This is a genomic window from Bradyrhizobium sp. MOS001 (assembly GCF_004634465.1).
Lineage (GTDB): Bacteria > Pseudomonadota > Alphaproteobacteria > Rhizobiales > Xanthobacteraceae > Bradyrhizobium > Bradyrhizobium barranii.
Genome location: NZ_SPVJ01000033.1, coordinates 1 through 56199, shown reverse-complemented (window position 1 = coordinate 56199; position 56199 = coordinate 1). Strand labels below are relative to the sequence as shown.

Here is a 56199-nt window from a genome sequence, read left to right as displayed (position 1 = left end):
CCAGCAGGATCGCCGCGCTGGCGATGCCAACGAGCGGCGTCCCGGTGGTGCCGAGCGACGTCGTCAGGGCCGAGATGCTCTTGTTGACCATCGACATCGCCCAATAGGCCAGCGCCGTTCCGATCAGGCCGGAATACAGGAAAAGCAGCACGAGCTTCCACGACCATTCCGCGTGCGGCGGGCCCTCCATGATAACAGCCGATCCCGTCAGTACGATCGTCGCCACGAGCACCTGCCAGAGCAGGAGCTGGAGCGGCGATGCAATCCAGCGATGCGCGCTCATATAGATGATGTTCGCGGCCCAGGACATCGCGGCCAGGACGACCATGCCGGCCCCGAGCAGGACGTTGGTATTGGTCCAATCGATCGACGTGGGGTTCAGGATCACGGCAAGGCCGATCAGCCCGAGCAAGGCGCCGGCGAGCTTGGGCGCCGTCAGCGTATCCTTCCCCAGCAAGGGCGCGGCGATCGCGACCCAGAGCGGCGTGGTGTAGCCGAGCACGATCGCCTTGCTTGCGGGCAGGAAGCGCACACCGGCCGCAACCAGAACCGAGAACACCGTCATGTGCAGCAGCGCGACGCTGAGGATCACCGGAATGTCGCGCCGCTCCGGGATCATCAGATTGTTGCTCAGCCCGAGGATCACGAACAATCCGGCCAGCGCGATCCAGCTCCGGATCGCCGAAGTCCATAGTGGCGGAAGGAACTGGACGAGTTGCTTCGTCACCGACCAGTTCACGCCCCAGGCCAGCACGACGATCAGGAACAGGCCGACGGCCGCGCGGGAGGAGAGGGAGTTCATCGCAAAATCCTTGAAGCAGTCCAGTCCGGCGGATAGCATCCGGAGTGGCACCTGAAAAAGTGCCAGATCGGAAAGGAATAAGGTGCCAGTTTCGGAAGGTGTGATCTCCGCCCTGATCGAGCTGAAGCGGACCGACGACGAGGGGCTGACGGCGCAGCTGACGAGCCAGCTGCGAAACCTGATCGCGACCGGTCGGCTCGGCAAAGGCCGCGCGCTGCCGTCGAGCCGCCGGCTCGCGAGCGACCTCGGCGTCTCGCGCAACACCGTTACTTATGCCTTCGAGCAGCTCGCCGCCGAGGGATATCTCGAGGCGTCGCACGGTCGTCGTCCCATGGTCACGGTCGACGGCGGCCGTAACGAAGGGACGGGCGCGGTCGCACCGAGCGTCCGCTCGGGCAAGCCGCGGCTCTCGCCCTGGGCGTCGAAGCTCAAGCAGACCGACTGGCCGATGTCCTATCAGGCGCCGCTAAAACCCCTGCGTCCGGGGCATGGAGATGCGCGGGAGTTTCCACACGAAGTGTGGGCCCGCTGCCTGCGCCGCAGCGCGGTGCGCGCAGCCAAGCGTGAGCTTGGACCGGTCAACCGGACGCGCCTGCGCCGGGCGCTGGCGCATTATCTGGCCGCCAGCAGGGGCGTCCGCGCCGCCGCGGACCAGATCCTGATCCTGCCGAGCGCGCAGGCCGCGCTGACCCTGATTGCGGCTGCGCTCATCACGCCCGGCGACGATGTCTGGGTCGAGGACCCCGGCTATCCCGGCGCTGCGGCGGCCTTCCGCGCCTCCGGCGCGCGCGTGATGGGGATGAAGCTGGATGAGCAGGGCATGCAGCGGATGCCGGGCATGACCGCGCCAAAGCTCATCTTCATGACGCCCTCGCATCAGCATCCGACCGGGCGGCTGATGTCGCTCGCGCGCCGCACCGAATTCCTGGGCATGAGCAGGCCAGGCGAGACCTGGATCGTCGAAGACGATTACGACGGCGAATTCCACTATGACAGCCGGCCGGTGCCGGCCTTGCAGGGGTTAGACGCCCATGGCCGCGTGTTCTATGTCGGAACGTTTTCGAAGGCGATGACGTCGGATATCCGGCTCGGCTATGTCGTCGCGCCACCAGGGCTGGTCGGCACCCTCGAGATCGCACAGCGGCACATCGGGCTGATCGCCTCCAGCCACATCCAGGAAGCGCTGGCGGAGTTCATCGCCGACGGGCATTTTCTCGCGCATCTGCGCCGGATGCGGCGGCTCTATCACGCGCGCCGCGATCACCTCGTCGAGGGACTGGAGTGCCATCTGGGCGAAGTTCTGTCCGCCGAAGTGCCGTCGGGCGGCATCCAGCTGGTCGCCCGCCTCAAGCGCGGTCGCGCCGATCAGGCGGCGGTACAACGGCTGGTCGAGGCAGGCGTCGAAACGCGGGCCCTGTCCAGCCTGGCGCTCGGCCGTCCACGCGACCATGGCCTGCTGCTCGGCTTCGCGGCCTGGCGCGAGAATGAGATCAGCGCGGCGGTGCGGACGATGGCGTCGTGCTTCTAGAGCATGATCCGGAAAAGTGTGAAGCGGTTTTCTGAAAAGATCATGCTTAAACAATAACGCGCTAGTCCACGGCCTTCGTCACGATGCGGATCTCCGAGGTCAGCGTCCGGTGCACCGGACATTTGTCGGCGATCTCCATCAACTTCTTGCGCTGCTCCGCGTCGAGCGCGCCGTCGATCGCGATGTCGCGCTCGATCTGGTCGAGCATGCCATCGCGCGTCTCGCACTCCGCGCAGTCCTTGGCGTAGATTTTCGAATGCTTCAGCGTGACCGTGACGCGATCGAGCGGCAGCGATTTGCGATCGGCATAGAGGCGCATGGTCATGGAGGTGCAGGCACCCAGCCCGGCGAGCAGGAAGTCGTAAGGGCCGGGGCCGGCATCCTCGCCGCCGGCCGCGACCGGCTCGTCAGCCACCAGGTGATGCGGGCCGACGGTGATGGCCTGGTTGAACTTGCTCTTGCGGGTTTCCTGCACCACCACTTTGCGCGGCTCTTCCGCGAGATCCATCGCCTTCGCGGGCTTCGCGGTGTCGATGTAGCGGCTGGCCCAGGCCGCGATCACGTCGGCCGCGTAGAGGGCGTCGGCCGGCTTGGTCAGGAGATGATCGGCGTGGTCGAGCGAGACGAAGCTCTTGGGGTGTCTTGCCGCAACGAAAATCTTGGTCGCATTGTCGATGCCGACGGTGTCGTCGACAGGTGACTGCATCACCAGCAGCGCCTTGTGCAGGCCGGTGATGTCCTTCATCAGTTCTTGCTCGGCGATGTCGTCGAGGAATTCGCGCTTGATCCGGAACGGGCGCCCCGCGAGCGAGACCTCGACTTCGCCCTGCGCGCGGATGCTGTCGAGATGCTCGCTGAACAGACCGGTGACGTGAGCGGGATCGGACGGCGCCGCGATGGTCACGACAGCCTTGGCTTCCGGAATCCTTCCGGCCGCGGCGAGGATCGCGGCACCGCCGAGGCTGTGGCCGATCAGGATCGATGGCGCCGTGCGGAGCTGGCGCAGATGATCGGCGGCGCGCACGAGGTCGGCGACGTTGGAGGTGAACGTCGAATTGGCAAAATCGCCTTCGCTGGAGCCGAGCCCGGTGAAGTCGAAGCGCAGCACCGCAATGCCCGTGGCGGCGAGCGCGACCGAGATGCGTTTTGCTGCCAGCGTGTCCTTGCCGCAGGTGAAGCAGTGCGCGAACAGCGCGTAGGCCGCGGGCTCGCCATCGGGCAGTTCCAGCGCGGCGGCTAGTTGATGGCCACCTTCGCCGGTGAATTGAAAGCGTTCGGTCGGCATGGGTTTCCCCCGTCCTTGCTTGAACTTAATCGCTTGAATAACGCTGCTCGGCCCAGGGATCGCCGCGGTTATGATAGCCGCGGACTTCCCAGAAGCCCGGCGCGTCCTCGGTCAGGAACTCGATGGCCTGGAGCCATTTGGCGCTCTTCCAGAAATACAGATGCGGCACGACGAGCCGTACCGGGCCGCCGTGCTCTTCGGTCAGCGGCTGACCCGACCAGCTGTGGGCGAGCAGCGCGTCTTCGGCGGCAAAGTCTTCCAGCGTCAGGTTGGTGGTGTAGCCGTCATGGGAATGCAAGACAACGAAGCGCGCGTCCTCGCGCGGCCGGCAGGCTGCCAGCAGTTCGCGCGTGGCGAGCCCTTCCCATTGATTGTCGTAGCGCGACCAGGTCGTCACGCAGTGAATGTCGGAGGTGAACTGCGCCTGCTTCTGCGCTGCGAATTCGGCAAACGTCCAGAATACGGGGGTCTCGATCGCACCGTAGACGTCGAGCCGCCAGCGCTCGCGCGAAACCGGCGGCACGACTCCGAGATCGAGCACCGGCCAGTCCTTGGTGAGATGCTGGCCCGGCGGCAGCCGCTGATCCTCCGGTCGCGTAACGCGGCCGGTGAGGAAGCGGCCTTCGCGCGCCCATTTCTCCTTGGTGCGCGTCAGCTTGCTGTCGGGCGGCTCGTTGTCGTCGGCCATGAGCTACTCGTGGCGGTGCATCGCGGAGGCGTGCTTGGTGTCACGCATGGTGGAATAGATGATCAGCGACAAACAGATGACGCCGGCGAGATAGTAGTAGAACCACTCCTCATGCCCGATGCTCTTGAAATAGAGCGCGATCGCCGGCGCCGTACCGCCGAAGATCGAGACCGTGATGGCGTAGGGCAGGCCGACACCGAGGGCGCGGACATTGGTCGGGAACAGCTCGGCCTTCACCACGGCGTTGATCGAGGTGTAACCGGCGACGAACAACCAGGCGCAGCAGATCAGGATGAAGGCCATGAAAGGCGACTTGGTCTCCTTCAGCGTCATCAGCAGCGGCACGGTCGCGAGCGTACCCGCGACGCCGAAGAAGATCAGCAATGGCTTGCGCCCGATCTTGTCGGAGATCGCGCCGTAGATCGGCTGCAGGATCGTCGCGAAGATCAGCGTGCCGAAAATCACGAAAGTGGTCTGGTCCTCGGTCAGGCCGACCGAGAGCTTGACGAACGTCTGCATGTAGGTGGTGAAGGTGTAGAACGCCGCGGTGCCGCCGGCCGTGAGGCCCACTACCAGCAGCAACTCGCGCGGGTAGCGTAGCAGATTGGCCAGCGAGCCGGTCGGCTTCACCACCTTCTTGGCTTCCTCGAAGGCCTCAGTCTCGTGCAGATTGCGCCGCATCACCGCGGCAAAGATCGCCAGCGCCGCGCCGATCGCAAACGGGATGCGCCAGCCCCAGGCCCTCAGCTCCTCCGGCGTGAGGAAGACCTTTTGCAGGAGCAGCAGCACGATGATCGCGGTGAGCTGGCCGCCGATCAACGTGACGTATTGAAAGCTCGAATAGAAGCCGCGATGCTTGGGATCGGCAACCTCGCTGAGATAGGTTGCGCTGGCACCATATTCGCCGCCGAGGCTCAGGCCTTCGATGACGCGGGCGAGCGCCAGGATCACCGGCGCGGCGAAACCGATGGTCGCATAGGTCGGCGTCAGCGCGATGATCAGCGAGCCGAAGCACATGAAGACGACGGATAACGTCAGCGAGATACGCCGGCCGAAATGATCCGCGATGTAGCCGAACAGCCAGCCGCCCAAGGGGCGCATCAGGAAGGTCGCCGCGAACACCACGGCGACGTTCAATTGCTGGACGACGGGGTCGTTGCCGGGGAAGAAGGCCGGAGCGAAATAGAGCGCGAACGCCGTATAGGCGTAAAAATCGTACCACTCGACGAGATTGCCGATCGAGCCGATGAAGATCGCCTTGATCCGCCGTTTGGCGTCGGCGATGTCGATGTCGATATCGATGTGATCAGAGGCCGGTAGGGTTGCTTGCTCTGTCACGTCCGGCCTCTCTCCGTTGGTCTTGGAAAGGCCTACATCGCCTTTCCGAACAGAAATGGCAACTGGCGGGGGCCTCTCACCGTGCCCTGTGACCAGGTCACCGTGCCTGCCGGATCGAGGGAGAAGTCCGGGATCCGCTTCAGCCATTCCTCCAGCGCAACCTGCATCTCCATGCGTGCAAGGTTGGAACCGACGCAGCGGTGGATGCCGAGGCCGAAGGCGGCATGGCGATTCTCCCGGCGGTCGATCACGACTTTGTCAGCGTCCGGAAACATCTTGGGGTCGCGGTTGGCGGCCGGGAACGACAGCAGCACCATGTTGCCCGCCTTGACCGGGCAGCCCGAGATCGTGGTCTCCTTGACCACCTCGCGGGCCATGGTCACCGGCGAATAGGCCCGCAGCAGCTCCTCCACGGCGATCGGGATCAGCCCGGGCTCGGCGATCAGCCGTTCGCGGTCGGCCGGCGTCCGGGCGAGATGCCAGAGCGAGGAGCCGATCGCACTCCAGGTGGTGTCGATGCCGGCGATCAGGAGCAGCCGCAGCGAACCCAGCACATGGGACTCTTCCAGCGGCTGGCCTTCCTTGTCCTTGGCGTTCATCAAATAGGAAATCAGGTCGTCGGTCGGCTTCGATCTGCGCTCCTCGATATGCGTCCTGAAATAGGCGCTCATCTCCTGCACGGCCTGGAGCAGCTTGTTCTCGTCCTTGATGCCGAGCTCGAGGATCATGTGGATCCAGTCGATGAACAGATCGCTGTCGCTCTCGGGAATGCCGAGCATATGGGCGATGGCCTGAACCGGGATATATTTGCTGTAGCGCGCTGCGGCATCGACCTTGCCATCGGCGATGAACCCGTCGATCAGCTCGTTGCAGATCGCGCGCATCCGCGGTTCCAGCTTCTTCATCGCGTCCGGCGTGAAAGGCGGCAACAGCAATTGCTTGGCTGGCTTGTGCACGGGCGGGTCGGAGGTGATCGGCGGAGCGGCGTTCCTGGCGACTTCGGGCCGAACGTCACGGACGATGATGCGGCGCGAGGAGAAATGCTCGGTGTCGTTGGCGATCTCGCGCACCGCCTCATAAGTCGTCGGCATGTAGCAGCCGAGGAAGCGCTTTGTATGCACCACCGGGCTCGCGGAGCGAAGCTCCTCCCAGATCGAGAACGGATCCTCCGTCCATTGCGGATCGGTGTGGTCGAAATCGTTGACCCAGTCGGTGACGGGCGGGTGGGCGACAGGCTGGCTGACGTCGGACATGGCAGGAAATCCCTCAGGGCTCGTGTTCGCTAAAAGCACGCAAGCGGGCAGGGGCCGCGCTACTCCTCGATCACATCGATTGCGATTTCCGGGCAATTGGATTTGGCAAGCCAAGCCTTGTCTTCGAGGCCGGGCGGCACGGTGCCGTCCCCGGCCTCATGGGCGTTGCCGTATTCGTCGAGCTCGAACAGCTCCGGCGCGAGCGCCTTGCAGCGCGCGTGGCCCTGGCATTTATCGGGATCGACGTGAACCCTCAGTCGCTCTGTCATGGCGGCTTCCTCGGTCGTGTGCGCGGGACGAAGGCCGCGCGTTCCTCATGTCAATTTTATCGGCGGCATTTGTCGCCGCTTTAAGTTATATCCTATTACATTCGCGGCGGGCTTCCCCTGTCAAGGGCAAACTTATAGGCTTGACGCAACATGCGTTCACAACTCGTCCGTAAGCCGGAGAATACCTACCACCATGGCGATCTCCGTGACGCCTTGATCAAGGCTGCGCTGCGCGAGGCGGAGCAGGGCGGTGCCGAGGCGATCAGCATCAAGGCGCTTGCCAAACAGCTCGGCGTCTCGCAGCCGGCGCCGTATCGGCATTTTGCCGACCGTGATGCGCTGCTAACTGCGGTGACGGCGGAGGCGTTCCGGCAGCTCAGTGCACTTCTGCGCGAGGCGATGGCGAAGCCGTCGAAGCAATCGAAACTGTCGCGGCTGGCGCAGGCGACGCTCGATTTCGGTCTGCGCCGCAACGGCATCTATCGCCTGATGTTCGCTTCCCGCACCGTGTCATGCGCGGCGAAGGGCAGCGAGCTGCACGACGCCACGCGCGAGACTTTTGCGCTGGTGATCGAAGCCCTCGAGGCACCGGCGGTCGGCTTCTTGCGCGAACGGCAAGCCCTCAAGATCTGGGCGGCGTTGCATGGCGTCGTGATGCTGGCCGAGCAGGGCCTGTTCACCGGCGAGGCCGCGCATGCCACGCGCGAGGAACTGGTCGAGGACTTTGTGAACGAAACGAAGGCCGCGCTTGCTGCTGCGATCAAGGATGCGCGTCGTCGGAAAAAGGCCGGCGCCTAGGCCTTCGCTTTCAGCAGCCTCATCAACTTGTCGACCGCGCTGTCCGGGGTCGTCACGACCGGGCGGCCGGTGGCTTCGGCGACCAGCGGAGCGGTTGCCGCGATGCTGAATTGCGCGAGCGCAATGACGTCGCAATCGCGCAAGTCCTTTGAAGCCTCGACAATCAGCCTGTCGTGCGTGGCGCGATCGCCGCGATCGAGCGCCGCCAGCGCGCCCTCAGCGAGTTTCGGCACGACCTGGGCGGAGGCCGGAAACTCCGGTGGCATCGAGGCCAGTGTCGGCGGGAAGGTCGAGAGCAGGCCAATGCGCTTGCCCATGGTCACGGCCTGCTCGATCATCGCCTCGTTCGGCTTCAGCACGGGCATCGGCGCATGTGCGCGCGCGACGGCCTTGATGCAGGGGCCGAAGGCCGAGCAGGTGAACAGGATTCCGTTCGCTCCCGTAGCTGCCGCATAGTCGCCGAGCGCGAGGAAGCGCTCGGTCATGGCATCGTTGAGCACGCCGTCGCGGGCCAGATCCGCCGACAGGCTGTCGTCGAGCAGGTTCATCAGCCGCGCCTCCGGCCACGCCTTCGCGAACGCGGCCTCGATCGGCGCGATGGAATGCTTGAGGGCGTGGATCAGGGCGATGCGCATCGGTGTCTCTTCTCCCTCTCCCCGTTCTTACGGGGAGAGGGGCGGGGTGAGGGGCTCTATCCACGTTGAAGGTGAGGGATGAATTCGCGGAGGCTCCCCCTCACCCGACCGCTGCGCGGTCGACCTCTCCCCGCAGGCGGGGAGAGGTGAAGCACCGTTTACTTAAACGGCACCGCGTACATCAAGCCGCCCTTGCTCCAGAGGCCGTTGAGGCCGCGGTCGAGCTTGAGCGGGCTCGCCTTGCCGACATTGCGCTCGTAGATCTCGCCGTAATTGCCGGTGGCCTTGATCACCGTCACCAGCCATTTGTTGTCGAGACCGAGCCGCGAGCCGAGGTCGCCGGAGGCACCCAGCAGGCGCTGGACCGCCGGCGTCTGTGACTTCGCCATCTCGTCGACATTGCCTTGCGTGACACCGAGTTCCTCGGCCTCGATCAGGCCGTAATGCAACCAGGTGATGATGTCGCTCCAGACTTCGTCACCGTTGCGGGTGAACGGCCCGAGCGGCTCCTTGCTGATGGTCTGCGGCAGCACGACGTAGTCGGCCGGATTCGGCGCCGCGGTCGTCACGGCGCCGGCGAGCGCGGAGGCATCCTGGGTCATGGCATCGCAGCGGCCGCCGAAGAAGGTCTGGTACATGGTGTCGACACGGTCGAATACCAGTGGCTTCCAGTCGATGCCGTTAGCGCGGCCGTAATCGCCGAGCGTGACCTCATGCGTGGTGCCCTGCGCGACGCAGACAGTCGCACCCTTCAAATCCTTGATCTCCTTCACGCCGAGGTCCTTCTTCACGACAAAGCCCTGGCCGTCGTAGAAGTTGACCGGACCCTGGCGGAGGCCCAGCGTCACGCCACGCAGATAGGTCTGGGTCGAGTTGCGGTAGAGTACGTCGATCTCGCCCGATTGCAGCGCGGTGAAGCGGTTCTGCGCGGTCAGCGAGACGTAGCGCACCTTGCTGGCGTCGCCGAGCACGCCGGCCGCGAGCGCGCGGCAATAATCGACGTCGAGACCCTTGTAATTGCCCTGCGAGTCCGGCGCGGAGAAACCGGCAAAGCCGGCGCTGACGCCGCAGATCAGCGTGCCGCGGCTCTTCACCGTGTCGAGCGTCGCCGCCGACGCGGCAACCGTCGATGCCGCGAGCATGCCGGCTACGATAACCACTTTCCTCATCATATGACTCTCCCCTCAGTGATTGACACTACGCAACACGTTGTCGACGGCGGTGCCGAGCTTGTCGACGATCAGATCGATCTCGGCAGCCGAAGCGATATAGGGCGGCGCCAGCAGCACATGGTCGCCACGGACGCCGTCCACGGTACCGCCACCGGGATAGCAGCTGAGCCCGTTGGCGAAGGCTTCCGCCTTGATCTTCTGGTTCAGCTTGAGCGCCGGATCGAACGAGGTGCGTCCGGCGCGATCGGCGACGAGCTCGATCGCCCAGAACAGGCCGCGGCCCCTGATATCGCCGACATGGCGGTGATTGCCGAAGCGCTCGGTCAGCCGCTGCTCGAGCTGTTTGCCGCGCTCCTTGACGCGGTCGAGCAGGCGGTCCTCGCGGATCACATCCTGCACCGCGAGCGCGGCCGCGCAGGCGAGGGGATGCGCCAGATAGGTGTGGCCATGCTGGAACGCGCCGGAGCCCGCGCGGATGGTGTCGATGATCTTGCCGCTCGCGAGCATCGCGCCGATCGGCTGGTAGCCGCCGCCGAGGCCCTTTGCGATCGCCTGGATATCAGGAGCAATGCCCTCCTGCTCCCAGGCGTGCGTCGTGCCGGTGCGGCCCATGCCGCTCATGACTTCGTCGAGGATGAGGAGGGCGCCATGCCGGTCGCAGATCTCACGCACCGCCTTGAAGTAGCCGTCCGGTGCCGTCACCGCACCGGCGGTGGCGCCGACAACAGGCTCTGCGAGGAACGCCGCAACGGTGTCCGGTCCAAGCCGCTGAAACTCGGCTTCGAGCTCCGCGGCCAGTCGCGCCACGAACTGCGCATCGGATTCGCCCTCGTGCTTCTCGTGATAGGCAAAGGCCGGCGTCACATGGCTGAAGGCGCCGGACAGCAGGGGCGCATAGGGCGCGCGCCGCCAGGCATTGCCACCGGCGGCGAGCGCGCCGAGCGTGTTGCCGTGATAGCTCTGCCGCCGCGCAATGAAGTGCTGCCGCTGCGGCTCGCCGCCTTCGATGAAATATTGCCGCGCCAGCTTGATGCTGGCTTCGATCGCCTCCGATCCGCCGCTGACGAAATAGGCGTAGGCGAGACCGCCGGGTTCATGCCCGACCAGCGTCTCGGCCAGCACCTCGGCCGGCTCGGAGGAGAAGAAGGCGGTGTGCGCATAGGCCAGCGTCGAGGCTTGTTTTGTCATCGCCGCGATCACGCGCGGATGCTGATGGCCGAGGCAGGAGACGGCTGCGCCGCCGGAGGCGTCGATCACGCGCCGCCCGCCCTCGGCGAAAAGATAGACGCCTTCGCCGCCGATCGCCTTGGGCGGCGTTTCGCGCAACGAACGGTGCAGCACGCGGCTGGTGCGAGCGGCCATGGGTCAACCTTTCTCTGGGACGTAAGTGGAGGCCGCGGCGAGCCGCGCCTCGGTGGTTTCCAGGCGCTTCTTGGCGGCCGTGCCACCGAGCGAGAATGTGACCGCCGCGAGCGATTGCGCAATCGCGATGGCACCCGTGAGACTCGGGAAGAAGCCGGGGGACGAGGCCGCCTCGAACAGCAGCACGTGGTCGGCGCCTTCGGCCATCGGCGCCGAGAGGCTGTCCGCGATCGCGATCAGCGCTGCGCCGGCACGATGGGCGGCCTGCGCAACACGGACGCTCGCATGCGTGTAGGGCAGGAAGCCGATGACGATGACGGCTTCGCCGGGACGAAAGGCGCCGAGATCGAGATCGTCGGGGCCGGATGCACCGACGAGTTGCACCTGTTCGGGACGGAACAGCCGGAGCTCGTAGTTCAAGAGCTCCGCGACGCCCCGGCAGCTTCGGTAGCCGGCAATCCAGATCCGCTTGGCGTCGTGCAGCGCGCGGGCTGCATCCGCAATCGGCTGGGCCGGAATGCGCAGAAGGCCGGCGCCCTCGGCCTCGAGCTTGTCGGTGACGAGCGCGACATCGGCGTTCGGGCCGTGACGGCGGCTCTTGGCGCGGCCGGAGAAAGGTGAGATCTGCGATGGCCGCCGCGCTTCGGTGAGCGCCGCGCGCAACTGGTCCCAGCCGGAATAGCCGATGGCCTTGGCAAGCCGCGTGAATGCGGCCGGGTCGGCGCCGGCCTCGGCGGCGAGATCGCGCATCGAACGGGTGGTGGCGTCGTAGTCATTGGCGGCAACGAAGCGGCCGACCTCCTGCAGGCGCAGGGGGAGCGATGGCAACGCAATGCGCAGTTCGCTCAAGGGCGAGGATTTCGCGGGCTCGGCCATGAAACATTTGTTGCACGATTTTCAGATTGGTGCAACAGTTGACGTGCGCCGCCGGAAATCGTTGCTCTTGAGAAGGGTTTTTGTGCTGTGACTTCAGACAGTCCGAGACCGCCGCCCCGCCGTCGCTTCTTCGGCGGATTTGGGCGCCGAGAGCTGCAAGGCCTGTTCTGGCAGGTGCTCGTCGTCGGGATCGTGCTTGGGGTTGTCGCCTTCCTCTGGTCCAACACCGTCACCAATCTCTCGGCCCGCCGCATCACCACCGGCTTCGCTTTCCTCGGCCGCGAAGCCGGCATGCCGATCGCCGACAGCCTGCTCGCCTATAATCCGAGAGACACGTACCTGTGGGCCTTCGTCGTCGGCATCGCCAACACCTTGCGCGTCGCCGTGATCGGCATCGTGCTCGCGACGATCCTGGGCACGCTGATCGGCATTTCGCGTCTCTCCGCCAACTGGCTGTTGTCGCGGCTCGCCGCCGTCTATGTCGAAACGCTCCGCGACATCCCGCTGCTGCTTCAGCTCCTGTTCTGGTACGTCTTGATGCAGGCACTGCCGGCCGCGCGCGCGGCCTGGCGGCCGGTCGAGGGCGTATTTCTGTCCAATCGCGGCCTGATCCTGCCGGCAATCCCGCTGGGCTCGCCGCAGCTCTGGGTGCTCGGTACAGCCGTGCTCGGGCTTGCCGTGTTCTATCTCATCAGGCGATGGCTGATCGCGCAGCAGATGCGCGACGGCAAGCCGCGGCCGGCGTGGCCCTTTGCGGTTGGCCTCATCGTCGCGCTGCCGGCGGCAATGTCCGTGGCGCTTGGTGTGTCCTGGAAGATCGAATGGCCGGAGCTGCGCGGCTTCAACTTCGTCGGCGGGCTGACGCTCGCGCCGGAGTATTTCGCGCTGCTGATCGCGCTCGTGACCTATACCTCGGCCTTCATTGCCGAGATCGTGCGCAGCGGCATCCAGTCCGTGCCGCGCGGACAATGGGATGCCGCCAATGCGCTCGGCTTGCGCCGCAGCTTCATGCTGCGCCAGATCATCCTGCCGCAGGCGCTGCGCGTCATCGTACCGCCGATGACGAGCCAGTATCTCAACCTGACCAAGAACTCCTCGCTCGCGGTTGCGATCGGCTACCAAGACGTAGTGTCTGTCGCCAATACCACGCTGAACCAGACCGGGCAGGCGATCGAGGCCATCGCGCTGATCATGGCGGTGTTCCTGACCATCAGCCTCGGCATCAGCTTCTTCATGAACTGGTACAATTCGCGCATCGCGCTGGTGGAGCGCTGATCATGACGGCGATCACCGACATTCCGGACGCCCCGCGCGCTGCCCGCCGCCCGCAGATGGGCAATCCGGTGCTGCGCTGGCTGCGCACCAATTTATTCTCGTCGATTCCCAACGCCGTTCTTTCGGTCGTGCTGCTGGCGATCCTCGCCAAGGGCATCTTCAGCTTCGTGCAGTGGGGCATCGCGAATGCCGTGTGGCTCACGCCGGCAAACGACTCCAGCGCCTGCCGCGCCGCGCGCGGCCTCGGTGCCTGCTGGGCGATCATCCCCGAAAAATATCGCTTCATCCTGTTCGGCACCTATCCGTTCGACGAGCAGTGGCGGCCGGCGCTGTCGGTGGTGCTGTTCATCGCGCTGTTCTATCTCTCCACCCGCCGCGCCCTGTGGCGGCGCGAGCTGGCCTATATCTGGATCGGCGCGCTCGCGTTGATCAGCGTACTGATGTGGGGCGGCGTGTTCGGGCTCTCCTTTGTGTCGCAGGACCGTTGGGGCGGATTGCCGGTGACGCTGATCCTGGCGACGTTTGGTCTCGCGTTCGGCTTCCCGCTCGGAATCCTGGTCGCACTCGGCCGGCGCTCAAAGCTGCCGGCGATCCGCTCGCTCTCGGTGCTCTATGTCGAGCTGATCCGCGGCGTGCCGCTGGTGAGTCTGTTGTTCATGGCGAGCGTGATGTTTCCGCTGTTCATGCCGAGTGGATTCAACATCGACAAGCTGTTGCGCGCGCAGATCGCCATCATCCTGTTCGCGGGCGCCTACCTTGCCGAAGTCATCCGTGGCGGCCTCCAGGCCGTGCCGCGCGGGCAATATGAGGCCGCCGATGCGCTGGGGCTGTCCTACTGGCGCAAGCATCGCCTGATCGTCCTGCCGCAGGCGATCCGCCACGTCATCCCGCCGCTGGTCAACACCTTCATCGCTTTCTTCAAGGACACCAGCCTGGTCCTGATCATCGGCATCTTTGACCTGCTGACGACGGCCAAGACCGCGATCATCGATCCCGCCTGGCAGCAATTCTCGGTCGAGGTCTACATCTTCGTTGCCGCGATCTACTTTGTGTTTTGCTTTGCGATGTCGCGGTACAGTCGCGGCCTGGAGGCGAATACCGCCTCGAGGTGAGCGGCTTTCCCCGCCGCGGGAGCGGGCCAGAAGCGCTGGAAGCCCATACTGGAGCGCGAAATGCTTATGCCGCGCCTATATCGCGTGCCTGGATTCAAACTGGCAATCCTACGCGGCGAGATCCATCTGCAATTTGCTGGTGGCACTCACAAGAGGCACGTCACATCATGATGAAATCAGTTCTCGCAGCGTCGGCCATGCTGGTCGCGCTTTGCTCCGCCGCCTCTGCCCACGAGGCAATGAATCACTCGCACATGGCTTCGGCGGCCACCGCCCAGATGTCGGAAACGCATCCGAACTCCTTCGCCTTCGCCGCTCCAACGGATGAGGCCGGATACGATGCGCATCGGTATCACGGCGGGCCGAAAGCGAACGACTAAGGTCTGACCGGCGCACGGCGGGGGACGGCCAAGCCTCCGCCGTGCGGCCCGCGTCAGGCCTTCACCTTGGGATCGATCGGCGTGGAGCCGCGCAGACCCAGAATATCTTCCAATACCTTCGCGCCGGCGATCACCTGCGCATCCGCGCGCGGGGCACCGACGACCTGTACGCCGACCGGGAGGCCAGACGCCGTGAAGCCGCAGGGCAGCGACAGCGACGGGCAGCAGGCGAGCGTGATAGCGTAGACGATGCCGAGCCATTCGACATAGTTCTCGAACTTCTTGCCGGCGCATTCGGCGACATAGCGGTGCTCGATCGGGAAGGGCGGCACGATCGTGGTTGGCGTCAACAGCAGGTCGTAGTTTTTGAAGAACTCGATCGCGCGCGCGGTCATGCCGACGCGTTGCGCCTCGGCGCGCGCGAGCTGCTCGACGGTGAGCTTGAGGCCTTCCTCGATGTTCCAGATCACCTCGGGCTTCAGGAGGTCGCGCTTGGTCCGCAGCAGATTGGCCTTGGTGATCGCGAAATCGAAGGCGCGCAGGACGTGGAAGCATTCATGCGCCTCGCGCCAGTCCGGATGCGCTTCCTCCACGATCGCGCCGGCCTCCGCAAAGCGTTCCGCGGCCTTGCGCGTGATCGCCTTGACCTCTGGATCGACCGGCGTGATGCCGAGATCGGGCGAATAGGCGATGCGCTTCGGCTTCTTGCCTGACTGCGCCGCCGACAGGAACGAGGTCGCAGGCGCCGGCAGCGACAGCGGGTCGTCCGCATAGTCGCCGCTCATGGCATCCAACAGCAGCGCAAGATCCTCGACGTTGCGCGCCATCGGCCCCACCACGCCGAGATTGCGGTCGATCGCCGATTTGGGCGTATGCGCGACGCGGCCGATGCTCGGCCGCATGCCAACCACGCCGCAGAAGGCCGCGGGGCTGCGCAAGCTGCCGCCCATGTCGGAGCCCTGGGCGAGCCAGGCCATGCCGGTGGCCAGCGCCACCGCCGCGCCGCCGGAGGAGCCGGCCGCAGACTTCGTCGTATCCCAGGGATTGAGCGTCGCGCCGAACACTTCGTTGAACGTGTTGGCGCCAGCGCCGAATTCCGGTGTGTTCGACTTGGCGTAGACGACCGCGCCATTGCCTTCGAGGTTCTCGACCATGAGATCGGACTGCTTGGGCACATTGTCCTTGAAGATCGGCGAACCCTGCGTATTCAGCACGCCCGCGACATCGGTCAGGTCCTTGATCGGTACCGGCAGGCCCGCGAGCAGCCCGCGCGCGCCGGCCGGCTTCTGCATCAGCGCCTTGGCGTTGTCCCGCGCGCGATCGAAGCATAGCGTCGGCAGTGCGTTGACCTTGCCGTCGACCTCACCGACGCGCTTCTCCAGCACATCCAGAAGCTCGAGCGGCGAGACGTCGCCGGATCGCAGCTTGTCGACGACGGTGCAGGCCGTTTCTCGGATCAGGTCTTGAGACAACTATTTTACTCCTGTGCTTATTCATTCGTCGTTGCGAGCGCAGCGAAGCAATCAGAACTGCCACAGCGGATGCATTTCTGGATTGCTTCGCTGCGCTCGCAATGACGGGAAAAAACTAACCCCAGCCCGCGCTGATGCCGCCATCCACGGTATAGATGACCCCCGACGTATATCCGGCGCGATCAGACGCCAGGAACGCCATGAGATCGCCGATCTCGCGCGCATGCGCGGGCCGGCCGAGCGGCAGGCTCTTCTGGAATTCCTTGTAACGGCTCTCATCGCCGAACTGGTGCTTTGCCCGCGTCTTGAGCAGGGTGACGTGGCGATCAGTGCCGACCGGGCCGGGATTGATGCCGACCACGCGGATGTTGTCGGCAAGGCTCTTGCCGCCGAGCGCGCGGGTGAAGGCCATCAATGCGGCGTTGCCGGCGCTGCCGCAGATGTAATTGGCGTCGAATTTTTCGCCGGCCGCGCCGATGTCATTGACGATGACGCCGCCGCCCTTCGCCTTCATCTGCGCGTAGATCTGCCGCGTCAGGTTGACGTAGCCGAACACTTTCAATTCCCAGGCGTGCCGCCAGGTCGCCTCGTCGATCTTGTCGATCGAGCCGCCGGGGATGTCGCCGGCATTGTTGACGAGCACGTCGATATCGGCGGCTTCCGTCGCGAGCCGCGCCAAATCCTCGGCCTTGCGCAGGTCCACGATGCTCGTCGCGGCATCGATCTGGTGCGCGGAGCGCAGACGGTCCGCCAGCGCCTTGAGCTGGTCGCCGCTGCGGGCGGCGAGCAGGAGGTTTGCGCCCTCCTCGGCAAACGCCTCGGCGGCGGCTGCGCCAATGCCTTTGGACGCGCCCGTGATCAGGACGCGCTTGCCACGCAGATGCAGATCCATGAAGGGTACTCGCTCGGTGGGAACATCAGGATCAAACCAGTAGGCGCTCGGCCGCGCCACGGTCAACATTGCAGTGCAGCGTTGCACTGCTGCCGAGTTTGGTCCATTGCAGTGCGGTCAAAAAGGCGGCGGCTGCCGGACCAACCAAGGACGTTCTCGATGAGCAAGAAACAGTACCGGATTGCAGTCATTCCCGGCGACGGCATCGGCAAGGAAGTGATGCCCGAAGGCCTGCGCGTTCTCGAGGCAGCGGCGAAGAAGCACGGGGTGTCCCTGCATTTCGACCATTTCGACTTCTCGTCCTGGGACTATTACGAGAAGCACGGCCAGATGATGCCCGACGACTGGAAGGAAAAGATCGGCAAGCATGACGCGATCTATTTCGGCGCCGTCGGCTGGCCGGCCAAGATTCCGGATCACGTCTCGCTGTGGGGTTCGCTGATCAAGTTTCGCCGCGAGTTCGACCAATACGTGAATTTGCGCCCGGTGCGGCTGATGCCCGGCGTGCCGTCGCCGCTGGCGAACCGCAAGCCCGGCGACATCGATTTCTGGGTGGTGCGCGAGAACACCGAAGGTGAATATTCCTCCGTCGGCGGCCGCATGTTCCCGGACACCGACCGCGAGTTCGTGACGCAGCAGACGGTGATGACCCGCATCGGCGTCGACCGCATCCTGAAATTCGCTTTCGAGCTCGCGCAGTCGCGGCCGAAGAAGCACCTGACCTCGGCGACCAAGTCGAACGGCATCTCCATCACCATGCCCTATTGGGACGAGCGCGTGGAGGCGATGGCGAAGAAGTTTCCGGGCGTGAAGTGGGACAAGTACCACATCGACATCCTGACCGCGAACTTCGTGCTGCATCCGGACTGGTTCGACGTCGTGGTCGGCTCGAATCTGTTCGGCGACATCCTCTCCGATCTCGGCCCGGCCTGCACCGGCACCATCGGCATCGCGCCATCAGGCAACATCAATCCCGAGGGCGATTTCCCCTCGGTGTTCGAGCCGGTGCACGGCTCGGCACCCGACATCGCGGGGCAGGGCATCGCCAACCCGATCGGCGCGATCTGGTCCGGCGCGATGATGCTCGAGCACCTCGGCGAGAAGGAAGCCGGCAAGTCGATCGTCGATGCGATCGAGCGCACGCTCGCCGAACGCACGCTCCGCACCAAGGATCTCGGCGGCAACGCCGACACCACCGCCTGCGGCAAGGCGGTTGCGGATATGGTGGATTGAGGCGGCAGATCTTCCCCTCTCCCCTTGTGGGAGAGGGTGGCTCGCCGCGTAGCGGCGAGGCGGGTGAGGGGTCTGTCTCCGCAGAGACGGGCCTCCCGTCCGAGAAGTTTTTCTTCGCGGAGAGAACCCCTCATCCGGCGCTTCGCGCCACCTTCTCCCACAACGGGAGAAGGGAAGGGCAGCGGTGTTTTTGGCGCACCCTAGACATACGATTTCCGCGTTGGATCGAAGATCGGCGGATAGTCGTTCTCGTCGAGTAGATCGAGAAACGGATCGAGCCCCCTGGACTTGATCAGCCCGAGCTCCTGATGCGAGATCAGGTTCACGGTCAGGATCTCCACGGGATCGCTCGCGATCTCCAGCGCCTCGGCGATCTGCTTATCGGGGCCGATGATCGGTGTGAGAAACAGGAACGTCTGGAAGTCCGTTCCTGCAACCGGCGGACACGGCAGCGCGACGTGATGACCAAAACCGAACCAGGTCGTGTCGATGAACGGCAGATTGGCGAGCCAGCGCAGATTGGCGCAAACCTCCTCTGTCGGCTCCCGGACATACCACATCAGCTCGGCACGTGGCTTTGCGTCGCCATGCACCCCCGGCATTCGCTGTTCGCTCATGCCGTTGGTCAGAAGCACATAACCTTCGTCAGATCCCTCTTCGCACACCGGCACGAAATCGCGGCCAAAGGCGTGGATGTCGATGCGGCGCTCCGCGCTGTCGGTGAAGCTGTGCTCGGGCTCGCCCAGCTCGCTTTCATAGATCGCGAGCCGGTGCCGGTAGAAGTCGGTTTCGGGTAACGGCTCGCTCGAGCCGGACATGAGCTTTGCAAGACGGGAGAACATGTGAACCTCGAGGGCGGATGTGGACCGGGATATCCGCGTTGTCGCGAGACGACGCGGGCCGGTTCAAATCCGTTCCACGAGTGCGGTGATGCTTCGCTTTAGTCCAGACCTCGTTGCGCGATAGTGCACTTGGCCGGGCTATTCTCAGCGATGCGCTTCGTTCCCGACTAGCCCGCGATCTTCTCGATCGCCGCCTGATCCAGCCCGAACTTCGTCCCGGCCTCCAGGATTTCCTGCCAGGTGGTCGGGTCGACCGGAATGCCTTCGGCCAGACGCTTCTTCCTGGTCTCGCGCTCGGGATCGCCGGCGATCTTCACCTTGTCGACGCCGGGAGCGGGCGGCGAGCCGGTGTGCCAGGCAACAAAACTCTCGACCTCGCTCGCAAGGTTGTCGCCGGTGCCGAGCTTGTTCGGGTCGATGACGATCGAGAGCATGCCGTTGAGGACGTTGTACTTGCCGTCGGACGGGCCCTTGACCACCTGCCCGCCGGAGAGCGCGCCGCCGAGGATTTCGCACACCAGTGCGAGGCCGGAGCCCTTGTGCTCGCCGAACGGCAGGATGGCGCCGTGCGGCGGGATCACGGTGTAGCGCGGGTTGGTGGTCGGCTTGCCTTCATTATCGATGATGGTGCCAGGCTCGAGTTCGACGCCCTTGTTGTGGGCGACGCGGGTCTTGCCCTGCGCGATCCTGCTGGTGGCGAAGTCGAGCACGATCGGGTCCTTGCCCCTGCGCGGGATGCCGACGCAGAACGGGTTGGTGCCGTGGCGCGCATCGCTGCCGCCCCACGGCGCCACGATCGGGCGCGAGATCACGTTGACGAAGTGGATCGAGACCAGCCCGTGGTCGATGCACTGCTCGGCCCAATGGCCGATGCGGCCGATGTGGTGCGAGTTGGAGAGGCCGACGAGACACACGCCGTTGCGCTTGGCGCGCTCTGCCGCCAGCTCCATCGCTTCATGGCCGATCACCTGGCCATAGCCGGTGAGGCCGTCGAGGGTGAGAAGCGGGCCGGTGTCGAGCACGACCTTGACGTGCGCGTTCACGGCGAGGCCGCCCGTGGTGACGCTCTGGACATAGCGCGGGATCATGCCGACGCCGTGCGAGTCATGTCCTCTAAGATTGGCCTCGACGAGGTTGGTGGACACGAGCTCGGCTTCGCGGTCCGTAGACCCGCCCGCCTTTACGATGGCACGGACGACGTTGGTGAGCGGCTCTGCCTTGATGGTGCGATAGTCGGCCATTGTTGTTGCTTTTATCCCTTCACGATCCGGCGGCAATGGACCCATGCCGCTTCAATCAGGTTCTCGCTCGCTTCCGGCGTGCGGAAGGCCGAATGCGCCGACAGCGTCACGTTCGGCAGTCTTGTCAGCGGATGGTCGCCGGGCAGGGGCTCGATGTTGAAGACGTCGAGGCCGGCATGGCGGATATGCCCCGACTTCAGCGCGTCGATCATCGCCTGCTCGTCGACGACCGCGGCACGCGCGGTGTTGATCAGGATGACACCGGGCTTCATCGCAGAAATCTTCTCGCGCGTGATCATGCCGCGGGTCTCGTCGTTGAGCAGCAGATGGAGCGACACGACGTCGCTTCTCGCCAGCAGCGTGTCGAGATCGGTGAACTCGACGCCAGGATGGCTCTTTGGCGATCGGTTCCAGGCGATCACCTTCATGCCTGAGCCGACCGCAATGCGTGCGACTTCCGCGGCGATGCCGCCGAAGCCGATCAGGCCGAGCGTCTTGCCGGTGAGCTGCATGCCATCCTCGCGCAGCCAGTTGCCGCCGCGCATCTCGCGATCCATCATCGCGATGACGCGGGCGGAGGCCCACATCAGCGCAATCGCGGATTCGGCGACGGCGGTGTCGCCATAGCCCTTGATCAGGTGCACGGAGATGCCGAGCTCGGCGAGTTCTTCCGGATTCATGTAGCTGCGCGCGCCGGTGCCGAGGAACACGACGTGCTTCAGCCCCGCGCATTTCTTCGCGACCTCGGTCGGCAGCGCGGTGTGATCGACGATGGCGATCTCGGCACCATCGAGGACTTCAGGATATTGCTCCGGCTTGATGTCGGGATCCCTGTGGATCCGCACCTTGGGGTCGCCGGGCTTCTCCAGCCGCTCCATGATCACGGCGAGGGCTTCGTTGGCGTCGACGAAAACTCCGCGCATGGCTCTCTCCGATCAGGACGCGACGCCGGCGATCGCCAGCACGGTATGCATCAGCACGTTGGTGCCCGCGGCGCAGTCGGGCTGCGTGGCGTCTTCCAGCTCGTTGTGGCTGATGCCGTCCTTGCAGGGCACGAACACCATCGCCGCCGGCATGACGGTGTTGAGGTTGCAGGCATCGTGGCCGGCGCCGGAGGTGATGCGGCGGGAGGAATAGCCGAGCGTCTTCGCTGCGTTCTCGACCGCCGCGATCAGCTTGGGATCGAAATGCGTCGGCGGCTTGCGCCAGACCAGGTCGATCTTGACCTCGACCTTGCGGCGCGCGGCGATCTCGGCAGTGGCGGCGCGCAGATCGCGATCGAGCGCGTCCATGATGGCGCCATCCGCGCTGCGGCAGTCCATGGTGAAGGCGATCTCGCCGGGAATGACGTTGCGCGAGGGGTTTGCGATCACGGCCTCGCCGATGGTGCCGACTGCTTTCGGCCCGTGCTTCTTCGCGATGGCCTCCATCGCCAGCACGATTTCGGAGAGCGTCGCGAGCGCATCGCGCCGCAGCGGCATCGGCGTCGATCCGGCATGGCTCTCGAAGCCGGAAATCTTGCCGTCGTACCAGAGCACGCCCTGGCCGGAATCGACCACGCCGATGGTCTTGCCTTCGGCCTCGAGGATCGGACCCTGCTCGATGTGCAGCTCGACGAAGCAGCCGAGCTTCTGGAAGCCGACCGGCTTGTCGCCGCGATAGCCGATGCTGTCGAGCGCCTGGCTGACGGTCGTGCCGTCGATATCCTTGCGCGACAGGATGTCGTCGGTGGTGAAATCGCCGACGTAAGCGGCGGACGCCATCATCGCCGGTGCGAAGCGCGAGCCTTCCTCGTTGGTCCAGTTGACGACGCAGATCGGCGCTTCGGTTTCGATGCCTGCGTCGTTCAGCGTGCGGATCACTTCCAGCGCGCCGAGCGTCCCCAGAATGCCGTCATACTTGCCGCCGGTCGGCTGGGTATCGAGATGCGAGCCGATGCCGACGGGCAGCTTCGACATGTCGCGGCCCTTGCGCAGGCCGAACTGTGAGCCGAGCGCATCGGCGTGCACCTCGAGGCCGGCGTCCTCGCAGGCCTTGCGGAACCAGTCGCGCACTTGCTTGTCTTCGCTGCTCAGCGTCAGCCGCCGCACGCCGCCCTTGGCCGTCCCGCCAAACTGCGCGGTCTCGTGGATGGAGCCCCAGAGGCGGGCGGAATCGATCTGCAGATTGGTGGCGGCTCGGCTCATGCGGTCGGTCTCTCGGTTGTCCGGCGCCTTTTTCAATGACGCGCCGGCGCGGACTCGTCAACCGCGAGGCTGCTCTGCGCAATCTGCCGTGCGAGCTCGGCGACGCGCTCCACCGCGACGACGTCAGGCGAGGCGAGCCAGCTCGCCGTGAATGTCAGCGGCGCTATGGCGAGATCGGTTTTGAGCAGTTGCAACCGCCCGTCGGCGAGCTCGTTCTCGACGATGGCGTCGGGGATCACGGCGATGCCGAGCCCTTCGACCGCCATGTGGATGACCGTCGCCAGCGATGCGGACGCATGCAGCCGGATCGGCGGCAGTTCCGGCCGGTCGAAGACTTCGCGCACGACCTCGTAAGGCCTGGTCTTGCGCGGGAAGGTGATGATCGGAAACCGCGCGAGGTCGGCGCGCGTCACCGGGCCGTTGCCGAGCCCGAGCGAGGGGCTTGCGAGAAAGCCGATCGGATAATCCGCGAGCACGCGATTGTGGACGCCCGAGGCCGACAGCGGCCCCACCACGAAGGCAAGCTCGATCTCCTGCGCGAGCAGGCGCGCAGTGAGGTTCGGCGTGATGTCGACCTCGATCTCCAGTGACAGGTTCGGATAGACTTCGTTCATGCTCTTGACGAGCCGCGGCAGCCAGGTGTGCACGATGGTCTCGGCGACGCCGAGGCGCATCACGCCGCGCATCGCCGAGCGGTCGCCGATCTCGGCGATCATCGCCGCCCTCAGACCGATCAACTTCTCCGCATAGACCATCATCTGCCGGCCGCTCGGCGTCGGCGAAGCAACGCGATGATCGCGGTTGAGGAGCTTTACGCCCATCTCGCGCTCGAGCTGGGCGATGCGCTGGGAGATCGCCGGCTGGGTCGTATTGAGCCGTGCTGCGGCGCCGCGAAAGCTGCCGAGCTTCACAACCCAAAGGAAGGTTTCGATCGACCTGAAGTCCAGCATGAGAAGGATTTTCCCGATCGATAAATCTAATTTATCAAGATCGATTAGAAAGGAAGATTAGACTTTATAGCATGCTTGGTGTTGGCTGTCTTTGTCGAGTTTATAGGCAGGTCGATCAAATGACTGTTTTGGTGGCAGCGCAGCAAACTGAAACGCCCGACACGCTCCCGAGCCGCCAGGCGCGGCTCGCCTATCGCGGCGGCCAGGTCGGATCTACTGCCGGCGTCGCCCCCGGCTTCGTCCAGGGCAATCTGGCGATCCTGCCGGCCGAATACGCCAGCGCCTTTCACCGCTTCTGCCAGCTCAATCCGAAACCGTGCCCGATCATCGGCATGTCCGACGTCGGCAGCCCGCACATCCCCGCGCTCGGCGCCGATCTCGACATCCGCACCGACGTGCCGCGCTACCGCATCTGGCGCGACGGCGAGGTGGTCGACGAGCCGACTGACGTGACCAAGCATTGGCGCGACGATCTCGTGACCTTCGTGCTCGGCTGCTCGTTCTCGTTCGAAGAGGCGTTGCTCGACGAGGGCATGCCGATCCGTCACATCGAGCAGAACGTGCGCGTGCCGATGTACCGCACCAACATCGCCTGCGGCGAGGCCGGTCCGTTCGCCGGTCCCATGGTGGTGTCGATGCGTCCGTTCAAGCCGGCCGATGCGATCCGCGCGGTGCAGATCACCTCGCGTTATCCCGCCGTGCACGGTGCCCCCGTGCATCTCGGCCATCCGCATTTGATCGGCATCAAGGATCTCGCCAAGCCGGATTACGGCGATCCCGTGCCCGTCGCCGACGACGAGATCCCGGTGTTCTGGGCCTGCGGCGTGACGCCGCAATCGGTGATCAACGCCGCCAGGTTGCCGTTCGCGATCACGCATTCGCCCGGCCTGATGCTGGTGACGGATCTGAAGAACCGGAACATGGCCGTGATTTAGTAGGCAGCGTTTGCTGCTTCTTCGGGCTTTACCGCGTCCATCAATCGCTCCATTCGATCAGTCGAAATTTAGTAACAGGGGACTTTGCCATGACGATCTCTCGCCGCGACGTGCTGCTTGGTGCCACAGCCACTGCCGCGCTGGTGCCGCTCGCTGCACGCGCCCAGACCTCCGAGGTCGTGATCGGCGTGATCTATCCGTTCTCCGGCGGCAGCGCGCAGCAGGGCGTCGACGCGCAGAAGGCCTATGAGACCGCGCTCGAGGTCATCAACAAGGACACCGATTTCGATCTGCCGCTGGCCAAGGGCGAGGGTCTGCCGGGCCTCGGCGGCGCAAAAGTCCGCCTCGTGTTCGCCGACCACCAGGCCGATCCGCAAAAGGGCCGCGCCGAGGCCGAGCGCCTGATCACGCAGGAGAAGGTCTCCGCGATCATCGGCACCTATCAAAGCGCGGTCGCCGTCACCGTCAGCCAGATCTGCGAACGCTACCAGATCCCGTTCGTCTCCGCCGACAACTCCTCGCCGAGCCTGCATCGCCGCGGCCTCAAATATTACTTCCGCGCTGCCCCGCATGACGAGATGTACTCGGCTGCGATGTTCGACTTCTTCGATGCCTTGAAGAAGAAGGGCACCAAGATCGAGACGCTGTCGCTGTTCCACGAGGACACCATCTTCGGCACCGATTCCGGCAACGCCCAGGCCAAGATCGCCGGAGAACGCGGTTACAAGATCGTCTCCGACATCAAGTATCGCGCCAATTCGCCGTCGCTGTCGGCCGAAGTGCAGCAGCTCAAGAGCGCCAATGCCGACGTGCTGATGCCCTCGAGCTACACCACCGACGGCATCCTGCTGGTCAAGACCATGGGCGAGCTCGGCTACAAGCCGAACGCGATCGTGGCGCAGGACGCCGGCTTCTCGGAGAAGGCGCTCTATGATGCCGTCGGCGACAAGCTCGAAGGCGTGATCTCGCGCGGCACCTTCTCGCTCGATCTCGCGCAGAAGCGTCCCATGGTCGGCAAGATCAACGAGATGTTCAAGGCGCGCTCGGGTAAGGACTTCAACGACCTGACCTCGCGCCAGTTCATGGGCCTGATCATCCTGGCCGACGCCGTCAACCGCGCCAAGTCGGCCGACGGCGAGAAGATCCGCGATGCACTGGCCGCGACCGACATCCCGGGCGAGCAGACCATCATGCCCTGGAAGCGCGTCAAGTTCGACGAGGCCGGCCAGAACAACGACGCCGACCCGGTGCTGCTGCAATATATCGGCGGCAAGTTCGTCACCATCTTCCCGCCGCAGGCCGCGATCGCCGAAGCGACCTGGCCGATGAAGTAAGATTGGGAAGCGGGAGCTCGGACGTAGCTCCCGCCCTCATCCTGAGGAGCGGGCGTAGCCCGCGTCTCGAAGGACGAGGGCTGGGCCATCCTTCGAGACGCGCGCTGGTGCGCGCTCCTCAGGATGAGGATCTATTTCGGGGGACGACTTTTGACAGCTCAAGCCATTATCCAGAGTCTCGCGAGCGGCCTTCTGATGGGCCTGCTCTACGGACTGATCGCGGTCGGCCTCGCGCTGATTTTCGGCCTGATGGACGTCACGAACTTCGCCCATGGCGAATTCCTGATGCTCGCGATGTACCTGTCCTTCTTTCTGTTCGCGTTCTTCGCGATCGATCCCCTGCTGTCGGCCCCATTGGTCGCAGCGGCGATGTTCGTGTTCGGAGCGGTGGTCTATCTACTCCTTGTACGCTTCGCCATGCGGGCCAAGGCCAATGCCGGCATGGTGCAGATCTTCACGACTTTCGGCCTTGCGATCGTGATGCGCGGCCTCGCGCAGTACTTCTTCACGCCGGACTATCGCAGCATTCCACAGTCCTGGCTTGGCGGTAAAACCATCTCGGTCGCCGGCATCTTCCTGCCCGAGCCGCAGCTCATCGGTGCGCTGGTCTCGATCGCGGCCTTCGCCGGGCTCTACCTCTTCATCAACCGCACCGACTTCGGCCGCGCGCTGGAAGCCACCCGCGAGGATCCCGGCGCCGTCGCGCTCGTCGGCATCGACAAGAACCGCGTGTTCGCGTTCGGCTGGGGCCTCGGCGCCGCGCTGGTCGGTCTCGCCGGTGCGATCATGGCGGTGTTCTTCTACATCTATCCCGATGTCGGCGCGTCGTTCGCGCTGATCGCCTACGTGACCGTGGCGCTCGGCGGCTTCGGCAGCGTGTTCGGCGCCTTCGCCGGCGGCATCATTGTCGGCCTGGTCGAAGCGGTGACCGCGCTGGTGTTGCCGCCATCGCTGAAGTCCGTCGGCATCTATGCCGTCTATCTCCTCGTCGTCTTCATCCGGCCGCGCGGCCTGTTCGGGTCGATGTGATGGACAAGGCTTTTGCAGCGCGGCGCCGCCGCGACCTCATCATCGCCGCAGTGCTGGCCGGGCTCGCAGCGCTGGCTCCGCTGTTGATCAAGGATGTTTACGTCCAGAACATCCTGATCCTGACCCTGATGTATGCGGCGCTGTCGCAGAGCTGGAACATCCTGTCCGGCTATTGCGGGCAGATCTCGCTGGGACACGCGCTCTATTTCGGCATCGGCGCCTACACCACCGAGCTGCTGTTCACCAAGTTCGGCGTGCTGCCCTGGTTCGGCATGCTCGCCGGCGGCGTGATTGCGGCGATCATCGCAATGGGGCTCGGCTATCCCTTCTTCCGCCTGCGCGGCCATTACTTCGTGATCGCGACCATCGTCATCGCCGAGATCGGACTGCTCTTGTTCCAGAACTGGGAATGGGCGGGGGCTGCGATGGGAATCACCGTTCCCGTGCGCGGCGACAGCTGGCTGAAATTCCAGTTCATGCGCAGCAAGCTGCCGTACTTCTATTTCGCGCTGGTGCTGTGCAGCCTCGCCTGGTTCGTCACCTGGTGGCTGGAGGACTCCAAATGGGGCTTTTGGTGGCGCGCGGTGAAGGACAATCCGGAAGCGGCCGAGAGCCTCGGCGTCGTCGTGTTCAACTCCAAGATGGGCGCGGCCGCGGTCTCCGCCTTCCTCGTCGCCATCGGCGGTGCCTTCTATGCGCAGTTTCTCGCCTATATCGACCCCGAAAGCGTGATGGGCTTCCAGTTCTCGCTGCTGATGGCGCTGCCGGCCGTGCTCGGCGGCATCGGCACCCTCTGGGGGCCTGTGCTTGGGGCTGCCATCCTGATCCCGATGACGGAGCTGACGCGCTCTTATATCGGTGGCTCAGGCCGTGGCGTTGACCTCATCGTCTACGGCGCCCTGATCGTCGCGATCTCGCTGGCCCTGCCGCGCGGCTTGGTGAGCCTGTTCTCCCGTTCGAAAGCAAGAGGAGCCACGCGATGACTGCGCTCCTTGAAACCCGCGGCGTCTGGCAGCGGTTCGGCGGCCTCGTCGCCAACAGCGATGTCTCGATCTCGGTCGGCCGCGGCGAGATCGTCGGTCTGATCGGGCCGAACGGTGCCGGCAAGTCGACGCTGTTCAATCTCATCGCCGGCGTCTTGCCGCCGACGCAAGGGTCGATCTGGTTCGACGGCGAGGATGTCACGAACATGCCGGCGGCCGAGCGCTGCCAGCGTGGCGTCGGGCGCACCTTCCAGGTGGTCAAGAGCTTTGAGACCATGACTGTTATCGACAACGTCATTGTCGGTGCTCTCGTGCGCAACACCGTGATGCGCGAGGCACGCCGCAAGGCGCATGAGGTGCTCGAATTCACCGGCCTTGCCGCGCGCGCCGACGTGCTCGCGAGCGACCTCGTGCCGGCCGAGAAACGCCGCCTCGAAGTCGCCCGTGCGCTGGCGACCGAACCAAAGCTGCTGCTGCTGGACGAGGTCCTCACCGGCCTGACGCCGACCGAAGCGCAGACCGGCGTCGCGCTGGTGCGCAAGGTGCGCGATGCCGGCATCACCGTGTTGATGGTCGAGCATGTCATGGAGATCGTGATGCCGCTGGTCGACCGCGCCATCGTGCTCGACCTCGGCAAGGTGCTGGTCGAGGGTAAGCCTTCCGACGTCGTCCGCGATCCCAAGGTGATCAGCGCATATCTGGGAGATCGTCATGCTGTCGGTGCATGAAGTCACGACCGCCTATCAGGGTCTGGTCGCGATCTCCGCGGTCTCGATCGAGGTCCAGAAGGGCGAGATCGTCTGCGTTGCCGGCGCCAATGGCGCGGGCAAGTCGACGCTGCTCAAATCCATCGCCGGCGCCGAGCGTCCGCGCTCGGGCACGGTGACGTTCGACGGCAAGCGCCTCGACGGCATGGCGCAGCATCATATCACCGCCACCGGCATCGCCTATGTGCCGGAGAACCGCCGCCTGTTCCCGCGCCTGTCGGTGCGCGACAATCTGCGCCTCGGCAGCTATCTGTACCGCGGCGACGCCGACCGCGAGGGGCCGCTCAATCTCGTGTTCACGCTGTTCCCGCGTCTCCAGGAACGTTTGGAGCAGCGCGCCGAGACGCTGTCCGGCGGTGAGCAGCAGATGCTCGCGATCGGCCGCGCGCTGATGACGCGCCCGCGGCTGTTGATGCTGGACGAGCCCTCGCAAGGCATCATGCCGAAGCTGGTCGACGAAATCTTCCAGGCGGTACTGCGCATCCGCGACGCCGGCATGACCGTGCTGATCGTCGAGCAGCGCATGGCCGAGTGCCTGGAGATCGCCGACCGCGCCTACATCCTGCAAACCGGCCGCGTGCTGATGCAGGGCCCGGCCGCGGAGATCAGGGGGAACCCGGACGTACGGAAGGCGTATCTGGGGCTGTAGCTGCAAATTGTTGGGCGCGCGCGTCCCACACTCTCGGTGTCATCGCCCGACTTGATCGGGCGATCCAGTATTCCAGAGACGTCAGAGAGATACGGATAAGCTGCGGCGTACTGGATTCCCCGCCTTCGCGGGGAATGACAGCGTTGCGCGGGGCGGTCCTGCCCGACTCTCGACCGCACGAAGCCTAATGCTCGTGCCCATGCTCCGGCAGCGCCACCCCGAACACCTTCACCAGATCCTTCACCTGCTCCGGCGACAGATACCGCGGGTTCATCCCGCGCAGCAGCAGGTACAGCTTCGCCGTCTCCTCCAGCTCCTCCGTCGCGAACACCGCGGCCTCCAGCGTGTCGCCGGCGACCACCGGGCCGTGATTGGCGAGCAGCACGGATGAATATTTGCCCGCCAGTCCCTTGATCGCATCCGCAACCGCGGGATCGCCGGGGCGGTAATAGGGCACAAGCGCGGTGGCGCCGCATTTCATCAGATAATAAGCCGTCATCGGCGGCAGCGCGGCGCGCGGGTCGATCTCGGGCAGCATCGAGAGCGCGACCGAATGGGTGGAGTGCAGATGCACGATCGCCCGCGCGCTTTCGCGCGTGTCGTAGAGCGCGGTGTGCAGCGGAACTTCCTTGGTCGGCGCATCGCCCGAGAGGAGGCGCCCCCGTGCGTCCAGCCGTGACAGTCGCGCCGGGTCGAGGAAGCCGAGCGAGGCGTTGGTGGGGGTGACGAGCCAACCCCCGTCGTGCATCTTGACGCTGATATTGCCGGAAGAGCCCGGCGTCAGCCCGCGCTCGAACAAGGACCGTCCGAAGCGGCAGATATCCTCACGCAGCCGGGTCTCGTTGCTCATAGCCGTCATGCCCGCTTGTCTCACGCTTTGGCAGCGCGGCCAAGCCGTGTTATTCGGATCAGTGAGCCGCCGCAAAGGGCGGCCGTCCAGGAAACGTTCGCAAGGGTCAGTTGCATGTCCGCCTCCACGTCACAAAATCAGCGTATCGCCGTCATCGGGCTCGGCTCGATGGGGTTCGGCATGGCAACCTCGCTGAAGCGCGCCGGTCATGCCGTGACCGGCTGCGACGTCTCGGCTGACGCGGTGGCGCGTTTCGTGAAGGACGGTGGCGCGGGCGCCAGCACGCCGGCGGAAGCGGCCAAGGGCGCCGACATCGTCGTCAGTGTCGTCGTCAATGCCGCGCAGACCGAGACCATCCTGTTCGGCAAGGATGGCGCCGCCGAGACCCTGCCGAAGGACAGCGTCTTCCTGTCCTCCGCCACCATGGACCCGGATGTGGCCCGTCGCCTCGCGAAGCAGTTGGAGGCGACCGGCCGTCACTATCTGGATGCGCCGATCTCCGGCGGCGCGCAGCGCGCGGCCCAAGGCGAGCTGACGATCCTTGCCTCCGGCAGTCCCGCTGCCTTTGCGAAGGCACGGCCGGCGCTCGATGCCATGGCGGCAAAACTGTACGAGCTCGGCGATGCCGCAGGGCAGGGCGCCGCCTTCAAAATGATCAACCAGTTGCTCGCCGGCGTGCATATCGCCGCCGCCAGCGAAGCGATGGCGTTCGCCGCCAAGCAGGGTCTCGACATCCGCAAGGTCTATGAGGTGATCACGGCCTCCGCGGGCAATTCTTGGATGTTCGAGAATCGCATGCCGCACGTGCTCGACGGCGATTACACGCCGCGCAGCGCGGTCGAGATCTTCGTCAAGGACCTCGGCATCATCCAGGACATGGCGCGCAGCGCCCGCTTCCCGGTGCCGGTCTCGGCCGCCGCGCTCCAGATGTTCCTGATGACATCAGCTGCCGGCATGGGCCGCGATGACGACGCCTCGGTGGCGCGCATGTATGCGCAGGTCACCGGCGTAAAACTTCCCGGCGACAAGTAGAGCCAAGAGGATTCCGATGCCCCGTTTCGCCGCCAACCTCTCGATGATGTTCACCGAGGTGCCGTTCCTCGACCGTTTCGACGCCGCTGCGCAAGCGGGCTTCACCGCGGTCGAATTCCTCTTTCCCTACGAGCATCCGGCCGAGGTGGTCGGCGAGCGGCTCAAGCGCAACGGTTTGACGCAGGCGCTGTTCAACCTGCCGCCGGGCGACTGGAACGCCGGCGAGAAGGGCTTTGCGGCGCTGCCGGCGCGATTCTCCGATCTCAAGGCGAGCCTGGAGACCGCGTTGCCTTACGCCAAGGCGACCGGTGTCAAGCGGCTGCACTTGATGGCCGGCATTGCCAACCGCGGCGAGCGCGTCGCGATCGAGGCGTTCTACAAGTCGGTGGCGTGGGCTGCGGAGTTCTTTGCTCCGCACGGCATCGACATCGTGCTCGAGCCGATCAATGCGCGCAATGTGCCCGGCTACTTCCTCAACGATTTCGGCTTCGCGCGCGACCTGATCCAGGAGCTGAGACTGGCGAACCTGAAGCTCCAGTTCGACATCTATCACTGCCAGATCATCCACGGCGACGTCACGATGCGCCTGCGCGAGATGATGCCGATCATCGGGCATATCCAGATCGCCAGTGTCCCCTCGCGCAACGAGCCCGACGGCGAGGAGCTGAATTATCCGTTCCTGTTCACCGAGCTCGACCGGCTCGGCTATACCGGCTTCGTCGGCTGCGAATACAATCCGCGCGGCAAGACCACCGATGGCCTCGCCTGGTTCAAGCCTTATGCGGGAGTGAAGCCGTGACGCTCGCACTGGGTTGCGTCGCCGACGACTATACCGGCGCCTCCGATCTCGCCAACACGTTGACGCGCGCGGGCCTGCGTACCGTGCAGACCATCGGCGTGCCCGCGGACGATCTCACGCTGCCCGAGGTCGACGCCGTCGTGGTGTCGCTGAAGAGCCGCTCGATCGAGGCAGGCCTTGCCGTGTCGCGTTCGCGTGCGGCGGAGAAATGGCTGCGTGACCGCGGGGCGCGCCATGTGCTGTTCAAGATCTGCTCGACCTTCGATTCCACCGATGCGGGCAATATCGGCCCGGTGATGGACGCGCTGCGCGCCGATAGCGGCGAGGCCGTCGTGCTGGTGACGCCGGCCTTCCCGGAGACCGGTCGCACGGTCTATCAGGGCAATCTGTTCGTCGGCGCCGTGCCGCTGAACGAGAGTCCGCTCAAGGACCATCCGCTCAACCCGATGCGCGATTCCAACCTGGTGCGCGTGCTGGCACGCCAGAGCAAGACGCAGGTGGGTCTCGTCGACCTCGCGACCGTCACCCGCGGCGCGGAGGCCGTGCGGGCTCGGCTTGCCGAATTGTCAGGCAAGGGCACCGGTGCCGCGATCATCGATGCCGTGTTCGACCGCGACCTCGAGACCATCGGCCTCGTCGCTGCCCAGCATCAGCTGTCGGTCGGCGCCTCCGGCATCGGCCTCGGACTGGCGCGGGCTCTGGTCTCGACGGGCAAGGTCAAGTCGGCCGCTGGCAGCGGCGGGGCGGACGCCGCCGTCGGCGGACCGGCGGCCTGCCTCGCCGGAAGCTGCTCGCAGGCGACGCTTCAGCAGATCGCCAATGCCGAACGCGTCATGGCGGTGCTCCATCTCGATCAGGACCGTATTCTTACGGGAGCGGACGAAGTGCAGCGCGCGATCGCCTGGGCCAAGCCGCGTTTAGCCGACGGTCCGGTCCTGATCGCGTCGAGCGCGACACCGGATCAGGTCGCCGCCTTGCAGGCGCGCCACGGCCGCGATGCAGCCGGTCACGCCATCGAGCAGGCGATGGCCGACATTGCGGAAAACCTAGTCAAATCAGGCGTCCGGCGGCTGGTCGTGGCTGGCGGCGAGACCTCCGGCGCCGTCGTCGATCGCCTCGGGATTCCCGGCTTTCTGGTCGGCGCTGAGATCGCTGCGGGCGTCCCGGTGCTGCGCGCCGTCGGCGCTGAAGCAGGCGATATGTTGCTCGCGCTGAAGTCCGGAAATTTCGGCGGGCCGGAATTCTTCGCGGACGCGCTTGGGCTCATGCGCTGAGCGCAGGGCGTTCTTAGCTGCCTGTTCATTTCTTTCAGGCTCCGTACTCGAACGGAGTCGTAGTTAACATCTGCTCAGTCGCTCTGTTGTCTGATGTCGGCGTCGCTCCTTTTGGTTGATTGTTAAGACCTCCCGGACGCGCGCCCGCGCCAGCACAACGAGACCCGATTATGTTCGCCACCATTTCCATTCGCGCCAAGATCATCAGTGTCGTGGCGTTCCTGCTGGTCGCGATGACCGGCATGGGCCTGCTCGCCGTCACGAAGATGCGGTCGATGAACGCCAACACCACCGACATCACCACGAGCTGGCTGCCCAGCGTCCGGGTGCTCGGCGAACTCCGCGCTAGCGTCATCACCTACCGCAACGTCGTTCGCCAGCACATGCTGTCCGAGACCCTCGAGGAGAAGCTCGCCAACGAAAAGACGGCCGGCACCGTCATCGAGGCGCTCGCCAAGTCCCGCAAGGCCTACGAGCCGATGATCACCTCACCCGAGGAGCGCCGGCTGTACAACGAATGGGCCAAGCTCTGGGACGATTACAAGAAGGGCACCGAAGACGTCATGGCGCTGTCGCGCAAGGAGGCCGGCAAGGTCCCGCATGACGCCCAGGAGCTGAACACCAAGACGGTCAACAAGATCGGCCTTGCGTCGGATGAGGTCCTGATGAAGGACATCGATCTCAACACCAAGGGCGGCGACCAGGCTGCCCAGGATGCCGCCGACAGCTATTTCTATGCCTTCATGCTGGTCTCGATCATCCTCGGCGCCGCCGTGATCATCGGCATCGGCGTCAGCTTCTACCTGGTCCAGGACGTCTCCGCCGGCATCAACTCGATCATCCAACCGATGCAGGCGCTCGGCAAGGGCGACCTCTCCGCCGAAGTCCCGCATCGCGGCGAGAAGACCGAGATCGGCGCCATGGCCGACGTGCTCCAGATCTTCAAGGAAGCCTTGATCGCCAAGAAAGCCGCCGACGAGGCCGCCGCCGCCGATGCCGAAGCCAAGATCGAGCGCGGCCGCCGCGTCGACGGCATCACCCGCGATTTCGAAACGATGATCGGCGAGATCGTCCAGACCGTGTCGTCGGCCTCGACCCAGCTCGAGGCCTCCGCCTCGACGCTGACTTCGACTGCCGACCGCTCCCAGCGGATGGCGACTACGGTCGCCGCGGCCTCGGAGGAAGCCTCGACCAACGTGCAGTCGGTGGCCTCGGCCACCGAGGAGATGGCCTCGTCGGTCGGCGAGATCAGCCGTCAGGTGCAGGAATCAGCGCGGATGGCGGGCGACGCCGTCGGCCAGGCCCGTGCCACCACCGAGCGCGTCAGCGAGCTGTCCAAGGCGGCTTCTCGCATCGGCGACGTCGTCGAGCTGATCAACACCATCGCGGGCCAGACCAACCTCTTGGCGCTGAACGCCACCATCGAGGCGGCGCGTGCCGGTGAAGCCGGCCGCGGCTTCGCGGTGGTCGCCTCCGAGGTGAAGGCGCTCGCCGAGCAGACCGCCAAGGCGACCGGCGAGATCGGCCAGCAGATCTCCGGCATCCAGGCGGCGACCAACGACTCGGTCGGCGCCATCAAGGAGATCTCCTCGACCATCGAGCGTCTCTCCGAAATCTCCTCGGCGATTGCGGCTGCGGTGGAAGAGCAGGGCGCAGCGACCCAGGAGATCGCCCGCAACGTGCAGCAGGCGGCGCAGGGCACCCAGCAGGTCTCCTCCAACATCACCGACGTGCAGCGCGGCGCGACCGAGACCGGCACGGCCTCCTCGCAGGTGCTGTCGGCAGCGCAGATGCTGTCCAACGACTCGAGCCGCCTCAAGACCGAGGTCAGCAAGTTCCTGACCAACGTCCGCGCGGCCTAAGCCGGGACACGCTCGCAGTTCTGAAGGCGGCGCCTGCGGGCGCCGCTTTTTTACGTGGGGGTGAGCCGCTTTCGTAATCTTCCGGCCGCAGGCTGCATATCTGGAATGCGATTTCGCAGTGCGATAGCAGGGAAGTGACCGGACGGGGCGGCGCTGTCGTTGGCCATTTCCACGGTGTTCGGGTAAATCAGCCCTAGGAACCCGTGGGGCGTGTTCCCTGTCCCCGATTTGGAATTGCCTGACCAATGATTGCTCTGGTCCGTATTGCCCTGAGCCGACCCTACACGTTTGTCGTGCTCGCGCTTCTGCTCCTGATCATCGGGCCGCTCGCGGCCCTGCGGACGCCGACCGACATCTTCCCGGACATCCGCATCCCCGTGATCGGCGTGGTCTGGCAGTACACCGGCCTGCCGCCGGACCAGATGTCCGGCCGCATCACCACGCCGTTCCAGCGCGCGCTGACGACGACCGTCAACGACATCGAGCATATTACAGCTAACTCCTATAACGGCTTTGGCATCATCAAGATCTTCTTCCAGCCGAACGTCGACATCCGCACCGCCAACGCGCAGGTCACCGCGATCTCGCAGACGCTGCTGAAGCAGATGCCGCCGGGCGCAACGCCGCCCCTGATCCTGAACTACTCCGCCTCGACCGTGCCGATCATCCAGGTGGCGCTGTCGGGCGATGGCCTGACCGAGCAGAACCTCGCCGATATCGGCATCAATAATCTGCGCACCCCGCTGGTCACGGTGCCCGGCGCGGCGATCCCGTATCCGTTCGGTGGCAAGCAGCGCCAAATCCAGATCGACCTCGATCCTACCGCGCTCCAGGCCCGTGGCCTGTCGGGCCAGGACGTCGCCAACGCGCTCGCAGCCCAAAACCTGATCACGCCGGTCGGCACCCAGAAGATCGGCCAGTTCGAATACAACATCCAGCTCAACAACTCGCCGCTGAAGATCGACGAGCTCGGCAATCTGCCGATCAGGACCGTCAACGGCGCGATGGTCTATGTGCGCGACGTCGCGACCGTGCGTGACGGCAATCCGCCGCAGACCAACATCGTCCACGTCGACGGCAACCGCTCGGTGCTGATGATGGTGCTGAAGGCGGGCGCGACCTCGACGCTCGATATCATCGCCGGCATCAAGCAGAAGGTTATCGACGTCAAGGACCAGCTGCCGGACGCGCTGAAGATCGGCTTCATCGGCGACCAGTCGGTGTTCGTCCGCGGTGCGATTCAAGGCGTCGCGATCGAAGGCGTGATCGCGGCGCTGCTGACCAGCGTCATGATCCTGCTGTTCCTCGGCAGCTGGCGCTCCACGGTCATCATCGCGGTCTCGATCCCGCTCTCGGTGCTCGGCGCCATCATCATGCTGTCGGCGATCGGCGAGACGCTCAACATCATGACGCTCGGCGGCCTTGCGCTCGCGGTCGGCATCCTCGTCGACGATGCCACCGTGACCATCGAGAACATCAACTACCATCTGGAGCAGGGCAAGCCGGTCGAGCAGTCGATCCTCGACGGCGCCAATCAGATCGTGACGCCGGCCTTCGTCTCGCTGCTATGTATCTGCATCGTGTTCGTGCCGATGTTCTTCCTCTCCGGCGTCGCCCGCTTCCTGTTCGTGCCCATGGCCGAAGCCGTGATGTTCGCGATGATCTGGTCGTTCATCCTGTCGCGCACGCTGGTGCCGACCATGGCGAACTATTTGCTGCAGGCGCACGTCCATCACGAGGGCGCGCCGCCGAAGTCGCGCAATCCGCTGGTGTGGTTCCAGCGCGGTTTCGAGAAGCGGTTCGAGCGCATCCGCGGCGGCTACCATAATCTGCTGGGACTGGCGCTGGTGCACCGCGCGGTGTTCGTGATCGGCTTCCTCTGCGTGGTCGGCGCGTCCTTCGCGCTGGTGCCGTTCCTCGGGCGCAACTTCTTCCCGGCGGTCGATGCCGGCAATATCCTGATGCATGTCCGCACCCAGGTCGGCACCCGCGTGGAGGAGACGGCCAACCAGCTCGCCGACGTCCAGAAGGCGATCCGCAAGCTGATCCCCGGCGAAATCGAGACGCTGACCGACAACATCGGCATGCCGATCTCCGGCATCAACATGACCTACAACAACACGGGCGTGATCGGCCCGCAGGACGGCGACATCCAGATCAAGCTGAAAGAGGGCCACAAGCCGACGGAAGAGCACGTGCGCGTGCTGCGCGAGCAGCTGCCGCGCCTGTTCCCCGGCGTCAGCTTCGCATTCCTGCCGGCCGACATCGTCAGCCAGATCCTGAACTTCGGCGCGCCGGCGCCGATCGACCTGCAAATCCGTGGTGCCAATATCGGCGCCAACTTTGCCTACGCCAACAATTTGCTGGCGAGGGTTCGCAAGATCCCGGGCGTTGCCGATGCGCGCATCCAGCAGTCGCCGAACAACCCAACCTTCAACATCGATGTCGACCGCACCCGCGCGCAATATGTCGGCCTGACCGAGCGCGACGTCACCAACAGCCTCGTGGTCAATCTCGCCGGCTCCTCGCAGGTGGCGCCGACCTACTACCTCAATCCGGACAACGGCGTGTCCTACTCGATCGTGATGCAGACGCCGCAATACCAGATCGACTCGCTCAGCGCGCTCCAGACGCTGCCGATCACGGCCACCGGCAATTCCCAATCGCCGATCCTCGGCGGCATCGCCGACATCAAGCGCTCGACCTCGAGCGCGGTGGTGTCGCAATACGACATCCAGTCGCTGGTGCAGATCTTTGCCACGACCTCGGGCCGCGATCTCGGCGCGGTCGCCGCCGACATCCGCCAGGTGATCGCCGACACCGCCAAGGACGTGCCGAAGGGCTCCTCCGTGGTGCTGCTCGGCCAGGTGCAGACCATGAACAGCGCCTTCACCGGATTGCTGTTCGGCCTGCTCGGTGCCGTCGTGCTGATCTACTTCCTGATCGTCGTGAACTTCCAGTCCTGGTCCGATCCGTTCGTGATCATCACGGCGCTGCCGGCCGCGCTCGCCGGTATCGTCTGGATGCTGTTCATGACCGAGACGACGCTGTCGGTGCCGGCGCTCACCGGCGCGATCATGTGCATGGGCGTTGCCACCGCCAACAGCGTGCTGGTGATCTCCTTCGCCCGCGAGCGCTACGAGGAGCTCGGTGACCCCATCGCCGCTGCACTCGAGGCCGGGTTCGTCCGGTTCCGCCCGGTGCTGATGACCGCGCTCGCCATGATCATCGGCATGGCGCCGATGGCCCTGGGGCTCGGGGAGGGCGGCGAGCAGAATGCGCCGCTTGGCCGCGCCGTGATCGGCGGCCTGATCTTTGCAACTTTCGCCACGCTGATGTTTGTTCCCGTGGTGTTCAGTATGGTACACAAGAAACAAGGCGCCAAAGCCGCCGCCCCATTGGAGACTCCGCATGTCGCCCACTGAACCCCGCTCCCCGGTGTCGCACCGGAAACTGGGCATCTTCGGCGTGGTGGCGCTGATTGCGGCAGGCCTCGTCGTGGGTACCGGCATTCGTGCCCGCGAGGAGCAGGGCTCCAAACTGAAGGAATGGACCGACGATCAGGCCGTTCCCAGCGTTGCGGTGACCCTGCCGAACGCAAAATCCCTCAACGGCACCATCGACCTGCCGGGTCGGCTCGAAGCTTATTACCGCGCGCCTATCTTCGCACGCGTCTCCGGCTATCTGAAGAGCTGGAGCGTCGACATGGGCGCGCGCGTCAAGGCGGGGCAGGTGATCGCCGAGATCGAGGCGCCCGACCTCGACCAGCAACTGCTTCAGGCCCGCGCCGACCTCGCCAGCCAGCAGGCCAGTGCCAGGCTCTCGGAAGCAACGCTCAACCGGCGCAAGACGCTGGTCGCCTCCAACTTCGTCTCCGCGCAGGAGATCGACGAGCGCACCGCCGATCTCTCCAATAAGAACGCGGCCGTCCACTCAGGCCAGGCAAATGTCGAACGGCTTGAAGCGCTGGCCGGCTACAAGAAGATCACGGTGCCGTTCGATGGCGTGGTCACGGCGCGCGATACCGACGTCGGCGCGTTGATCAATGCCGGCGGCGGCTCCGGCCCGGCGATGTTCGTGGTCTCCGACATCACCAAGCTGCGCGTTTACGTCAACGTTCCCCAGAACTACGTGCCTGCGATCAAGATCGGCGCCAAGGCCACCATGGTCATGCCGGAATACCCGAACCGGACATTCCAGGCGACGGTCGAGGCGTCTTCGCAGGCCGTCGACGTCGCCTCAGGAACCACCCGCATGCAGCTTCGGCTCGACAATTCCAACGGCGAGTTGATGCCCGGCGGCTATGCCAGCGTGAAGCTCAACCTTCAGCGCGACACCGCGCCGCTGAGCATTCCCGCCAGTGCCCTGATCTTCAACGGCAGCGGTCTGCGTGTTGCGACCGTCGGTCCCGACGACAAGGTGCAGTTCAAGACCGTGACCATCGCACGCGATCTCGGCAAGGAGATTGAACTCGCCTCGGGCATCGCACCCGACGACCGCGTCATCACTGCCCCGCCGGATGGCCTTTCCGACGGCGACCAGGTTCGCGTCGCCGGCGGTGCCAAGGGCAAGCCGGCGACGGCGTCGGAGAAGCAGGCGCCGAAGGGCTAGGTTGATCTCGTAGGGTGGGCAAAGCGAAGCGTGCCCACCGTCTTCACGTGATTGGAAGAAGAATGGTGGGCACGGCGCAAGAGCGCCTTTGCCCACTCTACGAAAGCTACGTCACCCGCCACTCCGGCACGTCATCCGCGGCCATCGCGATCTCGCCGAGCGAACCCACCGGCGTGCGATCCATGTTCAGCAAGTGCGCCAGAGTCGCCGTATCGCTGGCCGCGATGCGCCCCAGCGTACGTCGATCATCTTCCGTCCGCAGCATCACCACGCCGTGTTCGACCTCGCCGCCGCGGCCATAGAGCACCGTGAAACTCTCGACCTTGCCCCTGCCTGAGACCTCCGTGACGAACTCGGGCACCGCGCGCTTGTTGCGGTCGGCCTCTGCCTGCACGCTCGTCTCCTGCGCCAGCGCCTCACGCGGCGTCTTCGACACCACCAATGCGTGGTGCTTGGTGACGAAGCCGCCCTGGCCGTAGAGCAGCCCGAGCTTGGCACCATCGCGCACACGCCGCAGCATCGCGCAGGCCGCGTGCGTCATGTAGGTGTTGAGCGGCGCGCCGAAGAAGGTGAGGCCACCGGTCACGGTCGGCTGCACGTCGGCCCCGAGGCCCAGCGTCCGCCGCGCCATCTTGGGCACGCAGGGGAAGCAGCTATAGAGCTCGATCGCGTCGAATTTCTTGCCGTCGCCGCCGGCGAGATCCATCGCCGCCTTCAGCACCGCATTCTGCGGATGGCTTTCATGGAACTGATCGCGCAGGAGGTAATCGCGCGGCTCTTCGGCCGAGGCGCCGCCAAGCGGGTAGACCAGCTTGTCCTCGGCGATGCCGGCCGCGCGCGCCTTGGCGAGGTTGGTGAGCAGCAGCGCGCCGCCCATGTTGACGCTGGGGTTGGCGACCATGAGCTTGTTGTAGGGCCAGGCGATCAGCCGGTTGTCCGCCGTCGGCGTCGTGATCTCGTCCGGCGCATAGCGCCGCTTCAGCCAGGCGTTGGGATTTTCGGCGGCGGCCTCGGAGTAGCGCGACCACAGCGTGCCGGACTCTGCCATGGCTTCACGCGGCGTCTGGCCCCAATGGGCGGAGGAGGCGGACTCATAGAATGGATAAACCGTGACGGGACGGAACACGCCGAGCTTCACCGCCAGCGGCTTCTGGAATGCCGCCCCACGCTTGGGCTCCTCGACGTCGTGGGCGAACGGCGTCCAGGGTAGCTTGACCCCGGCGCGCTCCGCCTTGGTCGCGGTCGACTGCGCCTCCGCGCCGCAGACAGCCGCCACCGTGCATTCGCCGCGCGCAATGCGTTTTGCCGCCTCGTGGATGTAGCGGATCGGGCTCTCGCCGCCGACGGGGCCGTAATAGCAATGCGCCGGCGCAATGCCGAGCCGCTGCGCCAAAAGCTTTTCCGGATCGCGATAGCGCCAGCTCAGGAAGTTGACGACGTCGAGCGACTGCACCTCGCCAAGCAGTTTTGCGCCGGCGTCCTGTTCGGCCCGCCGTAGCGCCTGTTCGAGCAGATCGAGCGGCTCGAGGCCGTCGGTGATCTCCTTGGGTCGGTCGACGATCTCGCCGATGCCGACGATGACGGGGATGAGGTCTTCCGGGATAGAGGTCTTGGTCATTTCTTCTTGGTTCACTTTCTGGGTCTTCGGCACGCCGTCGCCCTTCGAGGGCCGCTGAAGAAGCGGCCACCTCAGGGTGACGGCTACGGATGAAGCGTCATCCTGAGGTGCGAGCCGAGCGACGCTTGCGGCGCTTGGCGAGCCTCGAAGGATGAGCCACGGACTCTATTCCGGCCACAGGCAATTACTCCGCCACCAGCGCATTCATGTGCTCGACGGCCTCGGCAAACTCTTCCTTGAACTCCTGCACCACCGCGCCCGCCGACTTCACGCTGTCGATCAGGCCGACGCCCTGGCCGACGAAATAGCTGACGAGGTCGCGCGCTTTTGCGTTGCCGCTCGCCGCCGCGCGATCGATCGCGTTGAAGGCGTCGCGGCTGATGACGCTTTGCAGCGGCATCGGCAGCGCGCCCGGGCTTTCCGGCGCGCGGTCCCAGGCATCGGTCCAGACCGAGCGGAGCTGGCGTGCTGGCTTGCCGGTGCGCCCCTTCGAACGGATCGCGTCGCGCGAGGACGCCGTGATCATCTTCTCGCGGAAGATCGCCGTGGTCTCGGCCTCGACGGTGGCGAGCCACACCGAGCCGGTCCAGGCGCCGGCCGCGCCCATCGCCATGCAGGCGGCCATCTGCCGTCCCGTCATGATGCCGCCGGCCGCGAGCACCGGCACGTCGCGGATATTCTTGATCGCCTTGATCACCTCCGGCACCAGCACCAGGGTGGAGACCTCGCCGCAATGGCCGCCGGCCTCGGTGCCCTGCACCACGAGAATGTCGACGCCGGCGGCGACCTGGCGCAACGCATGCTCCTTGGCGCCGACGAGGGCGGCAACCGGCACGCCGTGCTTCCTGCCCATCTCGATCATCGCCTTCGGCGGCACGCCCAGCGCGTTGGCGATCAATCGGATCGGATGGTTGAAGGAGACCTCGAGCAGCTGAAGTGCGGTCTTCGCGTCGAACGGTTGCGGCTGGTTGTCGGCCACATCACTTGTCGTCAACTCGATGTCGTATTTCTTCAGGAGGTCGCGCGTGTAGGCGCGGTGCTCCTGCGGCACGCGCGCCTCCAGGCTCTTCCAGGTGACGTCCTTCTCGCCTGCGGTCGAGATATTCTCGGGGATCAGCACGTCGATGCCGTAGGGCTTGCCGTCGACATGCTCGTCAATCCATTTCAGCTCGCGCTCGAGCGTGTCGGGCGTGTGCACGGTGGCACCCAACACGCCGAAGCCGCCGGCACGGCTGACGGCGGCAACGACGTCGCGGCAATGGCTGAAGGCGAGCAGTGGGAACTCGATGCCCAGCATGTCGCAGATCGGCGATTTCATGGCTCTCTCCCGGCAGCCGTCGCGTTGCTGTTGTTGCTTTGCTTGAGCGAAGGCGCTTCGACGCTAGCCCATCGTCGCTAGCGATGCCAATCCGGATTTGGCCGCGCATCTTGCGTGCAGACGCCACGCGGCGGATGAGCCATTCCGCTGCACAAAATAAACAGACCGGAGCCCGCCGATTTGCCTCTTGCGCTTTTGTGGGTCTGTGAGAATGCTGGCGCAAACAAAGAGAAAACAGCGAGGGAGCGCCAACCGATGTCGCAAGCGCAAGCGAGTCCGGCCCGAACCGTGAAGGCCTACGACGTGGTCGTCGTCGGCGCGGGCTTTGCCGGCATGTACATGCTGCACCGCCTGCGCGGTCTTGGCTTCTCGGCGCGCGTCTATGAGCAGGGCGGTGGCGTCGGCGGCACCTGGTACTGGAATCGCTATCCCGGCGCGCGCTGCGATGTCGAGAGCATGCAGTATTCCTACTCGTTCTCGGAAGAGCTTCAGCAGGAATGGGACTGGAGCGAGCGCTACGCGCCGCAGCCGGAGATCCTGAACTACGCCAACCACGTTGCCGACCGTTTTGATCTTCGCCGCGACATCCAGTTCGACACCCGCGTCGAGCGCGCGGCGTTCGACGCGCGGGCGAAGTGCTGGTCGGTGACGACGTCCGACGGCAAGACGGTTGAGGCGCAGTTCATCGTGCTCGCGACCGGCTGCCTCTCGAACGCGCGCAAGCCCGACATCAAGGGCCTCGAGAGCTTCAAGGGACCGGTCTACCACACTGGCAGTTGGCCGCATGAAGACGTCGACTTCACGGGCTTGCGCGTCGGCTTGATCGGGACGGGATCGTCTGGCATCCAATCGACGCCCGTCATCGCCGAACAAGCAAGACATCTCACCGTGTTTCAGCGCACGGCGAATTTTTCGATTCCCGCGCGCAACGCCGCGCTGACCGACGAAGAGCGCAACAACGTCCGCAAAACCTATCCGGAGATCCGCCGCTTCGCCCGCGAAATCGCACGCAACGGCATTTTCGCCGAGCAACCCGATCGCGGCGCACTCGACGACAGCGATGAGACCAGGAATGGCAAATATTCGGCGCGCTGGGAGCGCGGCGGGCTCACCTTCATGTATGTCTACAACAATCTCGGCCTCGAGCGATCGGCGAACGATACCGCGGCGAACTTCGTGCGCGGCAAGATCGCCGAGATCGTGAAGGACCCCGAAACCGCGAAGCTGTTGCAGCCGAACAGCCATCCGATCGGCACCAAGCGCATCTGCATCGATACGGATTATTTCGCGACCTTCAACCGGCCGAACGTCTCGCTGGTCGACATCAAGACCAATCCAATCGAGGAGGTCACCGCGAATGCCGTGCGTGTCGCAGGCAAGGACCACGAGGTCGATGCGCTGGTGATGGCGACGGGGTTCGATGCCATGACTGGCTCGGTCGCGAAGATCGACATCAGTGGCCCGGGCGGACGGACGCTGAACGAGAAGTGGGCGGAAGGCCCGAAGACCTATCTCGGGCTGATGAGCGCGGGCTTTCCGAACCTCTTCATCATCACCGGCCCCGGCAGCCCGTCGGTGCTCTCGAACATGATCGTCTCGATCGAGCAGCATGTCGACTGGATCGCCGATTGCCTCGTTCACATGCGCAGGCAGGGTGTTGCCACCATGGAGGCAAGCGGGGAGGCCGAGGACAAGTGGGTCGCCCATGTCAACGAGGTCGCCCACGGCACGCTCTATCCGCAGGCCAATTCCTGGTACATGGGCGCCAACATTCCAGGCAAGCCGCGCATCTTCATGCCCTATATCGGCGGCGTCGGCGTCTACCGCCGGATCTGCGACGAGGTCGCGGCGAAGGGATATGAGGGGTTTTTGCTGGAGAGGGCCGAGCAGGGGCTGACTGCGGCCGCGTCCTGAGCCTCGCTCCGATCGTCATTCCGGGGCGCCGTAGAGCGGCGGGCCCGGAACGACGGCGGGGAAGTGGCCTGCCATGACGAAACGTAGAGTTGCCCCGCCCGGCAATGCATTTCTGCGCCCTTGCCATCGGCCATTCGCGGGCTAATTAATGCAGGCGCATCTTTTCGCCGGAGCCCCCGCATGACCGACGCCCCCGCCTACGTACCGCCCAAAGTCTGGATCTGGAACAAGGAGAACGGCGGGCAGTTCGCCAGCATCAACCGCCCCATTGCCGGCGCGACCCACGACAAGGAGCTGCCGGTCGGCAAGCATCCCTTCCAGCTCTATTCGCTGGCGACGCCGAACGGCGTGAAGGTCACGGTGATGCTGGAGGAACTGCTGGCGCTCGGCCACAAGGGCGCCGAATACGACGCCTGGCTGATCAGGATCGGCAATGGCGACCAGTTCGGCAGCGGCTTTGTCGACATCAACCCGAACTCGAAAATTCCCGCGCTAGTGGACCGCTCCGGTCCCGAGCCGATCCGGGTGTTCGAATCCGGCTCGATCCTGGTCTACCTCGCCGAGAAGTTCGGCGCCTTCCTGCCGAAGGATATCAAGAGTCGCACCGAAGCGATGTCCTGGCTGTTCTGGCAGATGGGCAGCGCGCCATATCTCGGCGGCGGTTTTGGTCACTTCTACGCCTACGCGCCGACCAAGATCGAATACGCCATCGACCGTTTTGCGATGGAGGTCAAGCGCCAGCTCGACGTGCTCGACCGGCGCCTCGCCGACAACGAGTACCTCGCGGGCAATGAGTACACCATCGCCGACATCGCGGTGTGGCCCTGGTATGGCGCGCTCGCCAAGGGGCTGGTCTATGGCGCCGGCGAATTCCTGTCGGTGCAGGACTACAAGCACGTGCAGCGCTGGACCGATCAGATCGCCAAGCGCCCGGCCGTCAAGCGCGGCCGCATGGTCAACCGCGTCTCCGGCGATCCCGCCAGCCAGCTCCACGAGCGGCACGACGCCGGCGATTTCGACACCAAGACGCAGGACAAGATCGGCGAGCCGGCGGCGACGTAAACGGTGCTCGCTTCACCTCGCCCCGCTTGCGGGGAGAGGTCGAATTCGATCGAAGATCGAATTCGGGTGAGGGGGACTCTCCGCGAGTCCAACTCACACTGTTTTCTCGGAAGCAGCCCCTCACCCCAGCCCTCTCCCCGTAAGAACGGGGCGAGGGAGCGCGATGGCGCGGCCTACTTCCTCTTCGCCCCCTCCGCGGCCGGAAACACCACGCGATCATCCGTGCGGCAGTAGCGGTCGGCGAACATGCGGCCGATCGGGTGATAGCGGTCCATGTGCACCCGCATCGCCTTGTCGTCCCAGAGCTCGTCGCGGATATGGAAGTGGATGCCTTCGCCCATGATCAGCCGGCGATCGTCGTTGACGTCGATCATCTTCCAGAGCTTGCACTCCATCGCCCAGGGCGTGTCGGCGAGCCGCGGCACGGCGATCTTCGCCGACGGTGCGAGCTTCAGCCCGAGATAGTCAGGCTCGCCCACTTCAGGGGGAAAATCTCCGCTGCTCTCGTGCATGGCCTTCGCCAGCGGCTCGTCGGCGAGGTTGACCACGAACTCGCCGGTGCGCTGGATGTTGAGAAACGTGTCCTTGTCCTGGCCGTTGGGCTTCCGGTTCGCCGCGAACATGCACAGCGGCGGATCTTCGCAGAAGGCGTTGAAGAAGCTGAACGGCGCGGCGTTGACGACGCCGGTCGGCCCGACCGAGGTCACCCACGCGATCGGCCGTGGCAGGATGAAGGACGTCAGCACCTTGTAGCGCTCGCGTGGCGTCAGGTCGCTGGCGGCGTATTCCATGGTGGCTCCGTAGGAGTGAAACTCTCGTAGGGTGGGCAAAGCGAAGCGTGCCCACCACTTCTTGCGAAGCCGCGATGGTGGGCACGGCGCGCGAAGAGCGCGCCTTTGCCCACCCTACGGCTCTTCCCGAGCGGGGAGAGGCCAGAGACTTTTACGCCATGCTCAACTCGTGGCGTCCCACCACCATCCAGTGCACCTCGTCCGGACCGTCGGCGAAGCGCAGATGGCGGACGTCCTGGTACATCTCCGCGAGCGGGGTCCAGTGCGAGATGCCGGTGGCGCCGTGCATCTGGATCGACTGGTCGATGATCTTGCAGGCGCGCTCCGGCACCATGGCCTTGACCATGGACACCCAGACGCGGGCCTCCTTGTTGCCGAGCACGTCCATCGCCTTGGCGGCCTTCAGCACCATCAGCCGCATCGCCTCGATCTCGCAGCGCGCCTGCGCGATGATCTGCATGTTGCCGCCGAGATGGGCGATCTTCTTGCCGAAGGCCTCGCGGGTGAGGCCACGCTGAACCATCAGATCCAGCGCCTTCTCGGCCTTGCCGATGGTGCGCATGCAGTGATGGATGCGGCCCGGGCCGAGGCGGAGCTGCGAGATCTCGAAGCCGCGGCCTTCGCCGAGCAGCATGTTCTCCTTGGGCACGCGGACGTTGTTGAAGCGCATGTGCATGTGGCCGCGCGGGGCGTGGTCCTGGCCGAACACGTACATGGGCCCGAGCACCTCGACGCCGGGCGTGTCGCGCGGCACCAGGATCTGCGACTGCTGCTTGCTCGGCGCCGCATCCGGATTGGTCTTCACCATCACGATGAGGATCTTGCAGCGGGGATCGCCGACGCCGGAGATGTAATATTTCTCGCCGTTGATGACCCATTCGTCGCCGACGAGCTTTGCGGTCGTCGAAATGTTCTTGGCGTCGGAGGAGGCGACGTTCGGCTCGGTCATGACATAGGCCGAACGGATCTCGCCGTTCATCAGCGGCTTCAGCCACTTCTCCTTCTGCTCCTTGGTGCCGACGCGCTCCAGCACTTCCATGTTGCCGGTGTCCGGCGCCGAGCAGTTCATCGTCTCGGAGGCCAGCGGGCTCTTGCCGAGCTCGGAGGCGATATAGGCGTAGTCGAGATTCTTCAGGCCCTGACCGGTCTCGTCGTCGGGCAGGAAGAAATTCCAGAGGCCTTCCTTCTTGGCCTTGTTCTTGGCGACCTCGAGCACCTCGAGCTGTTTCGGCGTAAAGCTCCAGCGATCCTGCTTGCCTTCGCCGGCCTTGGCGAATTCGATCGACATAGGCTCGACGGTGTCGCGGATGAATTTCCTGACGTGATCGTAGAGCGGCCGGACCTGGTCCGACATGCGAAGATCGTTGAGCTCGTCGCCGGGATTGAGGGTGTAGTTGGTGGTGCGGGGTATGTAGGCGTGCTTTGTCATTGTTCCTCCCGGGGTCACTGAGATCGCGTTGGGCCGCAGAATAGTCGCAGCGCGGCCAAAGCGCGAGCGCGCATTTTTTCAGGCGACCCATGCCATGCGATGGAATATCGCGAGAGTGTTTGAAATGTTGTTTGAACGGCGTGAGGAGGCAGGTGCGGGCCGCACTCACTGTTGTCATCGCCCGGCTTGACCGGGCGATCCAGTACTCCGTGACGTCAGCGATTTACGGAGAAGCCGCGGCGTACTGGATTCCCCGCTCCAGTGCGCAATTGCGCACAAGGCGGGGAATGACACCGTCCTGGAGCAATCAGTTCGGCAGCCGATGCATCGCGCAGATCTTGTTGCCGTCGAGGTCGCGCAAATAAGCGATGTAGAGCTTGTTCCCTGCGCCCTCGCGGATGCCGGGTGGATTCTCGATCGGCGTTCCGCCGGCGGCGACGCCGGTGGCGTGCCACTTGTCGACCTGCTCAGGCGAGTTGGCGGCAAAGCCGATGGTGCTGCCATTCGCACACGTGGCGGCCTCGCCGTTGATCGGCTTCGTCACCGAGAACACGCCGGTCTTGGTGATGTAGAAGATGCGATGGCCGTCGACCCTGGCCGGGCGCACCTCGAGCGTGCCGAGCAGCTGGTCGTAGAACGCCTTGGCCTTGTCCAGGTCGTTGGTGCCGATCATGATGTGTGAGAACATTTGCCCATTCCCCTCAGAGTTTGTAGCCCGGATGGAGCGCAGCGAAATCCGGGTCTTGCTTGTTTTTGAAAATCCCGGATTACGCTTCGCTCCATCCGGGCTACGAGATTCAAAACGCCGTATAGCCGCCGTCGATCACGAACGTATCCGCGGTGTGATACGACGACGCCTTGCTCATCAGATACACCGCGATGCCGCCGAAATCGCTGGCCTCGCCGAAGCGCCGCATCGGAATGCGCGGCATCACATTGGCGACGAACTTCTCGTTGGCCATGATGCCCGCGGTCATGTCGCTCTTGATCCAGCCGGGCAGGATCGCGTTCGCGGTGACGCCGTGACGCGCCAGCTCGACGCCGAGCGCGCGCACCAGCGCGTTGATCGCGGCCTTGGTCGCGGCATAGTGCTCATTGCGCGCAGTGCCGAAGATCGAGGCGAGGCTCGATGTCGCGACCAGCCGGCCGAAGGGATCGCCGGCATTGGCGCGCTCGGTCATGTGTTTTGCGGCGGCCTGGAAAGCGTGGAACACGCCGTCCAGATTGGTCGCAAACATCGTGCGCCACTCTTCCTCGGTGCGCTCGATGAAGGAGCGCCGGCCGCCGCCGCCGATACCGGCATTGGCAAAGCAGCCGTCGACCCGGCCGAAAATGTCGAGCGTCGCCTTCATCGCGGCATTGACCGAAGCCGGATCGGTGACGTCGCAGACGCGGGTGTCGACCTTGCCGGAGAGGCCCGTCATGCTCGCGGCAGCAGCCTTGTTCTTGTCAGGATTGCGGCCCCAGATCAAGACGTTGCAGCCCTGGCCGGCGAGCGCCTGCGCGATGCCGAGCCCGATACCGCCATTTCCGCCGGTGATCACGGCGACGCGGCCGCTGAGGTCGAAAAGGTTCATGGCGCGTTTCCTGTTTTTGGCACGGGCGCGCGCCAGCCTGTGCGCGCAAGATTGTGCGATACGACGACAAGGTATGTTCGGACCACCATGGACAAGGCCGCGACAAAAATCAAATATGCGCCCCGGCAAAACTAATTCCGGTCTGCGAAACATCGCTAGTACCAACTGACGAGGAAACCATGCAGTTCAAACACGTCACGCTCGATTTCGATGGCTCGGTCGCGATCCTCCGGCTCGACCATCAGGAGGTGATGAACGCGGTCTCCATGGACATGCTGGGCGGCCTCTCCGATGCCCTCGACGCGATCGAGGAGAAGAAGGGCGAGGTGCGCTGCGTGGTGCTGACTGGCGCGGGGCGGGCGTTCTGCACCGGCGCGAATCTGCAAGGGCGCAACAACCAGTCGAAGAAGACCAAGGCCGGCCTGACGCTCGAGACCGGCTTTCATCCCTTCCTGCGCCGCATCCGCAATCTGCATTGCCCGATCGTCACTGCCGTCAACGGCCCGGCCGCCGGCGCCGGCATGAGCTTCGCGCTGCTCGGCGACATGATTTTGTGCGCGCGGTCCTCTTACTTTCTTCAAGCCTTCCGCCGCATCGGCCTGGTGCCGGATTGCGGCTCGACCTGGCTGCTGCCGCGCCTGATCGGCCGGGCGCGTTCGGTCGAATTGTCGCTGATGGGCGAGCGCCTGCCGGCCGAGAAGGCGCTGGAATGGGGCCTCGTCAACCGCGTCTATGACGACGGCGTGCTGATGGAGGAGGCGATGAAGCTCGCGCGCGATCTCGCCAGCGGCCCGACGGTCGCGCTGTCGCTGATCCGCAAGCTCTACTGGGACAGCCCCGAAAATTCGTTCGAGGATCAGCTCAATCTCGAATTCCAGTGCCAGCTGCGTGCCGGCGACACGGACGATTTCCGTGAAGGCGTTGGCGCGTTCCTGGAGAAGCGCCCGGCGCAGTTCAAAGGCAAATGATCGAGGCCGAGCTCTCCCGCAGCGTCGCGCGCTGGTGCGAAGGGGCGACTGGCGTCACCGGCGCGGCAAAACTGTCCGGCGGCGCCAGCCAGGAAACCTGGCGCTTCGACATCGAGCATCCCGATGGGCCGATCGGCGCGATCCTGCGCCGCTCGCCGAAGGGCTATGGCGCCGCGCCGACGCGCGCGGCAGGTCTCGCCGCCGAAGCCCAGTTGATGCAGCTTGCCTATGAGGCGGGCGTGCCGTCGCCGCGCGTGATGCATGTGTTGACGCCCGACGAAAATCTCGGCACCGGCTTCATCATGCAGCGGGTCGAGGGCGAGACCATCGCCCGTAAGATTCTTCGCGATGATGAGTACGCGGCGGCGCGGCCGCGTCTCGCGCGGCAGATCGGCGGCGTGCTCGCCGGCCTGCACAAACTGCCACAGGACAAGCTGCCCGAGCTGCGCAGCCGGTCCGCGACCCAGGAGATCGGCGAGTTCGAGCGCGACTATCGCAGCCTGAACTGGCCAAAGCCCGTGTTCGAGCTGGCGCTGCGCTGGCTGCGCGACCATGATCCCGGCCCCTCGGCCGAGACCACGCTGGTGCACGGCGATTTCCGCAACGGCAATCTCATCATCGGCGCCGACGGCGTCCGCGCCGTGCTCGACTGGGAGCTCGCCCATCTCGGCGATCCCATGGAGGATCTCGGCTGGGTCTGCGTCAACTCCTGGCGCTTTGGTGAGATCGACAAGCCGGTGGGCGGTTTTGGCACACGCGAGGAATTGTTCGCCGGCTATGAGGCCGCGGGCCGCAAATGCGATCCTGCGCGCGTCAAATTCTGGGAAGTGATGGGCACGCTGCGCTGGGGCATCATGTGCGGCGGCATGATGCAGCGGTTCCGCGAGGGGCCGGATCATTCGATGGAACGCGCCATGATCGGCCGCCGCGCCAGCGAGACCGAGATCGATCTGTTGCGGCTGCTGGCGCCGCGCGGGAGCTGACACATGCAGGACGAACCGACACCGACCGAGCTGACCAAGGCGGTCGCCGATTTCCTCGGCAACGACATCACGCCGCTGATCTCCGGCCATCAGGCCTTCAAGCTGCGCGTCGCCATCAACATCCTCGACCTCGTGACGCGGCAGCTGACGCAGGAGGAGAGGAGCGACGCGAAGGAGGTGGAGCGGCTGCGCGCGCTGCTCGGCATGGACGGCCCGGTGGCCGATCTCAACCGCGCGCTCGCCGATCGCATCGCCAAGGGTGAGATTGATCTGGCAACGCCGGGGCTCGCCGAGCATCTCTGGCAGACCACAATGGATAAGCTAGCGGTCGACCAGCCGAACTATGCCTCATACAAGCGGGAGCTGGGGCGAGGCGGGTAGACGGTGCCATATTCTCCGCTGTCATCGCCCGCCTAGTGCGCAATTGCGCACAGGGGGGGCGATCCAGTATTCCAGAGACGGCAATGAGATGCGTTGAAGCCGCGGCGTACTGGATGCCCCGGTCAAGCCGGGGCATGACACCTGTGGTGTTGGGGCATCCGTCGTCGTGACGAGGAGAGCGGCGCTCTACTTCCCCACCCATTTCGGCGGCCGCTTCTCCGAGAATGCCTTCGGGCCCTCGATATAATCCTGCGAGGCCACCATCGCCTTCACCGCTGGATATTCCCGCTGCTCCTCGATCGCCTGCTCCAGCGAGACGGCGAGGCCCTTCTGGATGGTCTGCTTCGACGCCCGGATCGACATCGGCGAGTTCTTGGTGATCATCTCCGCCCAGCGCAGCGCGCCCGACAGGGCCTCACCCTGCGGCACCACCTCGTTGACGAAGCCGAGCTCATGGCCCTCCTTGGCGCTGACATGGCGCGCAGTGAGGATCATGCCCATGGCACGCTTGAGCCCGATCTGGCGCGGCAGCCGGTGCAGGCCGCCGGCGAGTGCGGCAAGGCCGACGCGCGGCTCGGGCAGGGCGAAGGTCGCATTCTCCGAGGCGATGATCAGGTCGCAGGCGAGCGCGATCTCGAAGCCGCCGCCCATGGCGACGCCGTTGACCGCGGCGATGATCGGCTTGTCGCAATCGAAGCGCGAGGTAAGGCCGGCAAAGCCGCCCTTGTCCCAGCCGCGCTTTCCGCCCGCCGCCTGCCACTTCAAATCGTTGCCGGCGCAGAACGCCTTGTCGCCGGCGCCGGTGACGATCGCGACCCACTGCTCGGGATCGGCTGAGAAATCGTCAAACACCTTCTGGAGCTCGAAATGCGCGTCGGTGTGCAGCGCGTTGTAGACCTCGGGCCGCGACAGCGTAACGATCGTGATCGGCCCCTTGCGTTCCACCTTTGAGAATTTCAGATCCATCGCGCGCTCCCGCATTTTCTCGTGAAGGAATATTGGCGTCATACTAGCGCGTGCCAGCGCCGCGACACCATCGAATTGCGCGGGCGCGCCTTGCGCCCGTCACACGCCTTGCCTTGCTTGACTTGCGCGCGCACTTCTCACCTTAATCGCGCGAAGCAAAAGCGCGGTTAGCGCCTTAACGCAAAACGACAAAACTACTCCGGGAGAGAGCCGTGGATTTCTCATTGCCTGCCGATCTCGTCGCCTATCTCGGAGAGCTCGATCGATTCATCGAACGCGAGATCAAGCCGCTCGAACAGGCCGACGACAACATCCGCTTCTTCGACCATCGCCGCGAATGGGCGCGCACCGATTTCGACAATGGCGGCCTGCCGCGCCATGAGTGGGAAGCGCTGCTGCGCAAGGCCAAGGATCTCGCGGACGCCGCCGGCCATCTGCGCTTTCCGGTGCCGAAGCAATATGGCGGCAAGGACGGCTCCAACCTCTGGATGGCTGTGATCCGCGAGCACTTTGCCGCCAAGGGTCTCGGCCTGCACAACGATCTTCAGAACGAGCACTCCATCGTCGGCAATTTTCCCGTTGTCACCATGCTCGATCGCTATGGCCGCGACGACCAGAAGGCGATGATCGACGGCTCGATCAGGGGCAAGTACCGCATCACCTTTGGATTGACGGAGCCGCATCACGGCTCGGACGCGACGCACATGGAGACGCGCGCGGTGCCCGCGACCCGCGACAACGTCAAGGGCTGGATCATCAACGGCGAGAAGATGTGGACGACCGGCATGCACGTCGCCACGCATTGCGCGCTGTTCGCGCGCACCTCGGGCAATGACGGCGATGCCCGCGGCATCACCTGCTTCCTGGTGCCGGCCAAGAGCCATGGCGTGAAGGTCGAGGAGTACATGTGGACCTTCAACATGCCGACCGACCATCCGCGCGTCAGCTTTACGGACGTGTTCGTGCCTGAGGATGCGCTGTTCGGCGAAGTCGGCCGCGGCCTGTCGCTGGCGCAGTGCTTTGTCCACCAGAACCGCATCCGCCAGGCGGCAAGCTCGCTCGGCGCCGCCGTCTACTGCATCAACGAGAGTGTGAAGTACGCGCGCGAGCGAAAGCCGTTCGGCAAGGCGCTCGCCGAGAACCAGGCGATCCAGTTTCCGCTGGTCGAGCTCGCGACCCAAGCCGAGATGCTGCGCCTGTTGATCCGCAAGACAGCCTGGGAGATGGACCAGCTCAATGAGGAGCAGATCGAGCGCACGCTCTCCGACCGCGTCTCCATGTGCAACTACTGGGCAAACCGCCTCTGCTGCGAATCCGCCGACCGTGCCATGCAGGTCCACGGCGGCATGGGCTATTCACGCCACAAGCCGTTCGAGCACATCTACCGCCACCACCGCCGCTATCGCATCACGGAGGGGAGTGAGGAGATCCAGATGCGGAAGGTGGCGGGGTTCTTGTTCGGGTATATGGGGCCGGGGAAGCATTAGAGAGACGCTGCGATCTCTCCCCGAGTCGTCCCCGCGAATGCGGGGAGGACCCATAACCCCAGGGAGTAGTTTGAGGCGAGACGGCAACTCCGTGTCTTCGCCAAACTCCACCCTGTGGTTATGGGTCCCGGGCTCGCGCTGCGCGCGCCCCGGGACGACGACGCGGATAGAGCGGGGCTAATTCACCCGTCGGTCCTTCCCTACCCAATACGGCTCCCTCAGCTGCCGCCGCAAGATCTTGCCTGACGGATTCCGCGGCAGCGCCGGCAAGAACTCCACGCTCTTCGGTGTCTTGAATCCAGCGATACGTTCGCGGGTGAAGTTGATGATGTCGGTGGCGGTCGCCTGCTTGCCGGGCTTCATCACCACGACGGCCTTCACGGCTTCGCCCCATTTGTCGTCGGGCACGCCGATCACGGCGGCCTCGGCGACGTCAGGATGATCGCACAGCGCGCTCTCGACCTCGGCCGGGTAGATGTTCTCGCCGCCGGAGATGATCATGTCCTTGATGCGGTCGTGGATGTAGAGATAGCCGTCCTCGTCCATGTAGCCGGCGTCGCCCGTGCGCAGCCAGCCATCGCCGCGCAGGGTCGAGGCGGTCGCCTCCGGTAAATTCCAATAGCCGGCCATGTTGGAGCCCGAGCGCGTCGCGATCTCGCCGACCTCGCGCGGCGGCAGCGGTTTGCCGTCCGCATCCAGAATCGCGATCTCGACGCCCGGCAGCGCCTTGCCGGCCGAGCGCATCCGCTCGAGGCCCTCGACGTGGTCCTCCGGCGGCAGCGCGACGATGGTGCCTGTCGTCTCGGTCATGCCGTACATCTGCACGAAGCCGCATTTGAAGATCTCGATGCATTCCTTCAGCAGCGCCGCCGGAATGGGCGAGGCGCCATACAGCATGTATTTCAGGCGCGAGAAATCGACCGTCTTCGCGCGCGGCTGCCGTACCACGAACTGCATCGCCGCCGGCACCATGAACAGCTTGGTGATGCCCGACTGCTCGAAGAAATCCAGCACCTTGGTCGGATCGAACTCGCGCGCGATCACGCCGCGGGCGCCGTGATAGAGTCCCATCACGCCCCAGCCGGAGCCGCCGATGTGGAAGATCGGCATCGCCACCAGCGACACGTCGTCGGTCGACCACCGGTTCCACTCCGGCTTGTCCTCGGCATTGCCTGTTTGTACGAGGTTGAGGAAGTTCGCATGCGACAGCATCGCGCCTTTCGGCTTGCCTGTCGTGCCCGACGTGTAGAGCTGGATCGCGATGTCCTTCGTGTCGATCGGCACCTTCGGGTCGTCGCCGCTTTGCGCATCGCGCCAGGCCGTAAAATCCTGCCATTCCGGCGCGCCGCCTTCAGTGGTGATGACGGTGCGCACGCCAGGCAGCTGGTCCTTGATCTGGCGGACCTGCGCGATGAACTCCGGCCCGACGAACAGCACCGGCGCCTTGCAATCCGCGACGATGAACGCGATCTCGGGCCCGGCAAGCCGCCAGTTCACCGGCGCCATCACCACACCGGCCTTCATCGCGCCCATCAGCAGCTCGAAATAGAGATCGCTGTTCTTGCCGAGATAGGCGATGCGGTCGCCGCGTCTGACACCCATCGCGATCAACGCGTTGGCGACCTTGTTGGTCTTGACGTCAAACCCGGCAAAGCTGGTGAGGCGGCCCTCGAACTCGTAGGCGGTCGCGTTGCCGCGGCTGGTCGCGCGCTCGCGCACCATGTCGGCGAGATTCGCCAATGGCTGTGTGGTGGACATGTCTCTCCCGTGGCGTCTTGTTTTTATGTCTGGGAGTGTGGCGTCATCCGCGGGTGAAGACAAGATGGGAGAGGCCCCGCTGTCGTCCCGGACAAGCGAAGCGCCGATCCGGCAACTGTTATGTCGGCTTGACGTTCAGGTAGGGCTTCCTGTCGCGCATCATGGCGTTGAGGACCGTCAGCAGCTTCCTGGCGACGGCAATGAGGGCGAGTTTGGCTGGTTTGCCGGCCTGT

Annotated in this window: 50 protein-coding genes and 1 pseudogene (1 of these 51 only partly in view); 24 read left to right on the top strand and 27 right to left on the bottom strand. The window is 64.9% G+C overall.

Annotation, left to right across the window (positions count from 1 at the left end):
• Nucleotides 1–802, bottom strand: partial view of a DMT family transporter gene (locus CT676_RS30220; protein WP_085403973.1) — the 5' portion only. It extends 113 nt beyond the left edge of the window; 802 of the gene's 915 nt are visible here — the first part of the coding sequence; it begins with the start codon at nt 800–802; the stop codon falls past the left edge of the window.
• A gap of 82 nt (nt 803–884) precedes the next feature.
• Between CT676_RS30220 and CT676_RS30215 the strand changes: the two genes are divergently transcribed.
• Nucleotides 885–2330: a PLP-dependent aminotransferase family protein gene (locus CT676_RS30215; protein ID WP_085403957.1), complete on the top strand. Its 1446-nt coding sequence runs from the start codon at nt 885–887 to the stop codon at nt 2328–2330.
• 61 nt (nt 2331–2391) lie between these two features.
• Here CT676_RS30215 and CT676_RS30210 read toward each other — a convergent pair whose 3' ends face one another.
• The 5 genes from CT676_RS30210 to CT676_RS30190 are packed head-to-tail and all read right to left on the bottom strand — an operon-like array spanning nt 2392 to nt 7163.
• The gene (locus tag CT676_RS30210) at nt 2392–3615 is read right to left on the bottom strand and encodes a bifunctional alpha/beta hydrolase/OsmC family protein (protein ID WP_085403956.1); all 1224 of its coding nucleotides are present in this window, start codon (nt 3613–3615) and stop codon (nt 2392–2394) included.
• Between the two features lie 25 nt (nt 3616–3640).
• Nucleotides 3641–4303 (bottom strand): sulfite oxidase-like oxidoreductase, encoded by a 663-nt coding sequence (locus tag CT676_RS30205; protein WP_085403955.1) that lies wholly within the window; start codon nt 4301–4303, stop codon nt 3641–3643.
• A 3-nt stretch (nt 4304–4306) separates the two neighbouring features.
• Complete coding sequence (locus CT676_RS30200; protein ID WP_085403954.1) at nt 4307–5641, bottom strand: MFS transporter; 1335 nt, start codon at nt 5639–5641, stop codon at nt 4307–4309.
• Between the two features lie 32 nt (nt 5642–5673).
• The gene (locus CT676_RS30195; protein ID WP_085403953.1) at nt 5674–6894 is read right to left on the bottom strand and encodes a cytochrome P450; all 1221 of its coding nucleotides are present in this window, start codon (nt 6892–6894) and stop codon (nt 5674–5676) included.
• 59 nt (nt 6895–6953) lie between these two features.
• Nucleotides 6954–7163, bottom strand: coding sequence for a ferredoxin (locus CT676_RS30190; RefSeq protein WP_007607931.1), 210 nt, complete (start codon nt 7161–7163; stop codon nt 6954–6956).
• A gap of 150 nt (nt 7164–7313) precedes the next feature.
• Here CT676_RS30190 and CT676_RS30185 point away from each other — a divergent pair, with 150 nt between their 5' ends.
• Nucleotides 7314–7961 (top strand): TetR/AcrR family transcriptional regulator, encoded by a 648-nt coding sequence (locus CT676_RS30185; protein ID WP_063984718.1) that lies wholly within the window; start codon nt 7314–7316, stop codon nt 7959–7961.
• On the opposite strand, the gene CT676_RS30180 is transcribed toward CT676_RS30185, so the two are convergent.
• From CT676_RS30180 to CT676_RS30165, 4 genes are all read right to left on the bottom strand, one after another.
• Nucleotides 7958–8596 (bottom strand): aspartate/glutamate racemase family protein, encoded by a 639-nt coding sequence (locus tag CT676_RS30180; RefSeq protein ID WP_085403952.1) that lies wholly within the window; start codon nt 8594–8596, stop codon nt 7958–7960. The two genes, CT676_RS30185 and CT676_RS30180, sit on opposite strands and share 4 nt — an antisense overlap.
• Nucleotides 8597–8754: 158 nt before the next feature.
• Nucleotides 8755–9768 carry an amino acid ABC transporter substrate-binding protein gene (locus CT676_RS30175; protein ID WP_063984716.1) on the bottom strand — a complete coding sequence of 338 codons (1014 nt, stop codon included), beginning with the start codon at nt 9766–9768 and terminating at the stop codon, nt 8755–8757.
• A gap of 12 nt (nt 9769–9780) precedes the next feature.
• Complete coding sequence (locus CT676_RS30170) at nt 9781–11130, bottom strand: aspartate aminotransferase family protein (protein ID WP_085403951.1); 1350 nt, start codon at nt 11128–11130, stop codon at nt 9781–9783.
• Nucleotides 11131–11133: 3 nt separating this feature from the next.
• On the bottom strand, nt 11134–12006 hold the full coding sequence (locus CT676_RS30165; RefSeq protein ID WP_135215962.1) for an SIS domain-containing protein: 873 nt from the start codon (nt 12004–12006) through the stop codon (nt 11134–11136).
• Nucleotides 12007–12093: 87 nt separating this feature from the next.
• Here CT676_RS30165 and CT676_RS30160 point away from each other — a divergent pair, with 87 nt between their 5' ends.
• The 3 genes from CT676_RS30160 (at nt 12094) to CT676_RS30150 (ending at nt 14773) form a co-directional block, all read left to right on the top strand.
• A complete protein-coding gene (locus tag CT676_RS30160) occupies nt 12094–13281 on the top strand; it encodes an ABC transporter permease subunit (RefSeq protein ID WP_085403949.1) in 1188 nt (395 codons plus the stop codon).
• Between the two features lie 2 nt (nt 13282–13283).
• A complete protein-coding gene (locus tag CT676_RS30155) occupies nt 13284–14393 on the top strand; it encodes an amino acid ABC transporter permease (RefSeq protein ID WP_085403948.1) in 1110 nt (369 codons plus the stop codon).
• Between the two features lie 197 nt (nt 14394–14590).
• A complete protein-coding gene (locus tag CT676_RS30150) occupies nt 14591–14773 on the top strand; it encodes a hypothetical protein (protein ID WP_135215961.1) in 183 nt (60 codons plus the stop codon).
• A gap of 53 nt (nt 14774–14826) precedes the next feature.
• On the opposite strand, the gene CT676_RS30145 is transcribed toward CT676_RS30150, so the two are convergent.
• Both CT676_RS30145 and CT676_RS30140 read right to left on the bottom strand, forming a co-directional pair.
• Nucleotides 14827–16245 carry an amidase family protein gene (locus CT676_RS30145; RefSeq protein WP_135215960.1) on the bottom strand — a complete coding sequence of 473 codons (1419 nt, stop codon included), beginning with the start codon at nt 16243–16245 and terminating at the stop codon, nt 14827–14829.
• Between the two features lie 115 nt (nt 16246–16360).
• The gene (locus CT676_RS30140) at nt 16361–17137 is read right to left on the bottom strand and encodes an SDR family oxidoreductase (protein WP_085403946.1); all 777 of its coding nucleotides are present in this window, start codon (nt 17135–17137) and stop codon (nt 16361–16363) included.
• Between the two features lie 159 nt (nt 17138–17296).
• Between CT676_RS30140 and CT676_RS30135 the strand changes: the two genes are divergently transcribed.
• Nucleotides 17297–18370, top strand: a complete 1074-nt coding sequence (locus tag CT676_RS30135; protein ID WP_063984708.1) for a tartrate dehydrogenase — start codon at nt 17297–17299, stop codon at nt 18368–18370.
• Between the two features lie 200 nt (nt 18371–18570).
• Here the strand turns inward: CT676_RS30135 and CT676_RS30130 are convergent, their stop codons facing one another.
• The 5 genes from CT676_RS30130 to CT676_RS30110 all read right to left on the bottom strand — a co-directional run bounded on the left by CT676_RS30130 (nt 18571) and on the right by CT676_RS30110 (nt 23589).
• Nucleotides 18571–19212 (bottom strand): suppressor of fused domain protein, encoded by a 642-nt coding sequence (locus tag CT676_RS30130; RefSeq protein WP_071915765.1) that lies wholly within the window; start codon nt 19210–19212, stop codon nt 18571–18573.
• A gap of 167 nt (nt 19213–19379) precedes the next feature.
• Complete coding sequence (locus tag CT676_RS30125; RefSeq protein WP_071915764.1) at nt 19380–20453, bottom strand: malate/lactate/ureidoglycolate dehydrogenase; 1074 nt, start codon at nt 20451–20453, stop codon at nt 19380–19382.
• 11 nt (nt 20454–20464) lie between these two features.
• Nucleotides 20465–21376 carry an NAD(P)-dependent oxidoreductase gene (locus CT676_RS30120; protein WP_085403945.1) on the bottom strand — a complete coding sequence of 304 codons (912 nt, stop codon included), beginning with the start codon at nt 21374–21376 and terminating at the stop codon, nt 20465–20467.
• A 12-nt stretch (nt 21377–21388) separates the two neighbouring features.
• Nucleotides 21389–22639, bottom strand: a complete 1251-nt coding sequence (locus tag CT676_RS30115) for a Zn-dependent hydrolase (protein WP_085403944.1) — start codon at nt 22637–22639, stop codon at nt 21389–21391.
• 32 nt (nt 22640–22671) lie between these two features.
• A complete protein-coding gene (locus CT676_RS30110) occupies nt 22672–23589 on the bottom strand; it encodes a LysR family transcriptional regulator (protein WP_085403943.1) in 918 nt (305 codons plus the stop codon).
• A gap of 119 nt (nt 23590–23708) precedes the next feature.
• On the opposite strand from CT676_RS30110, the gene CT676_RS30105 reads away from it, so the two are divergent.
• From CT676_RS30105 to CT676_RS30080, 6 genes are all read left to right on the top strand, one after another.
• Nucleotides 23709–24524, top strand: a complete 816-nt coding sequence (locus CT676_RS30105) for a putative hydro-lyase (RefSeq protein ID WP_071915761.1) — start codon at nt 23709–23711, stop codon at nt 24522–24524.
• A gap of 89 nt (nt 24525–24613) precedes the next feature.
• A complete protein-coding gene (locus tag CT676_RS30100) occupies nt 24614–25858 on the top strand; it encodes an ABC transporter substrate-binding protein (RefSeq protein ID WP_085403942.1) in 1245 nt (414 codons plus the stop codon).
• A 150-nt stretch (nt 25859–26008) separates the two neighbouring features.
• Nucleotides 26009–26887 carry a branched-chain amino acid ABC transporter permease gene (locus CT676_RS30095; RefSeq protein ID WP_085403941.1) on the top strand — a complete coding sequence of 293 codons (879 nt, stop codon included), beginning with the start codon at nt 26009–26011 and terminating at the stop codon, nt 26885–26887.
• Nucleotides 26887–27870 carry a branched-chain amino acid ABC transporter permease gene (locus tag CT676_RS30090; RefSeq protein WP_063984699.1) on the top strand — a complete coding sequence of 328 codons (984 nt, stop codon included), beginning with the start codon at nt 26887–26889 and terminating at the stop codon, nt 27868–27870. Before CT676_RS30095 ends, CT676_RS30090 begins: the two co-directional genes overlap by 1 nt.
• Entirely contained in the window at nt 27867–28598 is a 732-nt protein-coding gene (locus tag CT676_RS30085) for an ABC transporter ATP-binding protein (protein ID WP_028146884.1), read from the top strand. Before CT676_RS30090 ends, CT676_RS30085 begins: the two co-directional genes overlap by 4 nt.
• Nucleotides 28582–29286, top strand: coding sequence for an ABC transporter ATP-binding protein (locus CT676_RS30080; protein WP_085403940.1), 705 nt, complete (start codon nt 28582–28584; stop codon nt 29284–29286). The genes CT676_RS30085 and CT676_RS30080 overlap by 17 nt, the downstream gene beginning before the upstream one ends.
• Before the next feature lie 184 nt (nt 29287–29470).
• Here CT676_RS30080 and CT676_RS30070 read toward each other — a convergent pair whose 3' ends face one another.
• Nucleotides 29471–30145, bottom strand: a complete 675-nt coding sequence (locus tag CT676_RS30070; protein WP_028146885.1) for an aldolase — start codon at nt 30143–30145, stop codon at nt 29471–29473.
• A 105-nt stretch (nt 30146–30250) separates the two neighbouring features.
• Between CT676_RS30070 and ltnD the strand changes: the two genes are divergently transcribed.
• From ltnD to CT676_RS30040, 6 genes are all read left to right on the top strand, one after another.
• Nucleotides 30251–31168, top strand: coding sequence for an L-threonate dehydrogenase (ltnD, locus tag CT676_RS30065; RefSeq protein WP_014496893.1), 918 nt, complete (start codon nt 30251–30253; stop codon nt 31166–31168).
• A 16-nt stretch (nt 31169–31184) separates the two neighbouring features.
• Nucleotides 31185–31967 (top strand): 2-oxo-tetronate isomerase, encoded by a 783-nt coding sequence (gene otnI, locus CT676_RS30060; protein WP_085403939.1) that lies wholly within the window; start codon nt 31185–31187, stop codon nt 31965–31967.
• Nucleotides 31964–33241 carry a 3-oxo-tetronate kinase gene (gene otnK, locus CT676_RS30055; protein ID WP_135215959.1) on the top strand — a complete coding sequence of 426 codons (1278 nt, stop codon included), beginning with the start codon at nt 31964–31966 and terminating at the stop codon, nt 33239–33241. The genes otnI and otnK overlap by 4 nt, the downstream gene beginning before the upstream one ends.
• A gap of 170 nt (nt 33242–33411) precedes the next feature.
• Complete coding sequence (locus CT676_RS30050) at nt 33412–35103, top strand: methyl-accepting chemotaxis protein (RefSeq protein WP_063984694.1); 1692 nt, start codon at nt 33412–33414, stop codon at nt 35101–35103.
• A gap of 245 nt (nt 35104–35348) precedes the next feature.
• Complete coding sequence (locus tag CT676_RS30045) at nt 35349–38528, top strand: efflux RND transporter permease subunit (protein ID WP_085403937.1); 3180 nt, start codon at nt 35349–35351, stop codon at nt 38526–38528.
• Nucleotides 38515–39714, top strand: coding sequence for an efflux RND transporter periplasmic adaptor subunit (locus CT676_RS30040; RefSeq protein ID WP_085403936.1), 1200 nt, complete (start codon nt 38515–38517; stop codon nt 39712–39714). Before CT676_RS30045 ends, CT676_RS30040 begins: the two co-directional genes overlap by 14 nt.
• A 106-nt stretch (nt 39715–39820) precedes the next feature.
• Here the strand turns inward: CT676_RS30040 and CT676_RS30035 are convergent, their stop codons facing one another.
• Both CT676_RS30035 and CT676_RS30030 read right to left on the bottom strand, forming a co-directional pair.
• Nucleotides 39821–41332 (bottom strand): acetyl-CoA acetyltransferase, encoded by a 1512-nt coding sequence (locus CT676_RS30035; RefSeq protein WP_085403972.1) that lies wholly within the window; start codon nt 41330–41332, stop codon nt 39821–39823.
• Between the two features lie 184 nt (nt 41333–41516).
• A complete protein-coding gene (locus CT676_RS30030; RefSeq protein ID WP_085403935.1) occupies nt 41517–42650 on the bottom strand; it encodes a nitronate monooxygenase in 1134 nt (377 codons plus the stop codon).
• A gap of 255 nt (nt 42651–42905) precedes the next feature.
• Between CT676_RS30030 and CT676_RS30025 the strand changes: the two genes are divergently transcribed.
• Nucleotides 42906–44564, top strand: coding sequence for an NAD(P)/FAD-dependent oxidoreductase (locus tag CT676_RS30025; protein ID WP_135215958.1), 1659 nt, complete (start codon nt 42906–42908; stop codon nt 44562–44564).
• A 180-nt stretch (nt 44565–44744) separates the two neighbouring features.
• On the top strand, nt 44745–45626 hold the full coding sequence (gene yghU, locus CT676_RS30020) for a glutathione-dependent disulfide-bond oxidoreductase (RefSeq protein WP_085403934.1): 882 nt from the start codon (nt 44745–44747) through the stop codon (nt 45624–45626).
• A gap of 173 nt (nt 45627–45799) precedes the next feature.
• On the opposite strand, the gene CT676_RS30015 is transcribed toward yghU, so the two are convergent.
• From CT676_RS30015 to CT676_RS30000, 4 genes are all read right to left on the bottom strand, one after another.
• On the bottom strand, nt 45800–46417 hold the full coding sequence (locus CT676_RS30015) for a flavin reductase family protein (RefSeq protein WP_085403933.1): 618 nt from the start codon (nt 46415–46417) through the stop codon (nt 45800–45802).
• Between the two features lie 151 nt (nt 46418–46568).
• Nucleotides 46569–47846, bottom strand: a complete 1278-nt coding sequence (locus CT676_RS30010) for an acyl-CoA dehydrogenase family protein (RefSeq protein ID WP_014496881.1) — start codon at nt 47844–47846, stop codon at nt 46569–46571.
• A gap of 307 nt (nt 47847–48153) precedes the next feature.
• Nucleotides 48154–48534, bottom strand: coding sequence for a VOC family protein (locus CT676_RS30005; protein WP_028146897.1), 381 nt, complete (start codon nt 48532–48534; stop codon nt 48154–48156).
• Nucleotides 48535–48643: 109 nt separating this feature from the next.
• Nucleotides 48644–49423: an SDR family oxidoreductase gene (locus tag CT676_RS30000; RefSeq protein WP_085403932.1), complete on the bottom strand. Its 780-nt coding sequence runs from the start codon at nt 49421–49423 to the stop codon at nt 48644–48646.
• A gap of 179 nt (nt 49424–49602) precedes the next feature.
• Between CT676_RS30000 and CT676_RS29995 the strand changes: the two genes are divergently transcribed.
• From CT676_RS29995 to CT676_RS29985, 3 genes are read left to right on the top strand one after another with little or no spacing between them, the layout of a single operon-like run.
• The gene (locus CT676_RS29995; RefSeq protein ID WP_028146899.1) at nt 49603–50391 is read left to right on the top strand and encodes an enoyl-CoA hydratase/isomerase; all 789 of its coding nucleotides are present in this window, start codon (nt 49603–49605) and stop codon (nt 50389–50391) included.
• Complete coding sequence (locus CT676_RS29990) at nt 50388–51374, top strand: phosphotransferase family protein (protein ID WP_085403931.1); 987 nt, start codon at nt 50388–50390, stop codon at nt 51372–51374. Before CT676_RS29995 ends, CT676_RS29990 begins: the two co-directional genes overlap by 4 nt.
• 3 nt (nt 51375–51377) lie before the next feature.
• Nucleotides 51378–51755, top strand: a complete 378-nt coding sequence (locus tag CT676_RS29985; RefSeq protein ID WP_085403930.1) for a DUF6285 domain-containing protein — start codon at nt 51378–51380, stop codon at nt 51753–51755.
• Nucleotides 51756–51941: 186 nt separating this feature from the next.
• On the opposite strand, the gene CT676_RS29980 is transcribed toward CT676_RS29985, so the two are convergent.
• A complete protein-coding gene (locus tag CT676_RS29980; protein WP_085403929.1) occupies nt 51942–52721 on the bottom strand; it encodes an enoyl-CoA hydratase-related protein in 780 nt (259 codons plus the stop codon).
• A 212-nt stretch (nt 52722–52933) separates the two neighbouring features.
• Here CT676_RS29980 and CT676_RS29975 point away from each other — a divergent pair, with 212 nt between their 5' ends.
• Nucleotides 52934–54208 (top strand): acyl-CoA dehydrogenase family protein, encoded by a 1275-nt coding sequence (locus CT676_RS29975; protein ID WP_085403928.1) that lies wholly within the window; start codon nt 52934–52936, stop codon nt 54206–54208.
• 177 nt (nt 54209–54385) lie between these two features.
• On the opposite strand, the gene CT676_RS29970 is transcribed toward CT676_RS29975, so the two are convergent.
• The gene (locus tag CT676_RS29970; RefSeq protein WP_085403927.1) at nt 54386–55966 is read right to left on the bottom strand and encodes a fatty acid--CoA ligase; all 1581 of its coding nucleotides are present in this window, start codon (nt 55964–55966) and stop codon (nt 54386–54388) included.
• A 118-nt stretch (nt 55967–56084) separates the two neighbouring features.
• A pseudogene (locus CT676_RS29965) lies at nt 56085–56199 on the bottom strand (IS110 family transposase); the annotation flags it as partial.

What these genes read in the sequence shown, in the direction of transcription:
- CT676_RS30045 (WP_085403937.1), top strand. Translation starts at nt 35,349, where the DNA reads ATGATTGCTCTGGTCCGTATTGCCCTGAGCCGACCCTACACGTTTGTC.
- yghU (WP_085403934.1), top strand. Translation starts at nt 44,745, where the DNA reads ATGACCGACGCCCCCGCCTACGTACCGCCCAAAGTCTGGATCTGGAAC.
- CT676_RS30140 (WP_085403946.1), bottom strand. Translation starts at nt 17,137, where the DNA reads ATGGATCTGCATCTGCGTGGCAAGCGCGTCCTGATCACGGGCGCGTCC.
- CT676_RS30100 (WP_085403942.1), top strand. Translation starts at nt 24,614, where the DNA reads ATGACGATCTCTCGCCGCGACGTGCTGCTTGGTGCCACAGCCACTGCC.
- CT676_RS30165 (WP_135215962.1), bottom strand. Translation starts at nt 12,006, where the DNA reads ATGGCCGAGCCCGCGAAATCCTCGCCCTTGAGCGAACTGCGCATTGCG.
- CT676_RS30080 (WP_085403940.1), top strand. Translation starts at nt 28,582, where the DNA reads ATGCTGTCGGTGCATGAAGTCACGACCGCCTATCAGGGTCTGGTCGCG.
- CT676_RS30085 (WP_028146884.1), top strand. Translation starts at nt 27,867, where the DNA reads ATGACTGCGCTCCTTGAAACCCGCGGCGTCTGGCAGCGGTTCGGCGGC.
- CT676_RS29980 (WP_085403929.1), bottom strand. Translation starts at nt 52,721, where the DNA reads ATGGATCTGAAATTCTCAAAGGTGGAACGCAAGGGGCCGATCACGATC.
- CT676_RS30195 (WP_085403953.1), bottom strand. Translation starts at nt 6,894, where the DNA reads ATGTCCGACGTCAGCCAGCCTGTCGCCCACCCGCCCGTCACCGACTGG.
- CT676_RS30035 (WP_085403972.1), bottom strand. Translation starts at nt 41,332, where the DNA reads ATGACCAAGACCTCTATCCCGGAAGACCTCATCCCCGTCATCGTCGGC.
- CT676_RS30000 (WP_085403932.1), bottom strand. Translation starts at nt 49,423, where the DNA reads ATGAACCTTTTCGACCTCAGCGGCCGCGTCGCCGTGATCACCGGCGGA.
- CT676_RS30030 (WP_085403935.1), bottom strand. Translation starts at nt 42,650, where the DNA reads ATGAAATCGCCGATCTGCGACATGCTGGGCATCGAGTTCCCACTGCTC.
- CT676_RS30190 (WP_007607931.1), bottom strand. Translation starts at nt 7,163, where the DNA reads ATGACAGAGCGACTGAGGGTTCACGTCGATCCCGATAAATGCCAGGGC.
- CT676_RS30135 (WP_063984708.1), top strand. Translation starts at nt 17,297, where the DNA reads ATGAGCAAGAAACAGTACCGGATTGCAGTCATTCCCGGCGACGGCATC.
- CT676_RS30125 (WP_071915764.1), bottom strand. Translation starts at nt 20,453, where the DNA reads ATGGCCGACTATCGCACCATCAAGGCAGAGCCGCTCACCAACGTCGTC.
- CT676_RS30210 (WP_085403956.1), bottom strand. Translation starts at nt 3,615, where the DNA reads ATGCCGACCGAACGCTTTCAATTCACCGGCGAAGGTGGCCATCAACTA.
- CT676_RS30025 (WP_135215958.1), top strand. Translation starts at nt 42,906, where the DNA reads ATGTCGCAAGCGCAAGCGAGTCCGGCCCGAACCGTGAAGGCCTACGAC.
- CT676_RS30090 (WP_063984699.1), top strand. Translation starts at nt 26,887, where the DNA reads ATGGACAAGGCTTTTGCAGCGCGGCGCCGCCGCGACCTCATCATCGCC.
- CT676_RS30070 (WP_028146885.1), bottom strand. Translation starts at nt 30,145, where the DNA reads ATGACGGCTATGAGCAACGAGACCCGGCTGCGTGAGGATATCTGCCGC.
- otnI (WP_085403939.1), top strand. Translation starts at nt 31,185, where the DNA reads ATGCCCCGTTTCGCCGCCAACCTCTCGATGATGTTCACCGAGGTGCCG.
- CT676_RS30205 (WP_085403955.1), bottom strand. Translation starts at nt 4,303, where the DNA reads ATGGCCGACGACAACGAGCCGCCCGACAGCAAGCTGACGCGCACCAAG.
- CT676_RS30115 (WP_085403944.1), bottom strand. Translation starts at nt 22,639, where the DNA reads ATGAGCCGAGCCGCCACCAATCTGCAGATCGATTCCGCCCGCCTCTGG.
- CT676_RS30175 (WP_063984716.1), bottom strand. Translation starts at nt 9,768, where the DNA reads ATGATGAGGAAAGTGGTTATCGTAGCCGGCATGCTCGCGGCATCGACG.
- CT676_RS30120 (WP_085403945.1), bottom strand. Translation starts at nt 21,376, where the DNA reads ATGCGCGGAGTTTTCGTCGACGCCAACGAAGCCCTCGCCGTGATCATG.
- CT676_RS30005 (WP_028146897.1), bottom strand. Translation starts at nt 48,534, where the DNA reads ATGTTCTCACACATCATGATCGGCACCAACGACCTGGACAAGGCCAAG.
- CT676_RS30050 (WP_063984694.1), top strand. Translation starts at nt 33,412, where the DNA reads ATGTTCGCCACCATTTCCATTCGCGCCAAGATCATCAGTGTCGTGGCG.
- CT676_RS30105 (WP_071915761.1), top strand. Translation starts at nt 23,709, where the DNA reads ATGACTGTTTTGGTGGCAGCGCAGCAAACTGAAACGCCCGACACGCTC.
- CT676_RS30155 (WP_085403948.1), top strand. Translation starts at nt 13,284, where the DNA reads ATGACGGCGATCACCGACATTCCGGACGCCCCGCGCGCTGCCCGCCGC.
- CT676_RS30040 (WP_085403936.1), top strand. Translation starts at nt 38,515, where the DNA reads ATGTCGCCCACTGAACCCCGCTCCCCGGTGTCGCACCGGAAACTGGGC.
- CT676_RS29995 (WP_028146899.1), top strand. Translation starts at nt 49,603, where the DNA reads ATGCAGTTCAAACACGTCACGCTCGATTTCGATGGCTCGGTCGCGATC.
- CT676_RS29985 (WP_085403930.1), top strand. Translation starts at nt 51,378, where the DNA reads ATGCAGGACGAACCGACACCGACCGAGCTGACCAAGGCGGTCGCCGAT.
- CT676_RS30170 (WP_085403951.1), bottom strand. Translation starts at nt 11,130, where the DNA reads ATGGCCGCTCGCACCAGCCGCGTGCTGCACCGTTCGTTGCGCGAAACG.
- ltnD (WP_014496893.1), top strand. Translation starts at nt 30,251, where the DNA reads ATGTCCGCCTCCACGTCACAAAATCAGCGTATCGCCGTCATCGGGCTC.
- CT676_RS30185 (WP_063984718.1), top strand. Translation starts at nt 7,314, where the DNA reads ATGCGTTCACAACTCGTCCGTAAGCCGGAGAATACCTACCACCATGGC.
- CT676_RS30110 (WP_085403943.1), bottom strand. Translation starts at nt 23,589, where the DNA reads ATGCTGGACTTCAGGTCGATCGAAACCTTCCTTTGGGTTGTGAAGCTC.
- CT676_RS30015 (WP_085403933.1), bottom strand. Translation starts at nt 46,417, where the DNA reads ATGGAATACGCCGCCAGCGACCTGACGCCACGCGAGCGCTACAAGGTG.
- CT676_RS29990 (WP_085403931.1), top strand. Translation starts at nt 50,388, where the DNA reads ATGATCGAGGCCGAGCTCTCCCGCAGCGTCGCGCGCTGGTGCGAAGGG.
- CT676_RS30180 (WP_085403952.1), bottom strand. Translation starts at nt 8,596, where the DNA reads ATGCGCATCGCCCTGATCCACGCCCTCAAGCATTCCATCGCGCCGATC.
- CT676_RS30010 (WP_014496881.1), bottom strand. Translation starts at nt 47,846, where the DNA reads ATGACAAAGCACGCCTACATACCCCGCACCACCAACTACACCCTCAAT.
- CT676_RS30130 (WP_071915765.1), bottom strand. Translation starts at nt 19,212, where the DNA reads ATGTTCTCCCGTCTTGCAAAGCTCATGTCCGGCTCGAGCGAGCCGTTA.
- CT676_RS30150 (WP_135215961.1), top strand. Translation starts at nt 14,591, where the DNA reads ATGCTGGTCGCGCTTTGCTCCGCCGCCTCTGCCCACGAGGCAATGAAT.
- CT676_RS29970 (WP_085403927.1), bottom strand. Translation starts at nt 55,966, where the DNA reads ATGTCCACCACACAGCCATTGGCGAATCTCGCCGACATGGTGCGCGAG.